Genomic DNA, 48,651 nt, shown 5'->3' on the forward strand with positions numbered 1-48,651 from the left:
CATGAATGGCCGCATCCTCTAACGCCGCAGCATACTCAAAAGTGCCAATGCCAGCATTAATAATCGCCACATCAATGTTTGGGAGTTGATCAACGAGTTGCTGCAGGGACGCTCGATTCGTTAAATCTGCCGCAATCGTCTCGAGTCGCTGCTTTTTTAATTGCTGTAGCTTGACCTCATTACGCCCAGTCGCAATCACGCGATGCCCCTGCGCATGTAGCTGTATCGCTAATTCAAAGCCAACGCCTGAGGTCGCACCGGTCACTAATACCGTTTTATACTTGCTCATAGCGCGCTACTCCCTCCTCGTCTAGTGTTCGTACTACAAGACCTTGATCCTCCAAATAATCAAGCTGTCCTAATGTCGACGACAATGTTAAGCCGAGCTCTGCCTGCATTTTTGTTGGATAAAAGCGTTTTGTAATCTCAAAAACAGATAACGGAGCATCAATTAAAGCATAGGCACGCATGGCACGCTGATGCTGTTTTTCTAGTCGCACGGCTACAAGCTCGGTGGCATTCGTAATTACATTGCCATGCCCTGAATAGACACGCTCAAAATCATAGGACGCTAATTTTTTTAATGAGTCATTGTATTGTAGCTGTGATTTCGGGCGTGGTCCGGTCATGCCCATTGGTACTTCAACGAGTGGATTTGAGGCGATAAAGTCAATTAATAAATCGCCACCAAAAGCATAGCGCGCGTTTTCATCGACAAACATGAAATGACTTTGCGCATGCCCAAGCGTTTCAACTGCCACGAGATTTGGATGCCCTGGTAATGTATCCCCGTCTTTTATTATAGTAGAAAGTGGTGTCGTCCCCATATAATCGACCTCACGAATCATCTTATCAACCCAGCGATCATACAATTGTGGTACGCCCTCTTCAGCTAGTTGTTCTTTATAAAATAGGCGCTGATAATTAAAAAATGCTTTATCGCGGCGTAGCCAGTAATCATTATAGGCATGACCAATCACATCCGCCTTCACAAATGCATCTGTCCAGCCAATATGGTCTGGATGATGATGCGTTAAAATGACCTGTTCAATATCTTCAAAGCGATAATTTTGCGCTTTCAGGCCTGCCTCTAGTGCCTCATAGGCCGGCGGAAATTTTGTCCCAACATCGATGATGGATAATGTATCCCCTTTTATTAAAAATGAATTTGCTGTCCCTACCCCAAATGGTGTCGGTGTTTCAATGCGAATAATTTCTTCCATAATCCAAGTCCCCCTTATGTCACTACATTCTTATCATACCCGTTTTTTAAAGGGACGTCATTTTCTGATTATTCCAAATTCAACCATTGACTTCTATTTATCATTATGCTTATAATCATCACATATACATTAAGGCCAAGACAAAGACTAGTACATTACATCACTTCTCTAAAGAGAGCATCGTGCTTGCTGCAATCGATGCGTGAAGTCGTAGTGGAACCTACTTTTGAGCCGCTATGCAAACATAGCCGTTTCCTTAGCGATAACAAGGAATGAGGTGCGCTAGTTCAACTAGCGAATCAAGGTGGTACCGCGAATACAACATATTCGTCCTTTCGGATGAGTATGTTTTTCTTTTTGCTTAAAATGAAGGAGGAGACAATATGAAAAATATTTTATTTATCGGTGCAGGGTCCATGGCAGAGGCAATTATCCATGGCTTAACAGCACAACAAGTGATCGATGCAGCGCATATTTTCGTTACGAATAAATCAAACGAAGCGAAATTAACTCAATTACATGAGGCATACGGTATTTCAGCAACGTACGAATTAGCTGACGCCTTACAGCAGGCCGATTTAGTCGTTCTTGCGATGAAACCAAAAGATGTCAAAGCGGCACTTGAAAAAATCGCGGCACATATTCCAGCACAGACGCCTGTACTATCAATCGTGGCGGGTTATGCGATGGCATCGATTGAAGCCATTTTAGGTGCACGTCCATTAGCGCGTATTATGCCGAATACATCGGCACAAATCGCATTAAGCACGACAGGTGTTGCGTACAATGCGGCCGTTAATGATGGAACAAAACAAGCGATTACGACGCTACTCCAATCGATTGGTACCGTCATTGAAGTAGAAGAAGATCAGCTTCATGCGGTGACTGCTATATCAGGTAGTGGTCCAGCTTATTTTTACTATGTCGTTGAAGCGATGAAGGAAGCCGGCTTAACGTATGGCTTAGATGAACAAACGGTGAAACAACTTGTCGTTGAAACGATGGCTGGTGCGTCAGAAATGTTAAAGCGTGTTGATGAGGAGCCTCAATTACTGCGTAAAAAAATTACGAGCCCAGGCGGTACAACCGAAGCGGGCGTCAAAGCACTTGAAAAATTCAATGTGAAAGAAGCCTTCACGACATGTATTGCTGATGCGGAAGCAAAATCACGTGAACTAGCAAATAGTTAATAGACTATATAAAGAAACTGAGACAAAACACGTCATTTTTCTTTTTTAGCGTTTGCAATGAAAAACCGGAACTGTGCTATGGCGCGGTTCCGGTTTTCTTATGCTCATAGGGGCGGTTGTTACACGTATGTCAAAGCCTCTTTTTTATTAAAAAAAGCACATTCACCGTCTTTCATACGCTGAATGTGCCTGAGTACTTTATATGTTCGACGTCAACAAGACGCTTTATTTTTTCTTTTTAATTGTTTTCATACGGAATGTAAACAATGCCAAAATCAGAAAAAAGATCATTAATCCAAAATAAATTTTGTCATAGTTCGTTTGTTCAATTGCTGTAGTCGTCGCTGCTAATGCTGGATTACTTGCAAATACAATAAACAGCATAGCACTCGTAGCAAGTGCTAGTATATATTTTTCCATATCATTTTTACTCCTCAAAACGACTCGTATATCGTTTTTTATTTAACACTGCTATTTATGATACGCATTTCAAATTCGCAAGTCAAGAACACACCTAGTCGATATGGAACTTCGTATGACTGTAGCCCTCACGTAATTTTTTCACTTCAAGGACTGCCGGTATCGCCTCTTTTAAACCCGCAACATGTGAAATAACGCCAATCATACGACCGGATTTTTGTAACTCAACAAGCGTATCAATCGCCTTAGCTAGTGCCTCTTCATCTAATGTCCCAAAGCCTTCATCAATAAACATCGTATCAATTTCGACTTGGCCGCGGTAGCTTTGAATAATATCACTAATACCAAGTGCTAAGCAAAGCGCCGCATTGAATTTTTCGCCGCCCGACATCGTTTTCACATCACGTGTTTGACCCGTGTAAGCATCGTAAATGTCTAAGCCAAGCCCACTTTGCTTGCCATGAGATTCTAAGCGCTCACTACGCTGTAATAAAAATTGGCCATTTGATAATGGCTGCAAGCGTTCATTCGCCGCTTCGATAATTTGCTCTAAATATTCGATTTGTAAATAACGTTCAAAAGAAATGCGCTGCTCATTATTGCCTCGCAGTAGGTCATACAGCGCAATAATATGTGTGGCACGTTGTTCAAGCGCCTCAATTTGCGCACGATTTTCATCGAGTTGCTGCATAAGTGCCTGTGTATTTTTCACATAGCTTTTCGTTTGCTGCCAGTTCGTGAACAATTGCTCTCCTTGTTGGCGCGCCTGCTGTAGCTGTGCCTCTATCGTCGCCATATCATGCGGCTCCTTGCCCTCTAAATGCTGGCGTTTTTCACACGCCTGTGTTGTTGCATACAGTTGCTGTGCAAATTGCTCAAGCTTCGCGCGCATCGACGGCATTTGCGGAATAAAATGCTTCATCTCCGTATAGTGCTGACCGTTGTCAAAATGTTCGAGAACACGCTCTTTAAAATGCTCCTGTGCTTCTTGAAGATTATGCACAGCTTCATCGATTTGCGTCGTTAAATGCACATGGTCATTTTTTGTTAGTTGCAGCGTTTGGGTCGCCTGTTCAAGTTGCTGACGTACCGCTTCTACTCGCTGCTCAAGCTGTACTTTTTGATGCTCAATAGTCGTTAAATACTGTTGTAATTCCGCTTTCGTACCGTATTGCTCCGGCAGTTGCTGCTGTTGCTCTTCTAATAAGACGGTATTGGTCTGAAGTTGTTGCTCTGTTACAATCAACTGCTGCTGAAGCGTTTGCTGTTGCTGTGCAAATTGCTTTAATTGCTGCTCGAGCTGTTGGAGCGTTTGCTGTTGCTGTTCTGCTTGCTTTTGTGCCTGCATTAACTGTGCAACCTGCGCCTTTATGTGCTCATAACGTGTTGTTGTATACGTACGTGTTGTATCGATTGCTAGTGCATCACATGCTGCTGTGGCTTCATTTAGTTGTAGCTGTGCAGACTGCCATGCACTTTCCGCACGATAATACATACGTTGCGTTGCTTCATACTGCATGCGTTGCTGTTCGAGTACCTGCTCATCTACAGCGTCACTCAGCTGTGCATGAGCGGGATGATCGGCTGAGCCACATACTGGACACGCTTCCCCGTCTACTAGTTGCTGTGCTAATGTATACGCTTGATTACGCAGCGATATTTGATGCATCGTTTCATAGGCGGTTTGTGCTTGCTGCTGCTCCTTTTTTGCTTCTTGTAGCGCTTTTGCAAGTGTTTGAAGCTGTGTTTTTCGCTGCGTGAATTGTGTATAGGCGTTGACCTTTTTTTCCTCATCAAACAGTTGTTGCTGTAACATCGGCAAGGCATGAACGGCTTCCATCGCCTGTGTATACTGTGCTTTTTGCGTTTCGAATGTTGCCATGACCTGTTGCTGCTCATGATGGTTTTTTTGCACTTGTTGTTGGTGTCTTTGAAGCTGTTGTTGTAACGTTTGTTGACGTGCCTTTGAATCATCGACACGTTCATACATTGCGATAAGTGGCTGCCATGTTCGTAGCTGTTGCTCGAGTACCGGTAGTTGTTTTTTATCCTCGGTTACCTGTTGCCATTGTAGCGTTATTTCTTCATGCTTCTTGATTGCATCTACAAGCTTCTCTTGTAATGCTGGCAACCGATTTTCTAATTTCTTCTTATGCTGATTTAATGTATGGAACTGCTCATCATAGGGCGCAAGCTGCTGTGCCTTCTCCGCAAAGTCATATTGTTTTTGCATTGTGTCGATTGCGGGCTGTTGCTCGTTCAACTTCGTTAATTCTGTTTTTAGATTCTGATACGTTGTTAACTCTTCGTTGAATTGACGAGCTTTTGCACGCATTTCCTGTAGGGCATTTTGTTTATCCATGGCCTCTTCATATGCTTGTTGCTGCCCCGGTAATAGTGCTTCATAATGCTGCTGTTCTTCCGCTAATGCTTGCACTAAGCGCGCTGTTGTAAAATGTTCCTGTGCTAATAGCTGTTCAAGTGAGCTCGCTTCGCGCAGTGGCAACGCTTGGTGAATGGTACGTACTGTATGTTGCTGAAGTGCCTGCGCTTTATCTAATGCTTGCTGCGCATCATTGCGTTTGTCTTTTAAGCGATGCACCATATCGTCATATTTCATCGTTTTAAAGATTTTACGTAATATTTCTTCTTTATTTGCTGTTGTTGATGTTAAAAGCTTTTGGAATTCTCCTTGCGGCAGCATGACAATTTGTTTAAATTGCTCTTTCGTTAAGCCAAGCAGCTCACGAATTTTATCGCTTACTTCCGTGGCCTTTTGTTGGTCAACGAGTGGCACATCGCCTTGATCCGTTACCTCATAAAGCTCAACTTTCCCAGGTGTTTCCGATTTATTGCCAGCTTTTTTATACGGTAGCTGACGATAAACGCGGTATGTATGGCCCTTCATCGCAAATAATAGCTCAACAGAAGTCGCTACTTTATCGTCAGCAAAATGACTACGTAAGCCTTTCACTTCACTGCGGTCCTCACCACTAGCTGCACCGTAAAGCGCATAAAAAATGCCATCAAAAATGGTCGTCTTCCCAGCACCTGTCGTCCCAGAAATAACGAATAATTTACGGTCACCTAGCGCACGAAAATCAATCGTTTCACAGTCCTTATACGGACCAAAAGCGGTCATTTTTAGTTCTAACGGTTGCATTCGTAATTGCCCCCTTCACGTTCATTTTGTAGTTGCTCGGCTAAGAGCTCATTAAATAATGATAACGTATCATCCGGTATATCACCCGGTAGCATTTCGGCATAAAATGCTTTAAACAAAGCGACATCATCCATTTGACGGCGTGATGTCGTCTGCTGCTTGTCGTTTACATGAACGATTGTTTGACGCTCGACATGCATCGCATTTTTATAAATGCCACGAATTTTTTCCATCGGTGATAAAATCGGCTGCTCATCTAATAGCGTCACGAAAACATAATCATCGCTCGGCTCGCTCGCTAAAATATCCGCCATATACGCTTTAATGCGGCGCATATCACGTAGGGGCTGTAGCTCTTTTTTCGTAATCGTTGCTTGCTCTGTTGACAGCTCTACGACTAAATAGCCTTTTTTATGATGTTCCTCAGAAATCGAGTACTTCAGCGGTGACCCCGCATAGCGAATCGTTTCCTTGCCAACGAAATGGGCGCCATGTAAATGACCAAATGCTGCATAATCAAAGGCGTCAAAAAGCGCGGCATCAATGCATTCAGAGCCACCAATTGCTAATGGACGTTCGCCTTCACTATCCTTCTCTTCCTCTACACCACCCTTTGTTACAAAGGCATGGCCAACAAAAACATGGCGTGCATCTGCCTTCATTTTTGGGGTAATCGATGCCATAATCGCCTCCATCGCCTGCTGGTGTGTGCGAATGCTATCGTCATTCAGGACATAACGTACTTCGGATGGGTCCATAAACGGAATTAACCAGAAATACACTTCGCCTTCGTCATCTTGTAAGCACACTGGCTCACTGTCTGGGGTCCATTTCCCGACCATATATAAGCCACTTTGTGTCATCAGTGACGTCGCAAAATCAATGCGACTCGCACTATCATGATTCCCTGCAATCGCAAGTACTGGAATACCGCGCTCGATGACGATTTTTTGTAGCGTATCATCTAATAATTGAATGGCCTCCGTTGGTGGAATGGAGCGGTCGTATAAATCGCCCGCGATAATAATGGCATCTGGCTTTTCTATATCCACATGCTCGATAAATTGATTTAAAATATGACGCTGATCTGCCGTCATATAGACCGATTGCACAAGTTTTCCTAAATGCCAATCGGCGGTATGTAAAATTTTCATGCGTCCATCCTCCTCGAATGTTTGTTCTGATTCATATTATAGCAACAAAAAAAAGATAGCACCATGAACGGCACTATCTTTTCGAATTAGTGACTAGCGGTATACATTAGCACGATGGCGATAATGACCGGCACAATGAAGGTCATTAAAAAGCGCCATACGCGGTAATAACCTGTTGAAATACGGTTACCGCTGAAAAATTCTTGCTCGACTAAGTTTTTATCCACTTTATGGACGATGAAAATCGCAATTAATAAATTGCCAAGTGGTAGCATAACATTACTCACTAAATAATCGGTTGCATCAAATACCGTTTTACCGAAAATTGTCACATCGCTTAATGTAGACGTTGATAATGCGGCCGGAATCGCAGCGACTAACACAATAACACCTAGTAAAATCGTAATCATGCGGCGTGCATTTGGGAATTTTGCCTCAAATGCAGCAACGATAATTTCGTATAAGCTAAATGATGATGTCAACGTTGCAAATAAGAACAGCAATAGGAAAATTGCGAAGAACACTTCACCAAATGGTAAGTGACCAAAAACAGTTGCGAGGACGACGAATAATAACCCCGGTCCTCCTGTTGGTTCAAGTCCTGTTGCGAAAACGGCTGGGAAGATGGCAAGACCTGCTAATAATGAGACAAAGATGTTCATTAAAACGACAGAACCTGCTGAATATGGTAAACTTTCATCCTTTTTCAAGTAGGAGCTATACGTCACCATACAAGAGAAGCCGACTGCGAGCGCAAAGAACGATTGCCCAAGCGCATACAACACACCTTCACCGGTAATTTTTGAAAAGTCGGGTTGTAGGAAGAATTGTACCCCTTCCATCGCTCCGTCTAATGTTAATGAGCGAATAACTAAAATGACAAAGAATAAAAATAATAACGGCATCATAAATTTATTTGATTTTTCAATACCATTTTGCACGCCTAATGCGACCACAATGACATTTAATAATGTAAATAATGCGACACCTAAAATTGTAATACTAGGACTTCCGACCGTTTGATTAAACATGTCACCTGCTGAAACACCTGGTACGATGGCTTTGCCAGCTAATGCCTTCACAGTGTAAATTAAAATCCATCCACCTACTACACTATAAAACGATAATAATAGGAAACAGCCGATAACGCCGAATTTCCCAATCCATGTCCATAATGATTTTGGGGCTAATTTTTTATACGCAGAAATTGCTTCTTTTTGCGTGCTGCGTCCAATAATAAATTCTGAAATTAGCATCGGTAAGCCTATTAGTAATGTGAACAGCACAAATAATAAGAAAAATGCGCCACCACCATTTTCACCGGTCACATATGGTAGCTTCCAAATCGCTCCGAGACCAATCGCGGCACCTGCTGATGCCAGAATAAAGCCAAGTTTTGTTGACCATTGACCTTTTTGTTGCATAAAAACTCCTCCAAACTCTGCTCTAGCCGGAATAATCCGGGTTCACCTTACTCTAGCAGGCTCTCCCACTAGCCAGATGAACAATCCTATTCTAACATTAAGGACACTAAAAAACAGGGATTTTAAGAATTTTAACGTACCGGGAATGTCATTAGGCTTGTGACCACATCGCCAACGAGCTTGCCCTCCTGTGTAATTTCGACTTCGCCGTAAAGCATCGTGCGCCCACGACGTTTTAAACGAGCCGTAAAAATAGCGGTACCTAAATGAATCGGACGATGGAAGGTCGTCACTAAATTCACACTCGTAAACGTATAACCTTCTTCCATTACAAGCGCTCCAGCATAGCCAATTGCGACATCCGCAACTGCAGCCGTAAATCCTCCAAGCGCAATACCTGCTCGGTTTAAATGTTGTTCCTCAATCGTCCATTCACAGACGACTTCATTCGTTGCCATATCCCCACCAATCACCTTTACCCCCAGTAAACGCTCGCTTTCTGGAATATCAATCTTCCCATCTATTACATCTTGAATTGTCGCCATCAAAAATCCCCCTTTTTGCTTTCTTAACATCATTATATGCTCGAAAAGACGCATTTGCACGCAAAATGAATAACCATTCATAGTTTTCATATAAAAAAACACGCTCCAATTGGAGTGTGTTTTATCGTTATTATTATAGTGCTGCTACTTGTTTTTGTGCTACAGGTACGCTCCAGTCCAATGTATCAAGGAATTCAACCGTATCTTGGAATACTTTTTCGCGCTCTTTTCCTAGTGTAATAATGTGACCTGAATTTTGGTACCAGATTAATTCTTTGTCATCTGTTTCAACGGTATCGTAAATAAATGGTGCACTTTGTTGGTATAAGTCATCATCTAATTTACCTTGTAATACAAGTGTTGGTGTATGAATATCTTCAATTTCATCACTTGTATGAGCAATCATTTTTTGTACTTCCGTTAAGGCATGACGATCCATCATTTCTAAATCATCTAATTCCATTTGAACTTGTGCTTCTGGTTTACCTTCTAAGCGTTTGTAAACTTCCGCATATTTATAAAGACGTTCAAATAGTCCTTCTTTTGAACGACGTTTGATAGGAGCACACATTGCGACAACACCCTTTACCGGGAATTCTGCTCCGACTTTCAATGTAAATACGCCACCAAGAGAAATTCCTGCTACAGCAATTTCATCATAGCCTAAGTCTTTAAGGTGCATGTAACCGCGTGTTACATCTTCCCACCAATACTTAGCGCCATAGTTTAAAATTTCCTCTGGATCGACACCGTGACCACGATACATTGGTGCATGGCATGTATAGCCGCGTTTATTTAAAAATTGGCCAAGTTTTTTCACGTCTTTTGTACTTCCAGTAAAGCCATGTAATAATAGTACGGCGCGTTTGCCACCTTCTAATGTAAATGGTTGAGGTGCTAGTAGTTTCATGTAAAACGTCTCCTTTATATTAATCCATTTAATATGTCAATTGTTTATAGTTATAAATAAGTTTTTTTATGAATAAGTTGCACAAATTTTGTACACAACTTGAAGCTACATACACTCTAACACCTTTCTTCAATAATGTACACTATATAAACCTTAAATTACTTATGCGTTTTTGTAATGATTATGATACCTTCAAGCATAAGCAAAATCCCGTCATATCAAGGGTTCGTGAAGTTCTTCACAATCTTTCTCCGTTGTCTATATTTTCTGTAAATTTATCTATATCATTTTGAGATGAAACCCTTCTAATATGTTAATTCGGCGTTTTTTTATCGCTAATTACGACGTATTTCCCTATTTACTACAAGACTTTTTGCGTTTTTATAGGAGGGAGTTTATGATTAGAGGAGGGGGCTTGTCGTATGCAAAAAGAAAAAAACAACTATTATTCGCGATTGGTGGCATCGTTGCTACAGGTGCTATTACGGCCATTGCTTTATCCAAATCAGATAAATTATATGAAGCGCAATTTAAAAAACAGGCGGATGCAAACGTTCGTCATAATATCGATGAAATCCGCGCACGCTTAAACCAGCTTGAACAAGAATTTGATAATTAATCGTTCATAGAAAAAGCCGAAATTGCAGGACGCAATTTCGGCTTTTTTCCTTATACATATAAATAAATGCACACATACATCGCAAAACTCCCAAATAATACGAGCACATGCCATACCGTATGACTAAATAGTAATTTTGTTTCCTTGAAGAAATATACACCACTCATGAAAAATGCCGCGCTCAGAAGAAGCCAAAACATCCCTGGCCAGCCGATATGATGGAAAATCGGAATAATGGCAAGCATCATTAACCACCCAAGTGCTACGTATAACTGGATAGAAATACGCTGAATCTTTTTATAATAAAATAATTTCAAGATAATCCCTGCCGTACCTAGCACACATACGACGCTAAAGATTACAATTCCTAGCGTGCCGCCAACTGCAATCAGCATCATCGGCGCATATGTTCCAATAATTAGCATATAGATGGCGGAGTGGTCAAGTTTACGATACAGTTCGCGCCATTTTGAATACGATGCATGAAAAATCGTTGATGTAGCAAATGATAGCATCATCGATAGCATAAAAATACTATAGCTAATCCATTCTATTTTTGTATTCGCTTGTTTTAATAAGAAATACGCCATCGGTAGCGTAATGATAAGTGCGACCGCGTGGGAATAAGCATTCCATAGTTTTTCAGCTACCTGCTGTTCACGGGTTTTCTTTTTGACTCGTTCTAAAAACGTCGTCACCACGTCCTTTGTTATTATTGAAATCGATTTTCTACTTTTAATTTTTTTGCACGTTGATTAATGTGCGCAGCAAACACCTCATATGCAGCGGTTTGCTGGTTTCGTGCATGACGATACAGTTGCGTCGCTAAAAGAGCATCTTCTTGCTGTTTTAATAACGCACGCGTATAGCCCCATTCCTTATTTAAAAATGTATTACGTGCTTGTAAATATGTGATAAAATAACGCACTAGCTCCTGATTCGCTGGCTCCTCTATCGATGCATAATACGTCTCCATTTCCATAAGTTCTTTGCCTAACTGTTCATGAAATTCACGAATTGCCAAAACAAGTTCCTCCGGTAGCTCATTTGTTTCCACTACCCGCGCCCTGCTTTCTTCATCTAGATAACGCGCATATAGTTCATTTTGCTTTGTGATGGAAAAATCCACATAGCTTCTCCATAACCTTCCTTCGAGTTGTTTAAACGATTCTTTTGTATCATCTGATTTTTTTAGTGGCGAAGATGATTGCATGGCAAAAAAAAGAACAACAGCAACGACAATCACTCCGATTACTATACCGACCATATGCCTCAACTCCACTACGATATCATGCTCTTTAACACTCCTTCTTATTTTACCGTTGAATTCGCATTTCGACTACCTTTCGATGCATTAATTTTCGCAAATATGCCATTTATCAGTCAATTTATTATTTTCAATACTATAACAGCGAAAACTGTTATACAATAGTATTATTATTCGTCTAGGGGGACTTACATATGAAAGTATCAACAACACGTTTGGAAAAAGAAGATGCCAAAATTATTTACCAAGAGACGGCTGGTTTAGCGATTATTACGATTCGTCGTCCACAAGCTAAAAATGCATTAACAGCAAATATGTGGCAGCAGCTTCGCAGTATTGCACTGCAAACGTTAGAAAATCCAAAAAATAAAGTATTAATTATTCGTGGCTATGGCGAAAGCTTTACTGCTGGTTCAGATATTAAAGAATTTAATGCGATTTCCCTTGAAAAAGCGGAAGCGGCATTTGTCGATATGGAGCGTACGATTTCAACAATCGAGCGTTTACCAATCCCAACGATTGCCGTTATTAATGGCCCTGCCATGGGTGCTGGATTAGAACTTGCACTTGCTTGCGACTTGCGCATTGGTTCTGATAAGGCGAAGCTTGGCATTCCTGTCGGTAAATTAGGCATTACATTAAATAATCAATTCGCACAGCGTCTCGTAAGTCTTGTTGGCCCAAGTATGGCAAAGGACCTTGTGTATACAGGGCGCATGTTAAAAGCCGATGATGCTTACCGCGTTGGGATGCTGAACTATGTTGCGACTGATGATCAGTTGGATCGTTATGCGATTCGCATGGGAAAATTAGTGGCATCAATGTCACCAGCCTCACTACTTGCTGTTAAAACATCGGTACAAGAATGTGTCGATTCTGTACCGAATTTATGGAACGGCTCGACACCATTTGTTGGTTCGGATTTTACCGAGGGTGTGCAAGCCTTCGTTGAAAAACGACCTGCCCAGTTTAAACGTCGTATTTAATTACACCAAAAAGAAGAACACTTTCAAGGAGTATAAATCTTTGGAGGTGTTTTTTAGTGGGCAAAAACACGCGTATTTATACGAAACAAAATTAAAAGTCCTTAATTTGGAGTCGTAAAAAATAGCGTTGAAGGACATGATGATTAAAATTTACCAATAGATGCAGTGGTACGAAGACGGGGAAATATCATCTAAAGAGCGGTTAGATGAAGTGACAACGCATAAGTAGTAGCAGTCAAACAAAAAGGCGTTATCATGAGCATGGCCAGTAAAGGTACGCTCGCTGATAACGCCAGTATAAAGTGTGAAACGTTCTATCGTAACTAGTTACGATAATAATACGCGCATTTTGGCAAAGTGGAACGCCAGTTGACTACAAAAAAAGATGTGAAACAAGAATTTGACGGCGACTCCTAGGGGAGCCCTTAGCATGAGCGGGAGACCCCGCAGTGAGCTTGCGAGCGAGGCGGCTTCCGCCATGCCCCAGGAAAGCGTCCGTCAAATTCTATTGAAGAATATTGGCCTTTTCTTTGTCTCACTTTTGAGGCTCAGTTCCGGGCGCAATGCCTTCTTTTCTTATGCTGTTCTTTTCAGCTAGATCAATTTTATTGTCTTAGCCGTTTATTTGTATCACACACTTGCGTGATTTAATCGTTATTGTTATCTAGACGCGCTTTTTTCGCATCAATTACTTGTTGTGGTGTTACATCGTCCCCGTTTGGGTCAATAACTTTTACATTCGTAATAATACCATGCGCTTGTGCACGAAACTGTTCTAAATATTGTTTACGAAGGATGATTTGTTCAGCGCTTTCTGCAGCTGTTAACATGCCTTCTTTTTGTTTTTTTGCTAATTCATTAATACGTGGTAAGATTTGAATCATGTTGCCACCTCTTCCAATTGAACTAACATCTAACATACTTGAATTTATCTGTAATTCAAGATACTTGATGTTGATATAAATATACCTCATAGGGGTTTAAAAGACAAGTATTTTGTTTCAACAAAAAAGAGGCTGGGACAAAACACGTCATTTTTCTTTTTTAGCATTCGCAACGAAAAACCGAAACCGCGCTACAGCGCGATTCCGGTTTTTCTTATGCTCATATGAACGGTTGTTTTTATACATATGTCAAAGCCTCTTTCACTTATTATGACAATGGCTTCACTAAATTAAACCACTGCTCACCACCATGTGTTGACGATGAAGCACCTTCATTCACATAGCCTTGTTTTTCATAATAACCAATTAAACGTGCTAAACATGTAAGCGATACACTTTCACGCGCTGCCTCACGCGCAACCGCTTCGATATGCGTCAGTAGCTGGGACCCATAACCTCTACTACGATACGCAGGGTCCACCGCAATACTTAACACACTTTGATGCCCACCTATTGGCTGATTGGCTTGTAATGTTTCAAATTGATCATCTGTTATGTAGCGCTTTGTCATAACATTGCCAACGACAAAGGCACGCACATCCCCCTGCTCCTCTACTACAAAAAAGGTATCGCTGATTTTTTCAATACGCTCCTTCATCGCTGCTTCTGTTGCAGCCTCCGCTTCAGAAAATCCCACACGTTCGATGTCCATAATACGCGCTAAATCATCTATGTTTGCTTTGCGAATCATTTGACGCTCCCCTTTCCTCTACAAATTCAATGTCGACCACTTTCATCGCTAATGTTCCAAACTGTAAATCATATAGCTGACTAAAGCATTCAATTAATGTTTTTTGTGCTTCTTCAATCGCATTCGGTGTCGTCATTAGTTCCATTTGTGACGACATTTTCAAGACAACTTGTACTTCAAGCGCTGGTAGTGGTAATAATTTAAATTGCATCTTTTTCACCGTTAAGCGTTTCTTTTGCTCAATAGCCTCCTTAAAGGCTTCCATCATATCCTTTGTTGAGATTTGTGTGAAGTCGTCGTGGAAATCTGGATGCACAATCGTTGTTTCCCCAATTTTTTCACGTTTCGGTGAAAAGATTTCTGCACCTCGACGCATTAAACGTTTAAAAAAGTTTTGCTCAATTTGTTGCATTGGTAATGGCATCGTATGCTGGCCTTCATTTTTACGCATAAAACGCGCCAGCTTGATTTCCGCTTCCGAATTAATATCTTCTATATAAATTCGTTGCTGAATCGTTAGGTGTAAGCGTTCAGCAATTTTTGATGTCATATTATCCGATGTGCCAATAATCATTAAAGATTCGATATGTTCCTCATCAATAGCCTCGCATAATTCATCGCGGTGGGCATCATCTGAAATAATCGCACGGCGTACAGCCTTTAGGGCACTTTTTTCAAATTTAGCCGACGTACCCGCACGTTTTTTGCCATTCATAATGAGCAGACCATCATCAATAATAGCATCAATACGATGACTATAAGCATACGCTAATGCGGCCGTACTTTTCCCCGTACCACTCGCACCGCTTAGTGAAATAATGTTCATGCCTGTCCTCCTAAAACGTAACGCTCAAGTGCATAAGCCACACCATTTTCAGCATTTGATTTTGTAATAAAGACCGCTAATTCCTTCACCTCAGACACCGCATTTCCCATTGCGACCGGCACGCCAGCATACGTTAGCATCGACACATCATTCAATTGATCCCCAACGGCCATGACAGCCTGCGCCGGAATATGTAATGATTGTGCTAAATGTTTTAAGGCATTGCCTTTATTCGCCGTTTTCGAATTCACTTCCATGTTTTGCAAAAACGAGCTTGTGACATTATAGCCTGCTGCAACACATGCATCCCAAGCTGCTTGACGCTCTGTACTTGATTTGAAAAATAAATTAAATTTATCAATCGGTTGCTGTAGCTTTTCCATAAAGGCATAAATATCCTCAACCGCTGTACGTGTTTCTAAAATAAATTCCGGAAACTCCGTCGCGCCATACGCCACAATATGATCGAGTACATGCTGATTCACAAACACTTTGCCATCATAATATACCTCAATCCGCATATCATATGGACGTAAAATCTCCATAATATGCATGGCGTCGTCGTAGCTTACTGTATCCTCGTATAGCTTAGTGCCATCGCGAAGACACCATGCCGCAGAACCATTTCCGGTAATGACATACGGTACATCGCCTAGCTCCTCTAATTCCCATTTCAGTTCTGCAAGTGTACGCCCTGTGCAAATCGTAACCGCCGTTCCTTTTGCGATACAGGCTGAAATTTTTTCTTTTGTTTGTTGCGCAATTGTTAAATCAGGTAACAACGTTGTGCCATCCATATCAAGTGCGACTAATTGAACATCTTCCATGTAAATCCCTCTTTTCCTGTCTTTCATTCTATCAAAAAATAGCATCAAAAAACGACAATCACGTCTTTCTCTGATTGCCGTTTCTATTTACTAAGAATAGGCTCGATAAAGTACGGCCATACATAATGTCCAAAGTATAAAGAATACGATATGAATTTTCTTTGTCATGACAAGTAAGCCGATGTATTCACGCGTAAAGGCATTCGCTAAATAGTAGGTAGCTGTTTTAGAACCAACACCTTGCCCGGCTAATTTGAGCTTACGTGCGTATAAACTTGCGCGAAAAACATGGAAGTTATTCGTCACGAAAACAATACGATATGTGTCCTTTAAGTCATCCATCATACGTTTTGAAAACAAGAAATTTTCATACGTTGTCGTGGATTTATTTTCAATAAGAACTTTCCCTTCGTCTAAATCCTCGTGATGCGCCAAAGCATAATCACGCATCGCTTCTGCTTCGGATACAAGCTCATCTGCCCCTTGTCCCCCCGACATAATAATCGTTGCCGAAGGATTTTTACGCCATTCTTCTACTGCTTGGTTAATACGACTTGCTAGTAGCGGCGGCACTTTTTTACCAATCAATCCCGAGCCCAATACAATAATAAAATCCGGCTTATATAAAATCGGACGATAATGATACAAAATGGCATACAACGTCGTACTCGTAAATAAATACAGCCCATATCCGACTAAGCCAGCGACATATAAAAAGACGATTTCATCGGTAGGCGTTAAATCACGAATAATAGAATTGTATAAAAACCAAATGACCATCCCGACAATAATAACGCCGATCGAGCTAAACAATAAATTGCGTGGGCGACGCCCTTCTTTTTCTAATAAAATTTTGCCATTGAAAAATGTTAAAAAGCTAATGACCAATAAAGATAGTGGAATAATTGCAAAGAGCAATACATAATAAAATTGCACGACAATCGGTGATTCACTTAAAATATCTGGCAGTACCCACACAAGGCCAATCAGTGAGCACCATCCAAAGAGAATGCCAAACACATACACATTCACAAAACGGCGTGGTTCAAGCCAATAAACGATGATAAAAATTGCTAGTAAAATAGCTGTTGCCCACCACATTAATCATCCCTCCTTAATCAAATTCATGTTGTTGAATTTTTGCCGTCAATGTTTCAACGACAAACGCGCGGCATGACGGGGATAATTCACTGCGTCGCTCATGAATAATATCGCCGTATGGTGTGTCGCCAACGACGCGCACCATACCTTTAAAGCGTGCATTGCGCTCGCCATCAAAACCTGTAAATTCAATAAATAATGTCGTGCCATTCCATGCAAAATCAATAATCGTTACATCATGCATGTGGTTCCCTCCTAAAAAAGACAAAGTCCCAAGACTCTGCCTACTTTACTTGATGCTGTTTTTTTAATTCTTCTTCAATCTCTTTTTCACGCGCTACTTGTTGCTTCGCACGCTTGTACTGCATCGATAATTGAAACAAGCTAAGCACGATAATCATAAAGAAAATCGGCTGACGCACATCTAGACCAATTGCTGAATGTCCACCTAGCAGTGGCATGATAACGATGGCTGCTAAAATAAGGACAATCACGCGCAGTTGCATCCAAAAGTTTTGCATAAGCGATACTTTCTTTGTTGGGTAAAATAATACGAGCAATAACACGATAACGACGATATAAAATGGTTTCGTCGGTAAGCTTTCCCAAATCGCCCACTCACTAAAGCTATCGCGTAATAAAATTGCCAGCACCAATATGTAAATAATAAATTCTTTTATGTACGACATAGTACACCTCCACTATAGAGCATATCAAAGACCGCTTTTGAATGCTACTTCTGACATTGTTCATTTAAAAAAGAGGATAGAAGCACAGGCTCTATCCTCGGAACGACCAATTATTTATTACTACTAGCGCTATCTTTTTTCGTTACATGATCAACTAAATAGCTATTCTCTAATGTAATTTCTTTATCTTCTGGTAATGCTAATTGCTTTTGTAATGTTTGACGAACACTTAAAACATTATCTTGGCGTAATTTATAATAATACACCCCTGTAGACATGTCATCATCACCTTCTAGAGATAAACTTTTAATGGACGGCGATCCCGACTGCATATACACAAATAGAGACTTCATCGTATCAAAGGACATGTTTGTCGTCATATTATCGCCTAGCGCTGTAATTAAACTACTATATTTCGTTAATGATGATGTTGACATCGCTTTATCGGTAATCGCCTCTAAAATCATTTGCTGCCGCTTACCACGTTCAATATCACTATCTTGGTGACGCGTACGCGCAAGTGCTAAGGCTTCACGACCATCAACGACTTGTGTACCTTTTTTCAAGTTCACCGTACGTTTGTCGTTTTCGTCTAGCTCATGTAAATCATACGGTACATCCACTTCAATACCATCTAGTGCATTAACGACATCAATAAAGGCATTAAAGTTTACTTCCACATAATAATCAACTGGCACATTTAATAAATTTTGCACGGTTTCAATCGTGCTATCAATGCCACCAAATGCATGGGCATGATTGATTTTTGTCGCATAATTAACGCTTGGGATAAAGGTATACGAATCACGTGGAATACTCACTAAATCAATTGTTTTATCCGCATTATTTAACGTTGCAAGCATTAAAGCATCTGAACGCGCATGATTCGAGCCTTGTGCACGCTCTGTGCTATCATCAATCCCAACAATTAAAATCGACAAATTATCCTCTAGCGGCTCTACTTCCTCTTCACGCAACGAAGATTTCACATCGCGGCTCGCATCGTATGACTCAGCGACAGCCTTTTCACCCTTTTCATATAAATAATAGGCATAGCCTCCTACTGTAAAGGCAGCGAAAATAAATACACCTACAAGTGTAAAAATAAGCCATCGTAGCACGCGGCGTTTTTTCTTCGATTGTTTCTCAGGTTGTTTTTCTTCCATGCAGTCTTCTCCTTCTGGATGTAGTTAGTCCGTCCACCTATTCTAGCGTTATGACGCCGGCTATTCGATAAAAGTTTCCATTCGTCCACATATTGTATCTCTTATTTTATCGGAATTGGTATTTACTGTACAATAAATCTATGTAAGTAGGTGTGAAAACACAAAAAAACCGCGAAAATACGCGGTTTTTGAGTTCATTATTGTTTCACCGTACCTGTTTTTTCATCATAAAAGCGGAATAAATCTCCGTTAATGATTTTATCCGATAACGTTGTTTTGGCATTTGCGCGCTCAATAAGCTCACGATTTTCTGCCGTTTCCCCTAATGGCTCGCCTGTTTTACGGTCATAGAACAATTCCTGTGTATACACGACATCATTCGTGACGAAACGGCCATCACGGAACGCAATTAAATCATCATGCTTCTTCGCTAATAAATCCGTTCCGATTTGAATGTCGTTTGACGTATCTACACCTAATAAATGCAATACTGTTGGACGAATATCTACTTGCCCACCTACTTCATGCACTTTTTTATCAGCTTTTGCTTTAATGTCAGTATTTGGCGCATGAATAATAAATGGTACTTCTTGTAGCATGACCGTATCATACGGTGTAATTTCTTCTTTATTTAAAAATTTCGCCATCGCTTTATTATGATTTTCAGAAATACCATAGTGGTCACCGTACATCACAACAACTGTATTGTCATACAGCCCGGCTTTTTTCAGCTTTTTAAATAATACTTTCACCGCTTCATCTGTATAACGGACTGTTTGGAAATAACGGTCCACTGTTTTATCGCCTGAATCATAAGCATCAATATATTGATCCTTCTTATCCGATGTAAACGGGAAGTGATTTGTGAGCGTCAGCATACGTGTCGCAAATGGTTGTTTCATGTCTTTCATAATCTCTACTGACTGTTTCATAAATGGAATATCTTTCAAGCCCCAGTTGACCGAATTCTTTTCATTGACATCATATGACTCAATATCATAAAACGTGTCGATATTCATTGCCTGATACATTAAATCACGATTCCAAAACGATTTATTATTAGCATGCAGTACACTTGTCGCATAGCCATTATCGCCTAGCTTTTCAGACATTGAATTTAGTGAGTTGCCCGCATTCGTAAAGAATACTGCCCCCCCACCAATGCCATACAATGAATTTTCCATCACAAATTCACTATCGGATGTTTTACCTAGCCCTGTTTGATGATAGAAGTTATCAAAATACAAGGTGTCATCGCTTTTAATTAACTTATTCAAAAATGGTGTAATTGTTTGACCATTCATTTTTTCATTAATAACAAAATTTTGTGTAGACTCTAGTGAAATAAAGATGACGTTTTTTCCTTTGGCAATACCATAGAAATCCTTATCCGGCTTTACTTCATTTGATTTAGCATCGTTAACAATCGTCGTCAACTCGCCACCATCGGCAAATGCTTTTTGTGCGTGTGTTTTTGATTGCACGTAAATATCATATAAATGATAATTATATGTTCCAATGTTTTTCACTAATATTTCACGGTCAAAGCTACGTGTTAGTAACTGAGGTCGTTCTTTTTCAGCTAAGCCTAAATTTAAAAATAATAAGGCAAAGCTAAGCGCAAAATACGTGTTGCGACGGTTGCTTGCCATGCGGTTAAATTCTTTTGCTGCTGGTAAAAATAATACAGCTAAAATAATGAGCACTAAATCGACAAAATAAAAAACATCTGCCCACCCAACAAGTCCTGCAACCGAGCTACCTAAATCACCAAAATTATTCGTTTGGAACAACACAGGCAGCGTAATAAAATCATTGTAAAAACGATAAAATACGACATTACCGTATAAAACAATCGATAAAATAACTTTTACGGTAATGATATACGCATTTCGACCTTTTGCGCTTTTAAAAAATAGTGAAATACCATACACACAAAGAAGCGCGGCAAGTGGGTTAATGAATAAAATAAACGCCTGCATGCCATTTTCAATGTCTAAATCAAAGGCCGTACGATACGTATAATACGTTTGTAACCAAGTCGCAAGCACTGCAATGAGTAACAATGTATGCCGCGGCCATTTAGTATGTTTCATGTGTTTGAATTCCTGCTTTCTTCAATTTCAAAAGTTTTCCCCTTCTATCTTATCAGAAAAAACGATCACTCGCGCTTTTAACATCACATTTTTTTAACAAATCCTTTACAAGCTGTGTCAATTTAAAGACAGCTTGCACCTATACACTTTTGCGATGACGCACGTCTATTTGCCATTTTCTCGATGCCTCTTCCTTCTAATTAAGACGTCATTATTTTTATTAAGTTCGGTCATTGATTATTGTTTTTAACAAGCGATTAATACCGCCGAAAGATTTCGTAGCAGCATACTATGCATCGCACAAAACATCTGGGCAAATGCTTTGTTTTAATTTTTTCGTTAGCAATGATTTTCACCTAGCCAAGCGCAACTAATTTAGATGAAATCACGTATCTCCCTAAGGAGCGTCTTTTGACTACGACTTACTTAAAAATATGTGTCAGATGCGCAAATGATTACGCTATTATTTATCAATAAGCAGGAAACGTAGTAAAAGCATGTCATTTATTAAAAATAACATAACCGTAAATAGAGGCTTAATATCACAAAAAAGGCTAAAAAAGAGCCTTTAGGGATGCTCTAAGGGGTGTTTTCAACACAATAATCCCCTAAAAATAGGGCTGGTGGCGTAAAAAGCGTGTCATTTATTCACAGGCATGAAGTTGGCGATAATAATGGCTTTTCCGAACCTAAAACAAGTCATTTCGGGACAAAAATAGCCCGATTCCGTCCTTTTCCAGCAAACTTTTGTTAAAAAACAACTTGTCAATGCGCAAAAAAATAGGCGTTAGCATACTATTTTTTTATCATCTCGATGATTTCAAACAAATTCATAGCATATTACTAATTCATTGGCCCTGTGGCTGTCACTTATCTACAAATATGTCGTATCCAAAACACGCTCCATGAGGTAATGAGCAATTTTTAATTAGCCAGGCTAAAAAATAGGCTTTGCTCATAACGATAATCGCTCATCATAATATATTGATTTAAATAGGTAAAAATTCCATTCTCTTTAACCGATATAAAATGCAGAATGATTAAAGGAGGAATTGGATGCATTTATTTAAAATGAAACATACAGACGGCATACATATTATTGATGACGTGAAAAAGCATAAAAATAATTTACAACTTCAAACGATTACAGGTGAGGAATTATTTATTATCGCGGTGACTGATGAAAATTATACGGTCTATGATGATCGCTTCGCTGGCGCATCAAAGCAATTAAATTCAATTGAAGCATTTGATATTAATGGTAGCTTCCGTAGCTTAGATTTTGATAATATGCGTGATTTATTCACAAAAGCATTTGATCATTTACTTGAACATATCGCGGCATTAATTACGAATGAAGAACTTATAAATTTAGATGTTTTAAAAGAAAAGATTGCTGCGGAAGTTCCTGGCATTCACTTTAAAATCATCTCAAATGATAAACCTGCATTATTTTAAAAAATCCTTATAATAATAAAAAAACCGTTCAAGAGTCAAAATCTTGAACGGTTTTTACTTTGGACAACTAGCCGCCAATAAATAAGGTTGTTTGAGCAATCGCTATATAAAAGGCTGGATTTTGAATCGGTGCAATCGTTTCAATCTGCAACTCCACTTCAAACTGATTCGTTTCTTCATTAAGGACTGCTTGCCAGCGGGCATAATCAGTATCCTGCCACTCAAAATTAGACCAGCCCTCATGCTCCTTATGCAAAATCATTGTCGTGGCACCATTTGTAATTTGTAAATCTGGAATCAAATCACGCCAGCCAATATAGCCGATTTCAAAAGGTTTTTCGCCTTCGATTTCCGCACGATAAAAGACGCGACCTTTGCGTGAAATTTTACGGCACATTGCGCGGGCATAGTCTTGAATATGTGCCTCGTATTTTACGAAATATTTGTAATCCATCATGCGGTCAAAAAAGCGACTTACGCCATTACCATACATTCGTTGAACCGTACCAACATTTTGCGTAGCCTCATTTTTCACAAAAATTTCAGGTGTTTCTACAATTGTATTCGGGTGTGTATAAAAGTATTGTTTCATTGCCTTCCTCCTACAATTTACTATACAAAAAAGGAGCCCTTTCCGACAATGGAAAAGGCTCTTTTTTACCAATTATGCTTTTGTAATTTTATTCACAACACGGTTTGCTAATTTTTCTGCAGCCATTGGCAATGCTAATTTAAAGATTGGGTTTAGTGCAACACCTGCAACACCGCCCGCTTTCACTTCAAGATGCATAACCATTTCTGTATCAGTTGGGCTTACTTCATTCGCTTGGAAGTAACCAGCACCCGTAAATTTATCGCTTAGGCCTTCTAATGAAAAGCCAATTTTTGATGGCTCTTGCCATTCTGTAATCGTGATTTTTGCATCTACTTTTTTCGTAATACCCGCTACTGTACCACCGAATGTCCAAGTAGATTCTTTATCATTTAACATTTCGTGCTGACGATATCCTGGTACTAATTTTGCCCATTTTTCGATATCAGATACGAAAGACCATACTTTTTGTTGTTCTACTGCGATATTTGTTTTATACGTTGTTTCTGCCACGTCACATCACTACTTTCTGTCTATTGTTCTTTTATTATATCAAGAAAACGTTTGATTGGCGATGATTAGCCTCGAACCTGGCCGGTGCCTTCGATATACACTTTTGTGGACGTTAATGCTGGTAAGCCCATTGGTCCGCGTGCATGTAACTTTTGTGTACTAATACCGATTTCCGCCCCATAGCCAAATTCAAAACCATCGGTAAAGCGCGTTGATGCATTATGATACACCGCTGCAGCATCGACGCCTTGCTGGAAACGACGTGCACGTTCTGGATGTGGTGTAATAATGGCCTCTGAGTGCTTTGTGCCATACGCATTAATATGACGAATGGCTTCGTCAAGAGTTCCCACTACTTTAACAGAAAGTTCCTCATTTAAATATTCCGTGCTCCAGTCATCTTCTGTCGCAAGCTTAATATTTTCTGGATTTAACTCATATACCGCTTCATCACCATGCACGATAATGTTTTCGCCTAATAGCATATCGACAAGCTCTTGCCCATGTGCATCAAACCATGTACGCTCTACTAATAAGCTTTCCGCCGCATTACAAACAGATGGGCGCTGTAGCTTCGCATTTTTCACAATATTAAAGGTCATCGCAACATCGGCATCCTCGTCGATGAAAATATGACAGTTGCCCGCACCTGTTTCAAGAACCGGCACACTTGCCTCGCGGATGACCATATCAATAAAGGCTTTACCGCCGCGTGGAATCAGGACATCTAAGTATTCTGTTAAGTTAAATAAATCGCTCGCTGTCTCACGGCTCGTGTCCTCAATGAGTTGTACGGCATCGATTGGTAGCGTTGATTTTTCAAGTGCTTTATGAATGGTATTCATAATGGCAATATTTGAAAACTTTGCTGATGAAGAGCCTCGTAAAATAACGGCATTTCCTGTTTTAATCGCCAGTGTCGCGGCGTCAACTGTAACATTTGGGCGTGCCTCATAAATCATCGCAATGACACCAAGTGGCACGCGACGCTTTTCAATATGCAGACCGTTTTCTTTATCAATCGTTTCCAACACTTCACCGACTGGGTCTGGTAAAGCGATCAGTTGCATAATGGCATCATGCATGTCGCCAATGCGCTCCTCTGTTAATAAAATACGGTCCATCACCGATTGTGATAAACCAACTTCTTGGCCTACCTCTAAATCTTTATTATTTTCATCAACGATATAGACAGCATCCTCAACGAGCTGCTGTGCAATTAAGCGTAATGCTTCGTTTTTTTCATCGGTTGTACGTTCATTCATTAAGTAACTTGCTTGCTTTGCTAATAACCCTTTGTCATGTACTTCTGACATTTTAATCCACCCTCTCTGTTTGTACGAAACGATCACGGTGAATGACGACATCGAGTGCGCCGTCGATTTCATCTGTGCGTTTACCCATCGCTTCTTTTAATGTTTGTGCGTCGTACAGTACTTCGCCGCGTCCAATTAATTGACGTTCGCGGTATACCTCAACGACTTCTCCCGCTTCAAATGCCCCTTGTACGATGTAAACACCTGCAGGTAATAAACTTTTCCCCTTATAAAGCAGTGCTTCTGCAGCACCCTCATCAATGTAAATACGACCTGCTGCATCGGAAAATAAAGAAATCCATTGTTTTTTACTTGGTACAACGATAGCATGTTCTTTTTCGATATACGTACCATCGCCGTGACCTGCTAACACATCGATTAATTTATTTTTCCCTTCACCTCGACCAATAAACACGCTAACTCCTAGGTCATACGCGGTTTTTGCGGCTTGTAGCTTCGACTGCATGCCACCTGTACCTACCTTCGAACCTTCCGATGTCGCAAAACCAAGCAGTTCATCGGTAATTTTCGTCAAATGCTTAAAATGGATAGCATCCGGATTTTTCTTTGGATTGTCTGAATACAAGCCATTAATATCGGTTAAAATAATGAGCTGATCGGCATGAACTAAGCCACTTACAAGGGCAGATAGCATATCATTATCACCAAATGTTAATTCCTGTACCGATACGGTATCATTTTCATTAATAATTGGAATAATACCGCGTTCAAGTAATTCCTCGAATGTTTCATAGGCATTTTGATAGCGATCTTTCTTTGAAAAATCGGTGCGTGTTAATAAAACTTGCGCCGGCGTGATGTTATAGTTGGCTAATACTTCTGTATACTTTTGTACGAGTAAGCCTTGCCCAACGGCAGCTGCTGCCTGCTTACCTTTTAATGTCACCGGGCGCGACGGATAGCCTAACTTTTTAAAGCCACACGCCACAGCCCCAGATGACACAAGAATCACCTCATGACCATTTTGCTTTAATTGTGCAATGGCTGCTAGATGGTCTTGCACTTTGGCGTCATCAATCTCTCCTTTTGCATTTGTTAAACTACTACTCCCAATTTTTACGACAATTCGTTTCTGTTCCATGCGATTCACTCCATTAAAATAGCCCATTTCATCCTATAGTTTAAGGACGAAATGGGCTTGTTCGCGGTACCACCTTAATTGAATATAGTACATGACTATATTCCGCTCTTCTCATAACGCTTGAGGCTGCGCCTATGTTTGCATAGGAGCTAGAAAGTAGGTTCGATGTAGTGCTGCGTCGCTCCCTTTCAGCCGATGGAGAGCGTTCTCTACCCGTGCATGCTACATGTACTAATCTTTCTTACGCTTATATTTGTTGTCTATCATGCACTACAAAGTCTGTTCTGTCAATATATTCTGTTAATTTGACACGAATTCGCAAAAAATCGAGCAATCCGCAAATAGTGTGATTGCTCGATTTTTTAATGAGGCTTAACTGTACGTGATGTCGCAAATGCCATACAGCCAAATGCCACAAGGGCCATGCCTAAAAATAATAGTGATTTTCCGACATAGCTGTAGTTCAATGCACCATATACGGCGTATACACCCCCAAGCACCATGAATACAATGTTTGTTACACTTACTACCGCAAAGGATTTCCGTTTCGCTCGAAAGCGCATCGTCAGTTTTAATGCGATAAATCCGACAAGCATGCCGATAAAAAACGGGCCATAAAATCATATCGAACACCTCCATTAGCGCTTCCTATATGGTTTATTCTCTTTATTACCGGCGATTGAATGATACTTCTAGTTGATTTTAACGAATGAAAATTCACATACCTTACTACCTAGTCCTCGTACATCTCACCAAAATACATGCTTTCAAAGTCATTTAAATCATCATTATCCGTTGTTTCTTTCGTCTCTTCTAGCTGTGCTTGCTGTGCAGCAATAAATGCATGTGGGTCGACATAAGGTGATGCCTGTTGCTGTGGTGGCATCACTGGTGGCTGAATCGCTTGTTCTGGTGCGAGCAGTGGCGTCTCTACTAGTGGTCGTTCCTCTTTTTGTGCGATGACAGGCTCTGTCGCTGCTGCTACTACAATTTTCGGCTTTACTGTCGTGCGCTTTGGTTCTTCAATCAGTGGCACATTGTCAGACTGCGCTAATTCCTCATCATTTAAACGTATGACGGATTCAAGCCAGCCATCAAAGCTTCCTGGATGGTCAATCATTTGACGGGCCTGCTCAAAAACCGCTTCTTGCACTGCCATGCCGTGTAATGCCGCGAGTGATTTGTAGGCATTTAATTTATGTGCCATCATCGTATAGTAGGCACTATCTTCTCGTTGATTTGCTTGTTCATACAATGCTGCGAGTTGTAAATACGTTTCGGCTGTCGGCTCCATTTGAAAGGACTCCAAATAACGCGTAATCGCCGCGTCCTTTTTTTGTTGCGCAAAAAGAGCTTGTGCCTCGATTTGACGTGCCTCGGCTGTTTGAACGGCCGCGGTCATGCGCTGTGCTTTTTGTGGCTCATCTAGTATGGTATAAATTTCCGCAAGCTTCATCGTCACTTGCTGTTTTTCCTCGCTTGATAAGCTGTCGAATGCTTGACTATAATCCTGTGCGACACTGTCGACTAAAAATTGTTTGAATTCATTCATCTAAAAAAACTCCTTACGCTTTAAGTATGTTTAGTATACCAAATATCTAAAAAAGGAACCGTGCAACTGCACGATTCCCTCGTATTAGCCTCGGTCAAAATTACCTGCCACTTCAACCGTTTGTGTAATGTTCATAAATGCTTGTGGATCGACTTGTTTGACAATTTCTTTCACTTCATTTAATTGATAACGTGTAATAACCGTCATTAAAATGTCGCGTTTTTCGCCCGTGTAACCACCCTTACCTTCTGTCATCGTAATACCACGATACAGTCCTGAAAGCAGTGCATCCTTTGTTTCTTCCCCTTTGGCGGTAATAATCGTCACCGTTAGCTTAATATGATTCGTGTGAATTAAGTCGATTACCTTACCTGTCGCATAAATGCTAACAAGTGTATTTAATGCCGCATCCCAACCAAATACAAAGCCCGATGCAATGACAACAACCGCATTCAAGCCCGAAATAATCGTTCCAAGCGGGAAATTACTACGCTTACTAAGGAGCATCGCAATAATATCAAAGCCACCTGATGACCCCGATGCCTTAAAGACAATTGCAATCCCAAGTCCGGCAATTACCCCACCGAAAATACCCGCTAAAATGGGGTCCTCGGTAAAGCCGACAATTGGAATAACCGATAAACTCACTGAAATGGTCACAACCGATAAAATCGTATACGTAATAAATTTCTTACCTAATTTCCAAACGCCTAAAATCAATAATGGTAAATTTAATAAAAAGTTAAGTACTCCGGTATCAAATGGTGTAATAATCCCGAGCATCATCGCAATCCCGCTTAAACCACTACTTAAAATTTCGTGTGGAATTAATAAAAAATTATAGGCAAGTGCAATAATAATCGAGCCAATTAAAATCATGCTAATGTCGCGTACATGATGCATTTCTCTATCCCCTTTTACGTTCAAATGCTTTAATCAACGTAATTATAGTGCAAAATATCGCGAAATAACTGTTAAAAGTTTTTTCTGAAAATAGCTGTTCTATGCGTGTTTTTCTGTACTGGACAACTGTTTTCTACCAATGTAAAAAGCGATGAAAAATGCGGGAATTGTAAAGACAATCATGCCGAGGAAAGCCGCCTGCATCGACATTGTGTACAAGTACGTCGCAAAAAAGGTCATGAGCGCGGTCGCAAAACTTTGTGCAAATGTCGCATACAGTCCTTGTGCACTCGGTAAATAATTTGTTGGTACATTCGCGGTAATAAAGCGCATAAACGCATAATGTGCAAGCGCAAACGATAAACTATGGAACAGCTGACTAACGATAAACAGCTCGACGTTTGGGAAGAAATAAATGATGCACCAGCGCGCAGTTGAACCTGCCGCCGCAAGTGCAAACATCATGCCAGGCGTCCATTTTTTAAACAATCGATCGGCGTATGTGAACAGCATAATTTCAAATAACACCGACACATTAATAATCATACCGATGTAATACTTCGACACGCCAAGCTCCTGTAAATATAAATAGCCATAGTTGTAATAGGCAGCATGTGCACCTTGTAGTAAAATTGCCAGCAGTAAAATAAGCGGGAAATGACGCACTTGAAATAATTTTTTAAAGGATGGGCGTTCTGCGGTCGCTGCGGGTGCTAATCGTACACTATCCGGCGCCTTCGTCCATGTCAGCGCAGTAAAAATTGCCAAAATGACAATCATGCCACCAAGGAATAATTGGTCCCCAAATGCACCTGATAGCATACTAATAATGAGTACCATACAAATAAAGCCGATGGAGCCAAATGAGCGTGCCTTCGCATAGCGTAGCTGACTATGCTGCGTGAGTGAGCCAGCCGTCGCATCAAGCGCGGGCATTAGCATCGGGAAAAAGAAATTAAATAAAGCGGTAATTATCAATAGCGGCATATAGCCCTGTGCTGGGATATAGCTACAAGCAAGCAAAAAGGCCGCCGCACTGACCCACTGTAAGACACGTAAATCACTCGCGGTTTTTTTCATCATGGGATAAAGCGTAATCGTCGATAACCCGCGCATAAGTAAACCGATGCTCATAATAACGCTTGCCTGCTCAATCGAGAGGTTTTTGCCATCAACTAAATAGCCCGTCCAATACGGTAAAAAGATGCCCCAGCCCATAAAAAATAAGAAAAAACGGACGGACATCCAGCGTTGTACGTTCATGTCATTCACTCCTTTTTCGCATCGTATCATGAAAACTTTTTAGTATAATAGGAGATATCTCATATTTTGGAGGCATTTGATGAAAAAAATAATGACTGAAACGAGACAACACTTCGTTGAAGAGGCCACACTGCAAGCGATTTTCCCAAAAAGCATTGAACAATTTGCAGAGATTCATGACTTTGAAGCCGGTGAATTTATTAATGTCGAGGGCGATGAGCCAGCGTATTTGTATTATATTTTATCCGGTAAAGTGAAGGTTTATTTTACCCAATCAAACGGCAAAGTCGCGCTGCTGCATTTCCTCGGCACGCATTCCTTTATCGGTGATATGGAGCTACTTGAGGCACGGTATTATTCAAAGGGCATTCAAGCATCTCAAAAAACACGCTGCCTCGCATTCCCGACTGTACATGTACGCGAGCTTTTATTAAATGATGTCACCTTTTTACGTCATTTAGCGTTGTATATGAGTAAAAAAATCATGCATAACTCCGCCAAAATGTCGCAAAGTTTAGCCTATCCACTTGAAAATCGTTTGGCTGAATTTATTTTGATGTCTGAAAATAATGGCATTTATAAAGAAAAACATACCGAAGCCGCAGAATTTTTAGGCGTTTCATATCGTCATTTATTGCATGTTTTAGCGCAGTTTGTAGAGCGCGGTCTTCTCCAAAAAGACGGAAGATGCTATATATTACGTGAGAAATCGATTCTAGAAGAAATGGCGACATCTATATTCGCTACGGCGATTCACGACTGATTCATTCGCAGAATATTTCCTATGCATTTTTTTGCTATTTTGTGATAATATTTTCGGCACTCACCCATTTAATTCATTTAATTTTAAAAATTGTCTGAAAATAGATGTCTGTGATATATTGTGTTCACTATTTGTTTAATGATACAATTTAGAAAATTATAAAAAATTATTTAAGTAAAGGAAGTTAGGCATATGGAATTTTCTCAACGAATCTTAGACACTCCTTCATCATTTATTCGTAATATTTTAAAAGTAACAGATTCACCAAATGTAATCTCTTTTGCGGGTGGACTACCAAATCCAATCTCATTCCCGGTTGAAAAACTACGTGAATCTGTCAACCGCGCCATCGATGAAGACGGTAGTAAGCTTTTCCAATACTCAACAACAACAGGCTATGCACCACTTCGTCAATACATTGCAGACAAGTACAATCATAACTTCGACTTAGGCATTACAGCGGATGATATTATTATTACAACCGGCTCACAGCAAGCACTGACATTACTTGGTCAAGTTTTAGTGAATGAGGGCGATGGCATTATTATCGAAGAGCCAGGCTATCTCGGTGCGATTCAAGCCTTTATGCTTGCGCAGCCAACATTCTACCCTGTAACACTTGAGCAGGACGGTTTAAACCTTGATGAATTAAAAGAAGCGCTTGAAAAACCAAATGCAAAATTCATTTACACTGTACCAAATTTCCAAAATCCAACCGGCTTAACGTATACACAAGAAAAACGTGACGCAGTGTATGACATTTTAAAAGATTACCCAGACATCGTATTAATCGAAGATGATCCATACGGCGAGCTACGCTTTGAAGGCACACCACTACCATATATTGGTGGTGGACGCCTTCCAAATAGCGTTATTTTAGGCTCATTCTCAAAAACAGTCGCACCGGGTATGCGTATCGGCTTTATCATTTCAAAAAACAAAGAATTAATGACACATGTCGAAACAGCGAAGCAAGCGGCTGATTTACACACTAATATTTTCTCGCAATATGTGCTGCATGATTATTTAACACATAATGAATATAAAGAGCATGTTGAGAAAATCATTGATTTATACGGTAAACAAGCAAACGCGATGCTTGACGCACTTGAAAAATACATGCCAGAGGGTGTGACATGGACAAAACCTGAGGGTGGGATGTTTATTTGGGCCACATTACCGGATAATAAATCTGCACTTGATATGTTTTCAAAAGCAATGGAAGCGGATATTGCCTTCGTACCGGGTGACCCCTTCTACACAGGTTCACAACATGTGCCAACCCTGCGCCTAAACTATACGGCCTCGACACCAGAAGTTATTGATGAGGGCATCAAACGTTTAGCAGAACTTTTCAAAAAATATTAACGAAAAAGAGGCTTTGACATACGTCTAAAAATAACCTCTCTTATGAGCATAAGAAAAACCGGAATCGTGCTGTAGCACGGTTCCGGTTTTTCGTTGTGAACGCTAAAAGGAAAATGACGTGTTTCGTCTAGTCTTTTTTATGGTGTTTTTATGAGTGCCTCAACAATCGCCTCATAATAACTTTGCGGATGTGGCACGAGCTGGGCACGTGTCGTTGTCTCGACTTCCCCGCTTTGAACATCATACAATGATATAGTTGGTGCATCTCCGTAAATCAATGCCGCAAAATCGGCTAGCCGACACGTTAAAAGAGCTGCTACCTCCTCTTGTTGCAACGTGAACGTTTGAGGTGTCGTCACCTTATAGACGTAACAACGCGCCCATTCGCGGTCTGAAATCGCTGGTGTTAGCACGATATTTTGTAATGTGCCAATGGACTGTAGCTCAGAAAACTTCACGTCAATCCCTAATTCCTCCGCCACTTCACGAATGCCATCTTCTGGCGTTTCCGTTGCGAGTAAATGCCCCGCTGCTGTAATATCATAGCGCAGTGCATAATCTTTTTTATTGGCGCTTCGCAGCTGCAAATAAACGAAGCGCTCGCCTTCCCTCTCTTCAATCAACCAACAATGAAACGTTTCATGCCATAAACCAGACGCATGAATATGGTCGCGTGTGGCGATACCTACTCGCTGATCGTGCTCATTAAAAACTGCTAACTCCTCGATGATGCTCATCTCCTATTTATCCGCAAAGGCGAATGTTACTTTATTATTTTCTAACATTAGTTTCGCGCTAAATGGATTGCCTTTTTTCGATTTAAAGCCTTTTAATTTAGCTGTTTCACCGTTCGTTACTAAATCGGTTAATTGCTTCGGTGAAATTTTCTTCTGTGCGATAATTTTAGATACCGTAAATTTGCAACCGCCCTTATAGTTCGTACAGCCGTAAAAGGATTTATGCTCAATAAGTTGCCCTTCCTTACATGCTGGACAGGTAACGATTGGCTTCGTCGATGACACCGGTGTCGCTGCTGCCTTCGCTTCCGATAAATCCGTTTTCGCGACCATAGCTGGTGTCGTGTCGATTAAATGACGTAAAAACTTCTCGACACTCGCAAAAAAGGCCTCCTGTGTCCCCGTTCCTTTCCCAATTTTCCGCAAATACGTTTCCCACTTAGCGGTCATCGTTGGACTCGCAAGGAGTGAGCCGGTAATGACCTGGCATAATACGCGACCCTTTGGCGTTAATGACACAATGTTTTTCGTCACTTGAATATACTCATGGCGTTTTATCGTTTCAATAATGCCCGCACGCGTCGCCTCGGTCCCAATGCCCTCTACCTCTTTTAAAATATCGCTCTCTGTCTCATCATCGACAAGCTTCCCGCATGTTTTCATCATTTGAATGAGCTGGCCCTCGGTAAATGGTTTCGGTGGCTTCGTTTCACCCTCATGGACATGAATAAGTGCGGCAACTTCCTCGCCCTGCTCGACAATCGGTAGCTTCGGCGGCTCCTTATCATCTTTCTTCTGCGGCCATAGCTCCTGAAAGCCGCGGTCTTTTTCGACTTTGCCGACCGAATAAAAGACAATACCCTGTACATTTGTTTCAATCGTCGTTTCCTCATACATATAATCTCGGTGGAACATCGCCAATGTCGTGCGCATAATTTCAACATATAATCGTTTTTCAGGGTCACTTAATTTCGCGAGCTTCGCTACAGTCGGTACCGTTTTCGTCGGAATGATGGCATAGTGCTCCTCTACTTTTGAGGCATCGACATAGCGCTTCGACGGCGCAAGACTAGCGGGTTCAAAATTCGCCTTCATAATGTCCTGAAAGGCAGGTAATGCTTCTTTTAAATACGCAAACTCTGCTGGTGTAATGAACTGGCAATCCGAACGTGGATACGATACGAGCTTTTTCTCATACAATTTCTGTACTGTTTCAAGCACCATTTTCGGGCTAAATTTCCATAGACGATTGGCCTTTTGTTGAAGCGTTGACAATGAATGCAGCTTTGGTGGTAGATTGCGCTTCATCTTTTTCGTCACTTTTTGAATCGTACCCGGTAATGGCGTATTCTCCGCAATGCCGGCCTGCGTTAAAATCGCTAGTGCTTCTTCATACGTCTCCTTTTTCACCTTCGCCTTGCCACTATATTCCCCTTGTGCCGCATTGAATTTTCCCATTAGCTCATAAAATTTCTTCGGCTTAAAGTTTTCAATTTCACATTGACGCTCATAAATCATAAAGACCGTTGGCGATTGCACGCGTCCAATCGACATGACCTCATTTAGCCCCTGCTGCTTTAACAGCACCGTATAGAGACGACTCGCATTCATGCCAACAAGCCAGTCGCTAATTTGGCGTGTTTCGGCCTCTTTAAACATCCGTAAATCCTTCGCATTGTCTTGAAGCTGACGAAAGCCCGCACGAATTTCGTCGGCCTCTAGTGAATTAATCCATAAACGCTGAATCGGCTTATTGCGCACGCCGGCCTGACGCAAAATCGAATAAAAAATATTCGAGCCTTCGCGGTCCACGTCACAGGCATTAATTAAGACGTCTGCTGCTTTGAGCAATTTTTTCACTTCCTGGAATTGCTCCCACTTGCCTTTTGCTACTTTAAATTCATATTTTGAAGGAATCATCGGCAGCACATCTAACTTCCAGCGCTTCCAAGCACTATCATACTCAGCCGGTGCCTTTAGCTCCACTAAATGACCGATGCCCCATGTAATGACAGCCCCTGATGGAAAGACCTCGTTTGGCGCAAGCTCAATAAAATGTTTTGTTTTTTTCGCGACAGGAAAGGCTTCTGCATACGCCTTTGCCTGCGATGGTTTTTCAGCTAATATGACAATGCTCATGCCTGCACCTCCTGTGTTTCGAGTTGTAGTAGGTTATGCTGTAGTAATTCGTCGGTTAAGCGACTAAGTGGAAGGCCTACAACCGTTAAGTAATCGCCGTCAATTTTTTCGACAAAAAAGACGCCATCCGTTTGAATGCCGTAGCCACCTGCCTTATCAAATGGATCTCCTGTTGCGACATATGCCTCAATAAAAGCATCCGAAACCATACGGAATGTCACTGATGTCGTTTCGACAAAACTATAGGTATTCTGTGCGGTGACAATCGCAACTGCCGTTAGGACCTCATGTGTTTTACCGCGTAGTTTTTGCAAATGCTGTACCGCTTCATTTGTCGTTTTTGGTTTATGTAAAAGCTGGTCACGATAGACAACAATCGTATCCGAGCCAATGACAACGGCATCTGGATGTTTAGCCGCGACGGCCTGTGCCTTTAATAACGCGACGTCTTGCACATATTGCGACGCTGTCTGAAATGCCACGCTTGTCTCCTCAACATCGGCTGATTCCACGTCAAATGGTATATGGAGCTGTGCAAATAACTCACGACGGCGCGGTGACTGTGATGCTAAAATAAATGATGCTGTCGTTTGAAAATTCATAAAATCCCTCGCATTCTATCTAGTAATTTCATTTTAACATTCACTACTGCTTTACAAAAGGCAGAGCAATCAAGTATGTTTATCTATACACTACATAACAAAGGGGTACTTTTTATGAATAAAGAACAGTTAATGAACGAGGCGCGCGGCGTCTTAAAAAACTCGTATAGCCCATACTCAAATTTTCCGGTAGGAGCTGCGTTACTTTTAACAGATGGCTCGGTCATTACGGGCGTCAATGTTGAAAATGTGTCTTTTGGTGCCACAAACTGTGCAGAGCGTACGGCGATTTTCACGGCGCTAACACAGGGTTATAAAAAAGGCGATTTTGTAGCGATTGCCGTTGCCGGTGACACGGATGATTTCTTACCACCATGTAGCATTTGTCGCCAAGTCATGGCTGAATTTTTCACACCGAATATGCCGGTTTATTTAACAAATCGCGCGGGGGATATTAAAGAGCTTGCGTTAAAAGAATTATTACCGTTTGCGTTTACGGAATTAGACATGTAAGCAAAAAGGAGCCGCAATACTGCGCCTCCTTTTTTCATGCTATTTTTTTCTCTTTGCATACCATTTTAAAAGTAAATACCAACCACCGACAAAAATAACGAGGCCGACAATCGTTGGACCAAACACGACACGCCCAACGACGAGATAGCTAACAATTAGCATGACAACGAGCCACGCTAATGCAAAAAATAATACAAATTGCCATGGAATCTTCATATTACGAACGTTCCCCTTCCAATAGTGCATACACCGCATGGTCGACAAAATGGTCATACAGCCATTCCGACTCACGCGCGATACCCTCCTGTGTAAAGCCAAGGCGCTCGGGAATGGCACGACTTGCACGATTTTCGACGGCTGCACGAATTTCAACACGATGAAGCTTTACGGCATCAAATAAATAGTCGACAAGTCTTGCGACACTGCGCGTCATAAGACCATGCCCTTGAAAGTCTTCCGCAAGCCAGTAGCCAATCGATGTCGAACGATTTTCACGATCGAGCGCATGTGTGCCAACGGTCCCTGCAAACTGTCCCTTATATAAAATCGCCATATTTAAAATGCCTGATACCGCAAATTGCTTTTCGGTGAAGGCGATAAATTGACGCGTATCTAAAATCGTTTTCGTGCCATCTACCCACGGAAGCCATTCGCGTAAGTAGCTACGGTGTCCATCTACTGCCGCAAACATCGCCTCTGCATGCGCATCACTTAATTGTTGTAACGTCATGTGCGCATCTAATTGCCATTCCATTCTAAATGCCCCCTTTAACTATGCGCTTATTATAGCATGTCGCGGTCCCTCGTAACGCTTAAGAGACAACTTGCGATTAGCAACACCCCTGCAATGACATAAAATTGACCAGTAAGTGACAAAGGTAATAACGCCAGCCCCGATGAGCCAACGACCGTACCGAGCGAGAAGAACGCATAAAAATACCCATACGCACGCCCTCTTGTTTGTTCGGTCGTTCCTTCAATAAGCATGCGATTCATTGCGGGGAATAATAGCGCAAAGCCAATACCATACAGGGCAAGTATCGCATAAAGCAGCGCTTGCGACGTTGTGATACTAATAAAAAACTGACTGATTCCAATAAAGGCAATCCCTAACACCATGAGCCATTTAGCAGACCATTTATCAAATACATAACGTGTTGGCAGTACAAATAATAAGACCGCTACAATGCCAAACATACTCATTAGTGTGCCACTTAACCGCGATTCATAGCCTAATAATTCGATACGAATTGGTAATAAATACGCCAGCGCCCCTTGTGACATCATCAGCAAAAAGGCGGCCATAAAGGCACGTATGGCGCGTGCATTCCAGCTAAAGCTTTGTTGCGTCGTCTGCGATTTCTTTTTCACCGTTAGCTGTAAAAATATTAATGCCACAACGACAACGGCACCAATTATTGCGACCGTTATCAGCACAAATGGTACGGAGGTACGCGTTGCCACAATGCCGCTATAAGCAGGACCTAAAATCGCCGCGATGCCGACAAAGGCGCCGGTTAATGCCGACTGACTGCCCTGTGTTTGCTGGGCTGTTTGATTGGCGACAAGCGTAAAGGCGGCCGGTGTAATAAGCCCTGCCACAAAGCCATGACAGGCACGTAGTACGAGCAAGGTGGTCGGTGAATCAATAACCATATATGCACATAATGATAGCACCGTAAGCATCAGTCCAATTATTGCAATACGCTTCGCTCCCACACGATCAGTTAAAATACCCGACGCCATATTCCCAAACATATTCGTAAAAGAATACATCCCAACGACAAGTCCGGCTATCATCGTCGAAGCGCCTAATGATAGTGCAAAGGTACTCATGACGGGAAGCTGTGCGAATAAATCGAGAAACGTAAAGAAAATCGCACCATACAATAACCAAATTTGTTTAAATGGTTGCGGTCGATAACGTGCTTCAGCCCGCTTTATGTATCGATCGAATAAAAAGTTCCCAAATGGGATAAAGGCGACAAGGACCGCTACAATGGAATAAACAATGGGCCATTGCATACGTAACTGCGCCCACGCAATCGACGCGAGATACAACATAAAAATGGCGCCATGCAAACTGCCCATAATCGTTACCGCTAGTGGCAAATCCCACACATATTTTAGTGGCATCGCGACACCTAATAAAATTAATAGCGATAGGCCGTCTAAAATGCCCATCGTTCGTAAAAATCGCACAGCTTTTGAGTGCACAGTATTCCCTTCTTCCATTAGTCATTACTAAAAAGTATACCGCATCCTTATCGCTATTGGCTTCTATTGTGCCTGTATTTGGCAATAAAAAAAGCCGACGTCGTTCATACGTCGGCTTTTACACTACTGAATCGCTAAATAGCGTGTTGGGACAGCTTTTAGTATCGCGAGCGCTAGCATGGCGCCTGTCACCGTCGACAATAAAAAGGACGGCATGAAAAATAACGCAGATACCGCGGGTGCATGCATAAAGAACATACTATAAGGTACCGCAACAAGGGATGCGATGATGCCCGTGCCAATTATTTCCCCACTGATTGCGGCTATGCGTCTTTTCGTTATCCTATAGAGCATACCTGCAAGCACTGCCCCTATAACGCTTCCTGGAATGGCTAATAAAGTCCCCGTCCCCATCATCAGTCGAATAAGTGATGCCAATATAGCCTGTATAATTGCCGGAATCGGCCCTAGTGTTACCGTGCAAATAATGGTCATCATATGCTGAATGGGCGCCACTTTTGCCACACCAATCGGGATACTCACAACACTTGAGCCGATAACACAAATCGCGATATACATCGCTAATAACGTCATTTTTTTCATATAAAAAGCCCCTCTCTTTCTGATGCGATTGCCAAAAGAAAAAGAGCCAGGCCCTTATTATCTTTGTAAGTTGCTTCCCTCCGCTAGTATGAACTAGATCAGGTTTCAAGGATTAAGCGGCTGTAGCGCTCTCTCAGTCAGTCACACTGACACTCCTAGCAATCGTCCCCGCTACTGTATCATAAAATTAGTCAAATGGATAGTCTAAGTCGTATAATTTTCGGTATCTTGCGTCATCTGCTAACAACTGTTCATGTGAACCTTTTACACGTACTCGACCATTTTCAAGCATATAAATGGTATCCATATGAGCCATTGCTGCTAAATGATGCGTAATCCATACGACTGTTTTATTGCTAAGAACCTCAAATATCGTATGAATCAATTCCTGCTCAGTTACGGGGTCTAAACCAACAGTTGGCTCATCTAATAATACAATGGGCGTTTGCTGTAATAAAATACGAGCAAGCGCGATACGCTGACGTTCCCCACCAGAAAAGCGTGTGCCAAGTTCTTCGACACGCGTGTCATAGCCATGTGGTAATGTCTCAATCATCTCATGCAACTGAACTTTTTTCGCCGCCTCAATAACCTCCGCATCACTTGCCGAAACATTTCCAAGTCGAATATTATTCATAATCGTCGTATCAAATAAATACGGCTTTTGTTCTAAGACCGCGATAAGCTGTGATGTGTCATGACGTAGCGTATGCATATGCACGCCGTTAATCGTTACCGTACCAGCAGTCGGCTTATACGCCCCCAGTAATAACTTACCAAGCGTACTTTTACCGGTACCTGTTTTCCCTAAAATCGCGACTTTTTGACGTGGGTGCCATGTCATTGATACATCCCGGAGTACGGTCCTATTATCATATTGAAAAGCGACATTTGATATATCAACAGTATAAGGCCCAGTAGGTAATGTAGTGCATGGCTGTGCGTCTTCGCTTCGTCCCTCGACTTCCATAAGACGTGCAAATGACGTGTCATAACTTGGGAAATGGCTAATTGCATCGCTAATTGGCATAAACGCTTCAAGTAGCGGTAACGCAACAAGTACAAAGGCCGCAATCCACATTGGATGAAAAACAGCAGTTTGCGCCATGTCGCTTCCAAACATAACTAATAGAATCACTGACGCAGCAGCGACTACTTGAAAAACAATCGAACGTCGACGACTCGATGCTTCAATTTTTGCTTCTAGTCGGTCATAACGCGCAGCAATTTGTTGTTTCCCGGCAATCATTTGATCTGCACGACCACTTAATTTCCAGTCTGTTGCACCCATTACAGCATCTGTTAAGTCATTATAAAGTTCCGCCCGCACTATTTTCATATCAAGCATATGTTGTCGATTGCGTTTTAATGCTACATATGGCAATACAAATACAAGGATGCCAAATAGCAAAGCTAACAACAAAGCATATGGAATGCTAAATACACCCAATGCGATAATCGCGATGCCATACAATATAAGTGCAAATAGCGCTGGGAAAATTGTTTTTAAATAAAAGTTTTGCAAATGCTCTAAGTCATCGGCCAGTAACCCTAATAAATCGCCGATTGCGTAACGTTCTTTTAAAACGAGCGCCTGCGTCTCTAATCGTTGAAATAATCGCACGCGCATTTTTGATAACACGGCTAATACAAAGGAATGGCTTGCAAGCTGTTGTAAATAATTAAGTACGGGACGTGAAATCCCAAATGCACGTACTAAGACAATTGGCACGTAGACAAGCAAGATATTTTCAGGTCGTAATGACGACTTTGAAATTAAATATCCCGATGTAAACAAGAGTGCACATGCAGCAATGAGTGCACCCACGCCGAAAAGAATCGTCAATATAAGCAGGCCTTTATGCGCTTTTACATAAGGCTTAATCCAATCGTTCATGACATTTTCCTCCTTGTGCGGCAATAAGTGCAGCATAGTGACCTTGTTGTTTCATAAGTTGTTCATGGGTGCCAACTTCGACAATTTCACCATCATCAATGACAATAATCCGGTCCATATTGTGCATCCAATGCAAGCGATGCGTTGCAAAAAAGACAAGACGCTCGTCAAATAACGGTAATATGCGCTCCTTTAATTCCGCTTCCGTTTCGATATCTAGATGCGCGGTCGGTTCATCGAATAATAATATGCGGCGGTCTTCCAGAAAAGCACGTGCTAGCGCAATTCGTTGTTCTTGTCCTCCACTCAATATTCTTCCAGATTCCCCAATCCATTCATCTAAACCATGGGGCAATGCCTCAATTACTTCACGTAATCCCGCACGATCACAAGCCGCTATAATCGCCTCCTCACTCGCATGTGGTGTATAAAAGGCAATGTTATTGCGTAATGTATCGTGAAAAATATAAGGGTGTTGTGGAATATAATACAATTGGCGTTGCCAATCTGCATTGTATAACGATGGTAATACTTGACCATTAACCGTAATACGGCCGCCTGTCGTATTTAAAAACCCTCCAAGTAATGATAATAACGTTGATTTCCCGGCACCTGAGGCACCAATAATGCCAATTTTCTCATAGCCTTGTGCCGTTACATGCCACGCTTTTGGTATTACACGATCTTTAACACGCACGCCATCGGGCATTAATTGGCTTTTCTCATCCCACTGTGCTACCGGCGTATGGTCAAGCGATTGTCGGTGCTCCTCTAGTGCTTGTTGAATTGTCTTAAAAGCATTTTTCCCATCAAGTGTTGCATGATAATCACTACCAAACTCGCGAATTGGTGAAAAATAGTCCGGTGCCACAATGAGAACAGTTAATGCCGGTAATAACACGATTGTGCCATTAATTAAACCAAGCCCTAAAAACAATGCAACAATGGCAACGGATAAACTCGTAAAAAACTCGAGGGCAAATGTTGATAAAAAGGCCAAACGTAATGTGCTCATAGTTGCTTTGCGGTATTGTTCACTAACCCGTTCAATATTACGGTCATAACGTTTACTAAGTCCTAATACACGTAATGTCATAATGCCGCGTAAGGAATCTACGAAGTGGTTTGATAACTGTTCGTAGGACTCATACTGGCGATCAGCTTTTGCCTTTGCTGCAAGACCTACAAGCGCCAAGAAGAAAATGAGGATCGGTACGACGACAACCAATATAATCGCAGAGCGCACATTTTCTGTCCAAACGAACACGACAATCATGGTCGGGATTATCAGCATATTCATCAGCTTCGGTAAAAAGAGCTTAATATACGTTTCAACATTGCGAATCCCTTCAACGGCTAATGTCACCGTTTGTCCGGTTGCAGTACGCTGCGATCCTACATCAAAAATATGATGCAATAAATCGTCGCGTAAATGGTGACCGATTTTTTTCGCATAGGCCGTAATAAAGCGTTCACGTAAGGCAACAATGACTTGTTTGCCAATAAAACACGCCGCAAATAACAATAAAAGAAGCCACTGTTCAGACAGCGGCTCGTTGTGGAAAACATGCGTAATCGCTGTCGCTAAATAAATGGCTTGTAGGATGGTCATCGTGCCCTGCAACAGGGCTAGTACCCCTAAGCATACAAATACCCCTTTAATGCGTGGTAATGTAAATAGCGCTCGATCGATCATGTTCTCCATCTCCTATTTCTTTGTTGGGTGAATCCGTTTACGGAAAATATAGTAACTCCAAATTTGATACCCTAAAACGAATGGTAATAAGACGACTGAAATTTTTGTCATAACAGATAAGGTGTAATCGCCTGATGACGCATTATCAATCGTTAAATTAAATGCGGGGTCAATCGAGCTAATCATGACGCGTGGGAACAACCCAACGAATAACATGATGACAACCGAGGCAAAAGCAAGACCCGTCATCGTAAAAGCAATGCTTTCCTTTTTCTTTGTCGCAAATGCCCAGGCAAGTAATGTACATGCTACTGTAATCGCTAAAAATACTGGTGTAGCAACCGGTCGTACTGTAAAGAAGTCCGTGCTCGTGTACGTTAAGACAGCGAAGACAACCTCGCCTGCTAATAACACGATAAAGAGCTTGCTTAACATTTGGCGTGCGCGCTCACGTACAACGCCTTCTGTACGAATGCCGATAAACGTTAATCCGTGAACGAGCGATAAGAGCATAACCGCTACACCACCAACGACAGAATAAACGTTCACGTAATCTGTAAATGTGCCGAATAAATGCATATCTTTATCGATTGGCATTCCTTGCACAAGACTCGTAAATAACATCCCTAGTAAAAACGGTGCGAGTGCACTACTACCAAAAATAAGCCAGTGCCAATAGTTAATATATTTATCTGTATGTGTGTGGTGACTATATTCAATCGCGACACCACGTGCGATTAATACGAGTAAGAAAATAACAAATAAGGTGTAGTAACCTGAAAACATTGTGGCATACCAGCTAGGGAATGCTGCAAATAACGCCCCACCTGCTGTAATGAGCCAAACTTCATTGGCATCCCAGAACGGTCCAATTGTTGACATTAATTGATTGCGTTCATTTTTATTTTTGGCAATTAGGCGCGTTGACATGCCGACGCCAAAGTCAAAACCTTCTAAGAAGAAAAATCCAGTAAATAATACGGCGATTAAGATAAACCAAAATACAGTTAAATCCATTATTTAAACGCCTCCTTATCCATTAAATCAACATTTTCTTGCTTTGGTGCTGTATCGATAATTGACGGTCCTTGTTTTGCGACGCGTGCAACCATGTAAATCATAATAATCGCTAAAATAACATAGGCGGTACTAAATGAAATCGTTGAGAATAATAATTGTCCCATTGAAACGTTTGGTGACACCGATTGCGCCGTTGTATAGTAGCCAAACACCGTCCAAGGTTGGCGACCAATTTCCGTCATAATCCAACCTGCTGTATTCGCAATAAATGGTGCTGCCATCGCAAACATCATTGTTCGCAGGAACCATGTTGGTGTTGCCAAAATACCTTTTCGACGATTACCGAACCATAAACCAAGTATTGATAATACGAGCATGACACCACCGAAGCCTGCCATAATACGGAAACTCCAAAATACAGGCCATACAGGTGGAATGTAGTCTACACCTTCACCATATTTTTCTTCGTATTTCGCTTGCAGTGTTTTCATCCCTTCAACAGAGCCACTGAATTCACCATATGCTAAATAACTTAATGCGAATGGTAAGTCGATATTCCACGTATTTTTTTCCTCTTGTTGGTCACCGATGGCTAAAATTGTCCATGCTGCCGGGTCCTCTGAGTCATCCCAAAGCGCTTCAGAAGCGGCCATTTTCATTGGTTGTGAGTCCATTAAATGTTTTGCTTGTGCGTGTCCAGAAAATGCAATCGCAAGTGACGCGATTGCCGCAACAATCATTGAGATGTTAAATGATGTTTTGAAAAACTCGACGTCTTTTTTCTTTAACAAGTTATAGGCACTAATCCCACCAATAACGAATGCGCCAGTTGCTAATGCGCCAAATACCGTATGTGGAAATTCTACTTGAAGCTGTGGATTTGTTAACAGCGCCATAAAATCGGTTAATACGGCTTTGCCGTCTTGAATTTCAAAGCCTACAGGTTCTTGCATAAATGAGTTAGCTGCTAAAATCCAAAGCGCCGATAGTAATGTCCCAATACTAACGAGCCATGCAGAAACGGTTATGACCCAATCGGGTAATTTGCCGCGTCCAAACATCCAAATACCGATAAATGTAGATTCCATAAAGAATGCTAAAAGTGCTTCTACTGCTAATGGTGCGCCGAATACGTCACCCATAAAGCGCGAATATTCAGACCAGTTCATGCCGAATTGGAATTCTTGTAAAATCCCTGTTACAACCCCTATCGCAAAGGATAGTAAAAAAATCTTACCCCAGAATTTTGCCATCCGTAAGTATTCTGCTTTTTTCTTAAATAAATACATCGTTTCGAAGATCGCGACGATAAAAATAGTCCCAATCGAAAGCGGAACGAAGAAGAAGTGAAAAATCGTTGTCAGTGCATATTGCACACGAGCCAACTCTAAAACATCCATTGTGCATCCTCCTTTTTTTGAAGCTTGTCATTTATTTTTACAGTTACAGTATACTACGCAATTTTAAGAAAAATAGCCTATAATTCAAAAAAAGTTTCACGATTACGTGTTCAAATTGTGAAACTTTTGGAAAGTTTTATATTCATTTTTCTACCTGTTTTATAGGTATTTATAATCTAAAAACTAGTTATCATTGGTTACGTTAACTTTAAAGGTAAAAAATAATGCCTGACGTCAAAAGTCTGTCACACTGCTGTTTCAACTTAGACAAATTCACTTCACAAAACACGCAATTCGCTGTCCTAAATGTGTCACAACCATTTCAGGTGTTACGCTGTAATGACTATGCTGTGCGGCAAGTTTTTCCGCGGTCTCTGCCTGTAAATATGCCGCGGTATACAACGCTTGCTCCGCCGGCACGCGCTGTGTCACGAATGATAAAATCAAGCCGGTTAAAACGTCGCCACTCCCTCCTTTTCCAAGAGCACTGCTGCCAATTGGAATGAGCCACTGTGCTCCGTCTGGCGTCGCTACAATCGAACGATGCCCTTTTAATAACACATATACCCCGAATTTCTGTGCTAAATCGCGCGCATACGAAAATCGATGTTGTTCAATCTCTGCAATGGTCGTATCGCATAACATGGCCATTTCTCCTGGGTGCGGCGTCAAGATAACACATTTGCCCGTCGCACGAACATGTTGTAACAACGGTTTCATCATATAGAGACCGTCCGCATCAACGATAATCGTCTCCGGTCCTTCAAGCGCCAACAGCCATGCTGCAACTTCTTGAAGCTGCGCTGCACGCCCTAACCCTGGTCCAAACGCTACCGCGCGTATTTTTGTAAAATCATGTAGCGCAACGCCTTCTTTTGTCATATACCCATCTTCTGACGCTGCGCTCTTTAATAATACTTCCGGCGCTTGTAACATCATGCTTGGCATTAATCCTTCGGGTACAATAAGCGAAATAAGCCCAATGCCACTATGAAACGCCGCCTTGGCACTATAGAGCGGTGCGCCAACATAATGCTGCGAGCCACCAATCACTGCACCATGACCAAATGTCCCCTTATGACCATCTAACGGGCGTGCCGGTAACGCCGCTTTGACGAGCGCGGGCGTAACAATTGTTGGTGCCGTCATGTGAAGTGTGTCCACAAGGGTTTCGGGCACTGAAATATCGACCACTATAAGCTCGCCTATATAATGCGAAGCTTGTTGTAAATAGCAACCAATTTTCGGTTGTGCTAGCGTCAGCGTATAATCCGCTTCAATCGCCGCATCGACAACTTCCCCACTATTAGCATGTAAACCTGATGGTAAATCAATCGCCACAACCATTTTTTCGAGCGCATTTATTAGCGGAATTAACCATGTCATATGCCCACGCAATGCCCCGCTCGCACCCGTACCTAGTAAACAATCGATTAGCACGGCACAAGAGGCCAACCAAGCTGTTGTTTGCACTTCTTCTATTAGTAATGTCACCGGAATACCACGGCGTTTTAAAATATGATACTGTGTTTTGGCATCGCCACGTAATTGCTGTTCCTCGACAGCTAGTCCAATCCGGACATCATAGCCTAAATCAATGAGACGCCTAGCGATGACAAAACCGTCGCCGCCGTTATTACCGGTACCGCACACGATCGCAATGCGCTCATGCGTAAGTAACTCATGCTCGCGCAGGGCCATCACGACGGCATTGCCGGCAATTTCCATTAATGTGCCGCCATCGATACCAATCGTCTCAATCGTATAGCGCTCAAGCGCCTGCATTTGTGCTGTTGTTAATGCATACATGAAAAATCCCCCTTTAAAATTGACAATCATCTTCGTTCTAGTATATAACAAGTACCAATAGCTATATCAAAAGGAGAATATTTTAATGAAACATAGTATGAAAGACTTTGCGCCACCCCGTACAAAAGAGACAGTCACAAGAGAACTAGAAAAAGTACAACAATTATTGCACGAACAAAAAGAGACCACAGTAACGATTTACGAAGCAGCATTAAAGGACGACCCCGAGCTGTTTAATGAATTCCAGCAAAGGCGCCTACAAGGCTTACAAGCAACGGATACAACCGCTGTTGATAAAGCGCTTGAACAATTAAAAAAGCATTCGTAAGAGGCCGTTATCAACGGTCTTTTTTTATAGTGAAAAATTATTTTACTATTGCAAATAAATAATCAACGTTTTTTAAATTCGTTTAGGGGTATACTGTCCTATGGAAAGGACTGATTAAAAAGTGGATTGGTTAGACAATTTTATTCTTACAGTCAACGATTATCTTTATTCTTACGTCATTATTGCGATTATTTTAATCGTTGGTATTTTCTTCACCGTTCGTGGACGCGGGATGCAGTTCACATTATTCCCTGAAATGTTCCGTGTGTTAACGGACAAAGCTACGATTGATGGTAAAGGCAAAAAAGGGGTTTCTTCCTTCCAAGCCTTTACGATTTCCGCCGCATCACGTATTGGTACTGGTAATATTGCCGGTGTCGCAACCGCGATTGCATTAGGTGGACCGGGGGCTGTGTTTTGGATGTGGGTAATGGCATTAATTGCCGCTGCTTCTTCATTCGTCGAAAGTACACTCGCACAGCTTTATAAAATTCGCGATGGCAATGACTTCCGTGGGGGCCCTGCGTACTATATGGAACGTGGCCTCAACAAGCGCTGGATGGGGATTGCCTTTGCGATTGCCATTACGCTTTGCTATGGCTTTGTATTTAATGCCGTTCAAACGAATACTATCGCCGCTTCCATGGGCAACAGTTTTGGCTTTGACAAAGTCTGGGTTGGGATTGTCGTTGTTAGTTTAACAGCGATGATTATTTTCGGTGGCGTACAACGCATCGTTCAAGTCACACAATGGCTTGTACCAGTGATGGCGATTGCTTATATCGGCATTGCGATTGTTATTATTATTTTAAACTTCACATCACTTCCTAGCGTTTTTGCGTTAATCTTTGAGAAAGCCTTTACCTTTGAAGCCGGTGCTGGTGGTGCCGTCGGTGCAGCCATTATGCAAGGCTTTAAACGCGGGTTATTCTCAAATGAAGCAGGTCTTGGTTCTGCGCCAAATGCCGCGGCAACAGCCAATGTTTCTCACCCCGTTAAACAAGGACTTATTCAAACATTAGGCGTTTTCGTAGATACGATGCTCGTTTGTACCGCGACTGCCGCAATCGTTTTATTAAGTGGTGTTTACCAAAATGTTGATGGCCAAAATTCACGTGTTGACATTACACAGGAATCGCTTGTTGTACAACTTGGCGACTGGGCCGGTATTTTCTTAACGGTGGCAATCTTTATGTTTGCCTTTAGTTCTGTTATCGGCAACTATTACTACGGTGAAACGAACTTAGATTTCATTAAAAAATCCAAAAAAACGATGCTATTTTATCGTCTTCTTGTATTAGGATTTGTAATGTTCGGTGCCATGGCAAAAGTATCACTCGTATGGAACTTAGCTGATTTCTTTATGGCCATCATGGCATTAATTAACTTAGTAGCGATTTTCATGCTTAATAAAACGGCATTCCGCTTACTAAAAGATTATCGTGCACAACGTAAAAAAGGCAAAGACCCGGTATTTTATGCGGATACAATGCCGGACCTTAAAAATATTGAATGCTGGGACCGCAAAGATCACCCAGAGAACAAGTAAGCATAAAAAGAAGCTGGAACAAAACACGTCATGTTCCTTTTTCAGTGTTCACAACAAAAAACCGGAACCG

General features: G+C 41.5%; 48 protein-coding genes, 1 riboswitch and 1 other annotated feature. Of the genes, 9 read left to right on the forward strand and 39 right to left on the reverse strand.

All coding sequences use genetic code 11. The features are described 5' to 3' along the window. Window positions 1–289 (reverse strand): SDR family NAD(P)-dependent oxidoreductase (locus KTHG_RS06030; protein ID WP_139992742.1); only part of this gene is annotated, 289 nt, incomplete at its 3' end. Next, complete coding sequence (locus KTHG_RS06035) at window positions 276–1,223, reverse strand: MBL fold metallo-hydrolase (protein WP_139992197.1); 948 nt, start codon at window positions 1,221–1,223, stop codon at window positions 276–278. The genes KTHG_RS06035 and KTHG_RS06030, both read right to left, overlap by 14 nt. A gap of 128 nt (window positions 1,224–1,351) precedes the next feature. Further along, window positions 1,352–1,561: a binding site (T-box leader), on the forward strand. Between the two features lie 45 nt (window positions 1,562–1,606). Here KTHG_RS06035 and proC point away from each other — a divergent pair. Further along, on the forward strand, window positions 1,607–2,413 hold the full coding sequence (gene proC, locus KTHG_RS06040; RefSeq protein ID WP_126990144.1) for a pyrroline-5-carboxylate reductase: 807 nt from the start codon (window positions 1,607–1,609) through the stop codon (window positions 2,411–2,413). Window positions 2,414–2,638: 225 nt separating this feature from the next. Here proC and KTHG_RS06045 read toward each other — a convergent pair whose 3' ends face one another. From KTHG_RS06045 to KTHG_RS06070, 6 genes are all read right to left on the reverse strand, one after another. Beyond that, the gene (locus KTHG_RS06045) at window positions 2,639–2,833 is read right to left on the reverse strand and encodes a hypothetical protein (protein WP_126990145.1); all 195 of its coding nucleotides are present in this window, start codon (window positions 2,831–2,833) and stop codon (window positions 2,639–2,641) included. Between the two features lie 94 nt (window positions 2,834–2,927). Further along, complete coding sequence (locus KTHG_RS06050) at window positions 2,928–5,996, reverse strand: AAA family ATPase (RefSeq protein ID WP_139992199.1); 3,069 nt, start codon at window positions 5,994–5,996, stop codon at window positions 2,928–2,930. Then, window positions 5,984–7,150: an exonuclease SbcCD subunit D gene (locus KTHG_RS06055; protein WP_139992201.1), complete on the reverse strand. Its 1,167-nt coding sequence runs from the start codon at window positions 7,148–7,150 to the stop codon at window positions 5,984–5,986. The genes KTHG_RS06050 and KTHG_RS06055 overlap by 13 nt, the downstream gene beginning before the upstream one ends. Window positions 7,151–7,236: 86 nt before the next feature. Next, entirely contained in the window at window positions 7,237–8,574 is a 1,338-nt protein-coding gene (locus tag KTHG_RS06060; RefSeq protein ID WP_139992203.1) for a sodium-dependent transporter, read from the reverse strand. Between the two features lie 131 nt (window positions 8,575–8,705). Beyond that, a complete protein-coding gene (locus tag KTHG_RS06065) occupies window positions 8,706–9,119 on the reverse strand; it encodes a PaaI family thioesterase (protein ID WP_126990149.1) in 414 nt (137 codons plus the stop codon). A gap of 133 nt (window positions 9,120–9,252) precedes the next feature. Continuing rightward, window positions 9,253–10,029, reverse strand: coding sequence for an alpha/beta hydrolase (locus KTHG_RS06070; RefSeq protein WP_126990150.1), 777 nt, complete (start codon window positions 10,027–10,029; stop codon window positions 9,253–9,255). 397 nt (window positions 10,030–10,426) lie between these two features. On the opposite strand from KTHG_RS06070, the gene KTHG_RS06075 reads away from it, so the two are divergent. Further along, complete coding sequence (locus KTHG_RS06075) at window positions 10,427–10,648, forward strand: hypothetical protein (RefSeq protein WP_139992205.1); 222 nt, start codon at window positions 10,427–10,429, stop codon at window positions 10,646–10,648. 50 nt (window positions 10,649–10,698) lie between these two features. Here KTHG_RS06075 and trhA read toward each other — a convergent pair whose 3' ends face one another. Further along, window positions 10,699–11,346 carry a PAQR family membrane homeostasis protein TrhA gene (gene trhA / locus KTHG_RS06080; protein WP_186439507.1) on the reverse strand — a complete coding sequence of 216 codons (648 nt, stop codon included), beginning with the start codon at window positions 11,344–11,346 and terminating at the stop codon, window positions 10,699–10,701. 14 nt (window positions 11,347–11,360) lie between these two features. After that, entirely contained in the window at window positions 11,361–11,915 is a 555-nt protein-coding gene (locus KTHG_RS06085) for a hypothetical protein (protein WP_139992209.1), read from the reverse strand. A gap of 194 nt (window positions 11,916–12,109) precedes the next feature. Here KTHG_RS06085 and KTHG_RS06090 point away from each other — a divergent pair, with 194 nt between their 5' ends. Then, window positions 12,110–12,901: an enoyl-CoA hydratase/isomerase family protein gene (locus KTHG_RS06090; protein WP_139992211.1), complete on the forward strand. Its 792-nt coding sequence runs from the start codon at window positions 12,110–12,112 to the stop codon at window positions 12,899–12,901. Window positions 12,902–13,548: 647 nt separating this feature from the next. On the opposite strand, the gene KTHG_RS06095 is transcribed toward KTHG_RS06090, so the two are convergent. The 9 genes from KTHG_RS06095 to KTHG_RS06135 form a co-directional block, all read right to left on the reverse strand. Beyond that, complete coding sequence (locus KTHG_RS06095; RefSeq protein ID WP_126990155.1) at window positions 13,549–13,785, reverse strand: DUF896 domain-containing protein; 237 nt, start codon at window positions 13,783–13,785, stop codon at window positions 13,549–13,551. Window positions 13,786–14,053: 268 nt separating this feature from the next. Next, window positions 14,054–14,536, reverse strand: coding sequence for a GNAT family N-acetyltransferase (locus KTHG_RS06100; RefSeq protein WP_139992213.1), 483 nt, complete (start codon window positions 14,534–14,536; stop codon window positions 14,054–14,056). Continuing rightward, a complete protein-coding gene (locus KTHG_RS06105) occupies window positions 14,511–15,362 on the reverse strand; it encodes a nucleoside/nucleotide kinase family protein (RefSeq protein WP_139992215.1) in 852 nt (283 codons plus the stop codon). Before KTHG_RS06105 ends, KTHG_RS06100 begins: the two co-directional genes overlap by 26 nt. After that, entirely contained in the window at window positions 15,359–16,189 is an 831-nt protein-coding gene (locus KTHG_RS06110; RefSeq protein ID WP_139992217.1) for a Cof-type HAD-IIB family hydrolase, read from the reverse strand. The genes KTHG_RS06105 and KTHG_RS06110 overlap by 4 nt, the downstream gene beginning before the upstream one ends. Before the next feature lie 90 nt (window positions 16,190–16,279). Next, window positions 16,280–17,290 carry a YdcF family protein gene (locus KTHG_RS06115; RefSeq protein ID WP_139992219.1) on the reverse strand — a complete coding sequence of 337 codons (1,011 nt, stop codon included), beginning with the start codon at window positions 17,288–17,290 and terminating at the stop codon, window positions 16,280–16,282. A gap of 13 nt (window positions 17,291–17,303) precedes the next feature. Next, a complete protein-coding gene (locus KTHG_RS06120) occupies window positions 17,304–17,534 on the reverse strand; it encodes a hypothetical protein (RefSeq protein ID WP_139992221.1) in 231 nt (76 codons plus the stop codon). Window positions 17,535–17,574: 40 nt separating this feature from the next. Next, on the reverse strand, window positions 17,575–17,979 hold the full coding sequence (locus KTHG_RS06125) for a hypothetical protein (protein ID WP_126990161.1): 405 nt from the start codon (window positions 17,977–17,979) through the stop codon (window positions 17,575–17,577). Between the two features lie 110 nt (window positions 17,980–18,089). Continuing rightward, a complete protein-coding gene (locus tag KTHG_RS06130; protein ID WP_139992223.1) occupies window positions 18,090–19,145 on the reverse strand; it encodes an LCP family protein in 1,056 nt (351 codons plus the stop codon). Between the two features lie 197 nt (window positions 19,146–19,342). Then, on the reverse strand, window positions 19,343–21,241 hold the full coding sequence (locus tag KTHG_RS06135) for an LTA synthase family protein (RefSeq protein WP_139992225.1): 1,899 nt from the start codon (window positions 21,239–21,241) through the stop codon (window positions 19,343–19,345). A gap of 1,056 nt (window positions 21,242–22,297) precedes the next feature. On the opposite strand from KTHG_RS06135, the gene KTHG_RS06140 reads away from it, so the two are divergent. Beyond that, window positions 22,298–22,699: a hypothetical protein gene (locus KTHG_RS06140; protein WP_139992227.1), complete on the forward strand. Its 402-nt coding sequence runs from the start codon at window positions 22,298–22,300 to the stop codon at window positions 22,697–22,699. Window positions 22,700–22,766: 67 nt separating this feature from the next. On the opposite strand, the gene KTHG_RS06145 is transcribed toward KTHG_RS06140, so the two are convergent. The 8 genes from KTHG_RS06145 to KTHG_RS06180 form a co-directional block, all read right to left on the reverse strand. Continuing rightward, window positions 22,767–23,291, reverse strand: a complete 525-nt coding sequence (locus KTHG_RS06145; protein ID WP_139992229.1) for a tubby C-terminal domain-like protein — start codon at window positions 23,289–23,291, stop codon at window positions 22,767–22,769. Window positions 23,292–23,363: 72 nt separating this feature from the next. Then, the gene (locus KTHG_RS06150) at window positions 23,364–23,804 is read right to left on the reverse strand and encodes an SRPBCC family protein (RefSeq protein WP_139992231.1); all 441 of its coding nucleotides are present in this window, start codon (window positions 23,802–23,804) and stop codon (window positions 23,364–23,366) included. Window positions 23,805–23,869: 65 nt separating this feature from the next. Further along, window positions 23,870–25,120: a glutamate-5-semialdehyde dehydrogenase gene (locus tag KTHG_RS06155; RefSeq protein ID WP_139992233.1), complete on the reverse strand. Its 1,251-nt coding sequence runs from the start codon at window positions 25,118–25,120 to the stop codon at window positions 23,870–23,872. 1 nt (window position 25,121) lies between these two features. Further along, the gene (gene proB / locus KTHG_RS06160; protein ID WP_126990168.1) at window positions 25,122–26,222 is read right to left on the reverse strand and encodes a glutamate 5-kinase; all 1,101 of its coding nucleotides are present in this window, start codon (window positions 26,220–26,222) and stop codon (window positions 25,122–25,124) included. A gap of 362 nt (window positions 26,223–26,584) precedes the next feature. Further along, entirely contained in the window at window positions 26,585–26,818 is a 234-nt protein-coding gene (locus KTHG_RS06165; RefSeq protein ID WP_139992235.1) for a hypothetical protein, read from the reverse strand. Window positions 26,819–26,955: 137 nt separating this feature from the next. Further along, on the reverse strand, window positions 26,956–27,774 hold the full coding sequence (locus KTHG_RS06170; RefSeq protein WP_139992237.1) for a tyrosine-protein phosphatase: 819 nt from the start codon (window positions 27,772–27,774) through the stop codon (window positions 26,956–26,958). Window positions 27,775–27,858: 84 nt separating this feature from the next. Next, complete coding sequence (locus tag KTHG_RS06175) at window positions 27,859–28,677, reverse strand: YitT family protein (protein ID WP_126990171.1); 819 nt, start codon at window positions 28,675–28,677, stop codon at window positions 27,859–27,861. A 99-nt stretch (window positions 28,678–28,776) separates the two neighbouring features. Continuing rightward, window positions 28,777–29,940 (reverse strand): MFS transporter, encoded by a 1,164-nt coding sequence (locus KTHG_RS06180; RefSeq protein WP_139992239.1) that lies wholly within the window; start codon window positions 29,938–29,940, stop codon window positions 28,777–28,779. 79 nt (window positions 29,941–30,019) lie between these two features. Between KTHG_RS06180 and yeiL the strand changes: the two genes are divergently transcribed. Together yeiL and KTHG_RS06190 are read left to right on the forward strand one after the other, a co-directional pair. Beyond that, window positions 30,020–30,703, forward strand: a complete 684-nt coding sequence (gene yeiL / locus KTHG_RS06185; protein WP_139992241.1) for a transcriptional regulator YeiL — start codon at window positions 30,020–30,022, stop codon at window positions 30,701–30,703. Window positions 30,704–30,895: 192 nt separating this feature from the next. After that, complete coding sequence (locus KTHG_RS06190) at window positions 30,896–32,071, forward strand: aminotransferase-like domain-containing protein (protein ID WP_139992243.1); 1,176 nt, start codon at window positions 30,896–30,898, stop codon at window positions 32,069–32,071. Between the two features lie 137 nt (window positions 32,072–32,208). Here the strand turns inward: KTHG_RS06190 and KTHG_RS06195 are convergent, their stop codons facing one another. The 3 genes from KTHG_RS06195 to KTHG_RS06205 are packed head-to-tail and all read right to left on the reverse strand — an operon-like array spanning window position 32,209 to window position 35,549. Beyond that, on the reverse strand, window positions 32,209–32,808 hold the full coding sequence (locus KTHG_RS06195) for an NUDIX hydrolase (protein ID WP_139992245.1): 600 nt from the start codon (window positions 32,806–32,808) through the stop codon (window positions 32,209–32,211). 3 nt (window positions 32,809–32,811) lie between these two features. Further along, window positions 32,812–34,947, reverse strand: a complete 2,136-nt coding sequence (locus KTHG_RS06200) for a type IA DNA topoisomerase (RefSeq protein ID WP_139992247.1) — start codon at window positions 34,945–34,947, stop codon at window positions 32,812–32,814. Next, a complete protein-coding gene (locus KTHG_RS06205; RefSeq protein WP_139992249.1) occupies window positions 34,944–35,549 on the reverse strand; it encodes a Maf family protein in 606 nt (201 codons plus the stop codon). Before KTHG_RS06205 ends, KTHG_RS06200 begins: the two co-directional genes overlap by 4 nt. Window positions 35,550–35,624: 75 nt before the next feature. Between KTHG_RS06205 and cdd the strand changes: the two genes are divergently transcribed. Next, entirely contained in the window at window positions 35,625–36,062 is a 438-nt protein-coding gene (cdd, locus tag KTHG_RS06210; RefSeq protein WP_139992744.1) for a cytidine deaminase, read from the forward strand. 39 nt (window positions 36,063–36,101) lie between these two features. Here the strand turns inward: cdd and KTHG_RS21105 are convergent, their stop codons facing one another. The 9 genes from KTHG_RS21105 to KTHG_RS06250 all read right to left on the reverse strand — a co-directional run bounded on the left by KTHG_RS21105 (window position 36,102) and on the right by KTHG_RS06250 (window position 46,704). After that, the gene (locus tag KTHG_RS21105) at window positions 36,102–36,278 is read right to left on the reverse strand and encodes a hypothetical protein (protein WP_186439509.1); all 177 of its coding nucleotides are present in this window, start codon (window positions 36,276–36,278) and stop codon (window positions 36,102–36,104) included. Between the two features lies 1 nt (window position 36,279). Beyond that, on the reverse strand, window positions 36,280–36,816 hold the full coding sequence (locus KTHG_RS06215) for a GNAT family N-acetyltransferase (RefSeq protein ID WP_126990178.1): 537 nt from the start codon (window positions 36,814–36,816) through the stop codon (window positions 36,280–36,282). A gap of 29 nt (window positions 36,817–36,845) precedes the next feature. Then, window positions 36,846–38,279, reverse strand: a complete 1,434-nt coding sequence (locus tag KTHG_RS06220; RefSeq protein WP_255512397.1) for an MFS transporter — start codon at window positions 38,277–38,279, stop codon at window positions 36,846–36,848. A 123-nt stretch (window positions 38,280–38,402) separates the two neighbouring features. After that, complete coding sequence (gene thiW / locus KTHG_RS06225; RefSeq protein WP_126990180.1) at window positions 38,403–38,882, reverse strand: energy coupling factor transporter S component ThiW; 480 nt, start codon at window positions 38,880–38,882, stop codon at window positions 38,403–38,405. A 58-nt stretch (window positions 38,883–38,940) separates the two neighbouring features. Further along, a riboswitch (TPP riboswitch) is annotated at window positions 38,941–39,049 on the reverse strand. Between the two features lie 20 nt (window positions 39,050–39,069). Continuing rightward, the gene (cydC, locus tag KTHG_RS06230) at window positions 39,070–40,779 is read right to left on the reverse strand and encodes a thiol reductant ABC exporter subunit CydC (RefSeq protein WP_186439510.1); all 1,710 of its coding nucleotides are present in this window, start codon (window positions 40,777–40,779) and stop codon (window positions 39,070–39,072) included. Beyond that, complete coding sequence (cydD, locus tag KTHG_RS06235; protein WP_139992748.1) at window positions 40,763–42,472, reverse strand: thiol reductant ABC exporter subunit CydD; 1,710 nt, start codon at window positions 42,470–42,472, stop codon at window positions 40,763–40,765. The genes cydC and cydD overlap by 17 nt, the downstream gene beginning before the upstream one ends. A 15-nt stretch (window positions 42,473–42,487) precedes the next feature. Then, window positions 42,488–43,492, reverse strand: a complete 1,005-nt coding sequence (gene cydB / locus KTHG_RS06240; protein ID WP_029499025.1) for a cytochrome d ubiquinol oxidase subunit II — start codon at window positions 43,490–43,492, stop codon at window positions 42,488–42,490. Continuing rightward, a complete protein-coding gene (locus tag KTHG_RS06245) occupies window positions 43,492–44,895 on the reverse strand; it encodes a cytochrome ubiquinol oxidase subunit I (RefSeq protein ID WP_139992253.1) in 1,404 nt (467 codons plus the stop codon). Before KTHG_RS06245 ends, cydB begins: the two co-directional genes overlap by 1 nt. A 273-nt stretch (window positions 44,896–45,168) precedes the next feature. After that, on the reverse strand, window positions 45,169–46,704 hold the full coding sequence (locus tag KTHG_RS06250) for an NAD(P)H-hydrate dehydratase (protein WP_186439512.1): 1,536 nt from the start codon (window positions 46,702–46,704) through the stop codon (window positions 45,169–45,171). An 85-nt stretch (window positions 46,705–46,789) separates the two neighbouring features. Between KTHG_RS06250 and KTHG_RS06255 the strand changes: the two genes are divergently transcribed. Together KTHG_RS06255 and KTHG_RS06260 are read left to right on the forward strand one after the other, a co-directional pair. Next, complete coding sequence (locus KTHG_RS06255; protein WP_139992257.1) at window positions 46,790–47,032, forward strand: hypothetical protein; 243 nt, start codon at window positions 46,790–46,792, stop codon at window positions 47,030–47,032. A 121-nt stretch (window positions 47,033–47,153) separates the two neighbouring features. Continuing rightward, complete coding sequence (locus tag KTHG_RS06260; RefSeq protein ID WP_139992259.1) at window positions 47,154–48,581, forward strand: alanine/glycine:cation symporter family protein; 1,428 nt, start codon at window positions 47,154–47,156, stop codon at window positions 48,579–48,581. Window positions 48,582–48,651: the final 70 nt, after the last annotated feature.

The sequence above is a fragment of the Kurthia sp. Dielmo genome (assembly GCF_000307285.2).
Classification (GTDB): Bacteria; Bacillota; Bacilli; order Bacillales_A; family Planococcaceae; genus Kurthia; species Kurthia populi.

Bases quoted from the DNA above. Each gene is read 5' to 3' on its own strand.
- KTHG_RS06035 (WP_139992197.1), bottom strand. From the start codon at position 1,223: ATGGAAGAAATTATTCGCATTGAAACACCGACACCATTTGGGGTAGGG.
- KTHG_RS06250 (WP_186439512.1), bottom strand. From the start codon at position 46,704: ATGTATGCATTAACAACAGCACAAATGCAGGCGCTTGAGCGCTATACG.
- KTHG_RS06245 (WP_139992253.1), bottom strand. From the start codon at position 44,895: ATGGATGTTTTAGAGTTGGCTCGTGTGCAATATGCACTGACAACGATT.
- KTHG_RS06130 (WP_139992223.1), bottom strand. From the start codon at position 19,145: ATGGAAGAAAAACAACCTGAGAAACAATCGAAGAAAAAACGCCGCGTG.
- KTHG_RS06195 (WP_139992245.1), bottom strand. From the start codon at position 32,808: ATGAGCATCATCGAGGAGTTAGCAGTTTTTAATGAGCACGATCAGCGA.
- KTHG_RS06170 (WP_139992237.1), bottom strand. From the start codon at position 27,774: ATGAATGAATTCAAACAATTTTTAGTCGACAGTGTCGCACAGGATTAT.
- proC (WP_126990144.1), top strand. From the start codon at position 1,607: ATGAAAAATATTTTATTTATCGGTGCAGGGTCCATGGCAGAGGCAATT.
- yeiL (WP_139992241.1), top strand. From the start codon at position 30,020: ATGAAAAAAATAATGACTGAAACGAGACAACACTTCGTTGAAGAGGCC.
- KTHG_RS06100 (WP_139992213.1), bottom strand. From the start codon at position 14,536: ATGATTCGCAAAGCAAACATAGATGATTTAGCGCGTATTATGGACATC.
- KTHG_RS06145 (WP_139992229.1), bottom strand. From the start codon at position 23,291: ATGAAACAATACTTTTATACACACCCGAATACAATTGTAGAAACACCT.
- KTHG_RS06190 (WP_139992243.1), top strand. From the start codon at position 30,896: ATGGAATTTTCTCAACGAATCTTAGACACTCCTTCATCATTTATTCGT.
- KTHG_RS06175 (WP_126990171.1), bottom strand. From the start codon at position 28,677: ATGCATCATGTACGCGACATTAGCATGATTTTAATTGGCTCGATTATT.
- KTHG_RS06060 (WP_139992203.1), bottom strand. From the start codon at position 8,574: ATGCAACAAAAAGGTCAATGGTCAACAAAACTTGGCTTTATTCTGGCA.
- KTHG_RS06155 (WP_139992233.1), bottom strand. From the start codon at position 25,120: ATGTCAGAAGTACATGACAAAGGGTTATTAGCAAAGCAAGCAAGTTAC.
- KTHG_RS06255 (WP_139992257.1), top strand. From the start codon at position 46,790: ATGAAACATAGTATGAAAGACTTTGCGCCACCCCGTACAAAAGAGACA.
- KTHG_RS06200 (WP_139992247.1), bottom strand. From the start codon at position 34,947: ATGAGCATTGTCATATTAGCTGAAAAACCATCGCAGGCAAAGGCGTAT.
- KTHG_RS06180 (WP_139992239.1), bottom strand. From the start codon at position 29,940: ATGAACGTACAACGCTGGATGTCCGTCCGTTTTTTCTTATTTTTTATG.
- KTHG_RS06215 (WP_126990178.1), bottom strand. From the start codon at position 36,816: ATGGAATGGCAATTAGATGCGCACATGACGTTACAACAATTAAGTGAT.
- KTHG_RS06050 (WP_139992199.1), bottom strand. From the start codon at position 5,996: ATGCAACCGTTAGAACTAAAAATGACCGCTTTTGGTCCGTATAAGGAC.
- proB (WP_126990168.1), bottom strand. From the start codon at position 26,222: ATGGAACAGAAACGAATTGTCGTAAAAATTGGGAGTAGTAGTTTAACA.
- KTHG_RS06045 (WP_126990145.1), bottom strand. From the start codon at position 2,833: ATGGAAAAATATATACTAGCACTTGCTACGAGTGCTATGCTGTTTATT.
- KTHG_RS06090 (WP_139992211.1), top strand. From the start codon at position 12,110: ATGAAAGTATCAACAACACGTTTGGAAAAAGAAGATGCCAAAATTATT.
- KTHG_RS06075 (WP_139992205.1), top strand. From the start codon at position 10,427: ATGATTAGAGGAGGGGGCTTGTCGTATGCAAAAAGAAAAAAACAACTA.
- KTHG_RS06205 (WP_139992249.1), bottom strand. From the start codon at position 35,549: ATGAATTTTCAAACGACAGCATCATTTATTTTAGCATCACAGTCACCG.
- KTHG_RS06120 (WP_139992221.1), bottom strand. From the start codon at position 17,534: ATGCATGATGTAACGATTATTGATTTTGCATGGAATGGCACGACATTA.
- cdd (WP_139992744.1), top strand. From the start codon at position 35,625: ATGTTTATCTATACACTACATAACAAAGGGGTACTTTTTATGAATAAA.
- KTHG_RS06110 (WP_139992217.1), bottom strand. From the start codon at position 16,189: ATGGAAGATGTTCAATTAGTCGCACTTGATATGGATGGCACAACGTTG.
- KTHG_RS06165 (WP_139992235.1), bottom strand. From the start codon at position 26,818: ATGCTTGTCGGATTTATCGCATTAAAACTGACGATGCGCTTTCGAGCG.
- KTHG_RS06115 (WP_139992219.1), bottom strand. From the start codon at position 17,290: ATGTGGTGGGCAACAGCTATTTTACTAGCAATTTTTATCATCGTTTAT.
- KTHG_RS06140 (WP_139992227.1), top strand. From the start codon at position 22,298: ATGCATTTATTTAAAATGAAACATACAGACGGCATACATATTATTGAT.
- KTHG_RS06095 (WP_126990155.1), bottom strand. From the start codon at position 13,785: ATGATTCAAATCTTACCACGTATTAATGAATTAGCAAAAAAACAAAAA.
- KTHG_RS06125 (WP_126990161.1), bottom strand. From the start codon at position 17,979: ATGTCGTACATAAAAGAATTTATTATTTACATATTGGTGCTGGCAATT.
- cydB (WP_029499025.1), bottom strand. From the start codon at position 43,492: ATGGATTTAACTGTATTTTGGTTTATCTTAATCGCCGTATTATTTACT.
- KTHG_RS06065 (WP_126990149.1), bottom strand. From the start codon at position 9,119: ATGGCGACAATTCAAGATGTAATAGATGGGAAGATTGATATTCCAGAA.
- KTHG_RS21105 (WP_186439509.1), bottom strand. From the start codon at position 36,278: ATGAAGATTCCATGGCAATTTGTATTATTTTTTGCATTAGCGTGGCTC.
- KTHG_RS06085 (WP_139992209.1), bottom strand. From the start codon at position 11,915: ATGGTCGGTATAGTAATCGGAGTGATTGTCGTTGCTGTTGTTCTTTTT.
- KTHG_RS06070 (WP_126990150.1), bottom strand. From the start codon at position 10,029: ATGAAACTACTAGCACCTCAACCATTTACATTAGAAGGTGGCAAACGC.
- KTHG_RS06105 (WP_139992215.1), bottom strand. From the start codon at position 15,362: ATGAACATTATTTCACTAAGCGGTGCGAGTGGTACGGGGAAAAGTACG.
- KTHG_RS06135 (WP_139992225.1), bottom strand. From the start codon at position 21,241: ATGAAACATACTAAATGGCCGCGGCATACATTGTTACTCATTGCAGTG.
- thiW (WP_126990180.1), bottom strand. From the start codon at position 38,882: ATGAAAAAAATGACGTTATTAGCGATGTATATCGCGATTTGTGTTATC.
- cydC (WP_186439510.1), bottom strand. From the start codon at position 40,779: ATGAACGATTGGATTAAGCCTTATGTAAAAGCGCATAAAGGCCTGCTT.
- KTHG_RS06055 (WP_139992201.1), bottom strand. From the start codon at position 7,150: ATGAAAATTTTACATACCGCCGATTGGCATTTAGGAAAACTTGTGCAA.